Raw genomic sequence first — 57,361 nt, forward strand, 5'->3', positions numbered from 1 at the left:
GTGCGTCACCACCCGCTCGCCGTAGCGCGAAGCCGTGCGCCCCATGGCCAACAAGCGAATGCCTGCCGAAGGCATGAACACATCAAACACCAACGCTGTGGCTGGCACCAAGCCCGCAATGGCGGTGGCTGCAATGAACCAGCCCGATAAACCTAGCAGCGCCATGCCCATCAGCACCGTCAGCGCGGCCATCAGCGCACCGCCCCACCACCAGCGCCGTGGTGCCATATGGCGGAGCATGCGCGCCATATCGCGCAAACGGGTGTGCTGCATCATGCGAATGCCTCCTGCACCGCAGGGGCCAGGTGAATGGTGCGATCCATCATGGCCGCCAAGGCGGGGTCATGGGTGGCCACCACCAAGGTCTTGCCCTGCGCCAAGGCGCGCAGCTGGTGCATGACTTGCTGTGCGGTTGCAGGATCGAGATGTGCGGTTGGCTCGTCCACCAGCCACAGGCCGGCCTGCTGGTGCAAAGCCATGCGCGCCAAGGCCAACCGCACGGCTTCGCCGCCGGACAGACCTTGCCCACCTTCTCCCAAACTGCTGCCTTGCCGCTGCGCCAAGGCGGTACTGAGGCCCGCTTGCTCCAAAGCCCGCGCAATATCTTGGGGCTGCACACCTTCGCGCCCCAGCGCCACATTGCGCTGCACGCTGCCGGCAAAGATATGGGCTTGCTGCCCCATCCATGCCATGCGGGCGCGCAATGCAGGCCAACGGGCTTCAGCAACCGGCTGTCCATCCAACTGCAGCTGATCGGCAGCGACTGGCAGCAAACCTGCCAGCTGGGCCAGCAGCACCGACTTGCCCGCACCGCTGGGTGCCCAAACCGCCACATGCTCACCCGCGTGGATGTGCATATCCAGTGGCGCCAAAGCGGCTTGCCCATCGACCGCGATTTCCAGCTGTTGCGCCTGCACGGCCATGGCACCGTGCGCTTGCGCATCGGGCGCATTCTGCACATCGGCTTCGTGTGTGGCCAACGCTGCGGGCAAAGGGATGCGTTGCTGCCCTAAAGCTTGCAAACCTTGCATGGCGGCCTGGCCTGCCGCACGGTCATGCCACACGGCAGACAACTCACGCAGCGGGTCAAAAAAACTGGGGGCCAGCATCAGCACCCACAGGGCTTGGCCCAAACTCAGCGGCTTGCCCCAAGCCCCAAAAGGCAAGTTGCCCAGCAGATGGAAACCGATATACATGGCCACCATGGCCACGCCCAAAGCCGAAAACAGCTCCAGCACCGCAGAAGAAAGAAAGGCGATGCGCAGCACACGCATGGTGCGTGTGCGCAGCGACTCAGCATGGGTGCGCAAGCGCTGCGCCGTTTGCGGCACGGCATGCAGCGCACGCAGGGTACCCAGGCCCCGCAGCCGGTCCAGCAAAAAGGCATTCATCTGCCCCAGCTCCACCATCTGCGCTTCGCTGGCAGCTTGGGCCCGCCAGCCCACAATCGCCATAAACAAGGGAATCAAAGGCGCGGCGCACACCAGAATCAATGCAGCCAGCCACGACTGGGTTGCTACCGCCAACGCAATCACGGGCGCCACCACCATCACGCGCCACTGGGCCGGCTGATAGCGTGAGAGCCAAGGCACGATGGCTTCGGCCTGCTCGGCCAAGGCGCTGGCAGCCCAACCTGATGGAGCACGCAGGCGATCCAGCGGTGAGGTTTGCACCACCGCTTGCAAGGCCTGACTGCGCAACCGACTCACCTGGGCACGTGCATGCTGGTACGTGATGCGTGTGCCCAAGCCTTCGCACACCGCACGCAGCACGCCCAAAGCCGCCACTGCCAGCACTTGCAGCCACAGATACTGCAAAGCCTGAGCATTCGCAAAACATTGCACCGCCCACGCGATCACTGCCGCCTGGGGTAGCCACAGCAAAGACGACAGCACCAGCCACCAAGTTCCGGGCTGGGGGCGCCGCGGATGTGGTTTGGCAGCACGTACTGTCTGAGGCGTATCAAAGCTTTGCATGTTTTCTGATTTTCAGTATTTACTGAAATTTGCGCAAATGCTAGGCACTTCGACAAGGTCGAGATGCCACCATGGTTCATACCCCAGTGAAACACTGTGGTGTGATTGCACTCCAGCATCTTTCAGAAAGCCAGTGTCTTGGCTTATCCATGCTCCAAGCGTGGATGTCACACCCCGGACTTCCACGCATAAAAAAACGGCCACAAGGTCCGTTCCGTACAGGGAGCGCAGCCGTTACGCCGCGTGCAGCAGACGCTGGCGCGCCTCTTGGTATTCGCGCTTGAAACGCGCCACCAGCTCAGCCGCAGGTTGAATTTTGTCGATGCTGCCAATGCCTTGACCACAGCCCCAGATGTCTTTCCACGCCTTGGTGCGGCCCGAGCCAAAGTTCATGGCGCTGGGGTCCGACACCGGCAGGTTGTCAGGATCCAGGCCGGCAGCACGAATGGATGGCGCCAGGTAGTTGCCGTGCACGCCGGTGAACAGGTTGGAATACACCACATCGTCCGAATTGCAGTCCACGATGGCTTGCTTGTACTCTTCAGCGGCACGTGCTTCGTCGGTGGCAATAAAGGCGGAACCGATATAAGCAAAGTCGGCCCCCATGGCCTGTGCCGCCAAGATGGCACCGCCGGAAGCAATCGAGCCCGACAGCGCCAGCGGGCCGTCAAACCACTGGCGGATTTCCTGAATCAGTGCAAACGGGCTTTTCACCCCCGCGTGCCCACCAGCGCCTGCGGCCACGGCGATCAAGCCATCCGCGCCTTTTTCAATCGCCTTGTGGGCAAACTTGTTGTTGATGATGTCGTGCATCACCACGCCGCCCCAGCTGTGCACCGCCTGGTTCACGTCTTCACGGGCGCCCAGGCTGGTGATGACCAGTGGCACCTTGTACTTGGCGCATACCTCCAAGTCATGCTCCAGGCGATCGTTGCTTTTGTGCACGATTTGGTTGATGGCAAAAGGCGCCGCCGGTGCTTCAGGGTGCGCCTGGTTGTGGGCTGCCAGCGCTTCCGTAATTTCTGCCAGCCAGTCGTCCAGCAACTCTGCGGGGCGTGCATTGAGTGCAGGCATCGAGCCCACAATGCCCGCCTTGCACTGGGCAATGACCAGCTTGGGGTTGCTGATGATGAACAAAGGCGAGCCAATCACCGGCAAAGCCAAGTTTTGCAGCACGGCAGGAATTTTGGACATGCAGAAGTCTCCGTTTTCAGTTTGCATAAGAAAATGGCTGCTAGCGCTTGAGGATAAAGCGCTAGCAGCTCACCTTTTTATCTTAAATGTCTGCGCCCATATTCTTCGCAACGGGCGCTGACAGCAGTCACTTTCGCGTCAGAAAGCATCCAGCGCCAAAGCACAGGTACTTTCCCCGCCTGCCAGAATGCTGTCGCGCAAACTGGTGGTACGGGTCAGGATGTGCTCGGCATAGAACTGCGCCGTCACCACTTTGGCCTGCATGAAGGCCACATCCTCGCCCTTGGCTGCTTTGTCTTGCGCCACCAGCAAGGCACGGCCCATCTGCCAGCCAGCTACCAGATTGCCCGTGAGCATCAAATACGGCACGCTGCCCGCATACACCGCGTTGGGCGATGCCTTGGCCTTGCCCGCCACAAAGTCCACCACATCCAAAAAGGCTTCACGGGCATTTTTCAGGCGCAGCGCCATGGCTTGTGCGGCAGCAGTGCCGCTGGCCAGCAGCTGTTCTTCGGTCTTGGCGATCTGGGCAGCAATGTCCTTGGCGTTCTTGCCGCCATCGCGCGCCGTCTTGCGGCCTACCAAGTCATTCGCCTGAATGGCGGTCGTGCCTTCGTAGATGGTCAAAATCTTGGCGTCACGGTAGTACTGCGCGGCACCGGTTTCCTCAATAAAGCCCATGCCACCGTGCACTTGCACGCCCAGGCTGGTCACCTCCAGGCTGGACTCGGTGCTGTAGCCCTTGACCAATGGCACCATGAATTCATAAAACTCGGCATTCGCCTTGCGCACCTCGGCGTCAGGGTGGTGGTGGGCTGCGTCGTACGCTGCAGCTGCCGTGGTGGCCATGGCGCGGCAACCTTCGGTGATGGCGCGCATCGTCATCAACATGCGGCGCACATCGGGGTGGTGGATGATGGCTGCACTGCCCGCCACGCTGCCGTCCACCGGGCGGCTTTGCACGCGGTCACGCGCATACTGCACGGCACGCTGGTAGGCGCGGTCAGACACCCCAATACCTTGCATACCCACGCCGTAACGCGCGGCGTTCATCATGATGAACATGTATTCCAGACCGCGGTTTTCCTCACCCACCAGATAGCCGATGGCACCGCCGTTGTCACCGTACTGCAGCACCGCCGTGGGCGAGGCCTTGATGCCCATCTTGTGTTCGATGGAGACGCAATGCACATCGTTGCGCGCGCCCAGGCTGCCATCGGCGTTGACCAGGAACTTGGGCACCACAAACAGGCTGATGCCCTTGACGCCCTCAGGCGCGCCCACCACACGGGCCAGCACCAGATGGACGATGTTGTCTGCCATGTCGTGCTCACCGTAGGTGATGAAAATTTTGGTGCCAAACACCTTGTAGGTACCGTCAGGCTGTGGCTCGGCTTTGGTACGGACCAAGGCCAGGTCGGAGCCCGCTTGGGGCTCAGTCAGATTCATAGAGCCTGTCCACTCGCCGGTGATCAGCTTCTCCAGGTAAGTGGCTTTCAACTCATCGCTGCCCGCCGTCAGCAGGGCTTCGATGGCGCCATCGGTCAGCAACGGGCACAGCGCAAAGCTGATGTTGGAGGCATTGAGCATCTCGACACACGCTGCGCCAATCGTTTTTGGCAAGCCTTGCCCGCCAAAATCGGCTGGATGCTGCAGACCTTGCCAGCCGCCTTCCATGAACTGCTGGTAAGCCTCTTTAAAACCGGGCGTGGTCGTGACCTGGCCGCCTTCAAAGCTCGAGGGTTGGGTATCGCCCGCAATGTTCAAAGGCTCCACCACGCTTTCGCACAGCTTCGCACTTTCCTCCAGCACCGCCTGCGCGGTTTCCAGGCCAGCATCTTCAAAACCGGGAATCTGCGCCACTTGCTCGAGGTTGGCCAAGTGCTCCATGGCAAACAACATGTCTTTGATCGGTGCGGTATAGCTCATATCGTCTCTCTTATATATAAAAACAGGCCTAAAGCCTTATGCAATCTGCGTAAGCAGCTATCTCTTTATTGGGTAACCTTGCCTTGCGCATTCACAATGCTCAAGTCCACAAACTTGGAGCCCGACTGTGAGCCTGGGCGAAATGTCACCCAATACCCGCCCAGATCGAAAGCATTCAAACCACGCAGGCTGTCTGCCAGGCGCTCACTGTTCAGTGGCTGTGTGCGGCGCATGGCCTCCACCAGCACCTTGGCGTTCACATAGCCTTCCATCATCGCGTAGCTCACGGTGATGTCTTCGGCTTTGGGCTGCTTGGCAACCAGGTCACGAAACTCTTTGTTCAAGCGGTTATTGGCGCGATAGGGGTTGGGCACCACTTGGGCAATCGACACACCGCGCATCACTTCGGGGTGCAGGCGAACCGCAAGCTGCTCAATATCAGCACTGGAGGTTGCGTAAATCTGCGCAGCACCGCCCTCTAGGCGATAAGACTCCACAAACGCGGCCGTCATGGGGCTTGCGGCGACCACAATCACCGCCTGCACCGAAGGCGCCGTCTTTTGCAGCTGATCCACCACGGCCTCTTGGGCCGCCTTGCCTGTTTTCAGCACGCTGCTGGTCAGCAGCTTGGCGCCTTGCGCAGCCACCACCTGTGACACCGCATCCTCCAGCGCCTGTGCTTCTGAAGCTTGGCGCTCGTCGTATACCAGCGCCAGACGGGTCAGCCCCAAAGTTGCCAGATGCTTGGCAATTTTTTCAATTTCATCCATCAGCACAGCACGGGTGCTAAAGAGCTGCGGCGCTTTCAGCACCCGACTGTCGGTGCTGTGAAAACCCACCAAACTGATTTGGGCTTGGTCCAGCAACTTGCTGTCCAGCAATGCTTGCAAATTGCGATTGCCGAAGTAGCCCGCCAACGCAACCGGCTTGCTCTCCTGCAGCAAACGCTGTGTCTGTTTGAGGGTGTCTTCAGGGCTGCCCCGGTCATCCAGACTGACGAGGCGCACGCGCTCGCCTTGCACTCCGCCTGCACGATTGACTTGGGCAAAGTACAAGTTCATGCCCTGCGCATAAGCCTTGCCTTGCACGGAGGCTGCACCGGTCAATGGCGCAACCTGCCCAATGACCCAGTCCGCATGCGCTGCGCACGTACCCACTGCCAATGACAGCGCCAGCCCTAGCTTCTTGAGTGAACGTATTTGCTTGTTTGTCATGCTCCCTCACTACTCACAGCCTGTTGTTGTAGACACTCTCAACCTGCATCCCCCCGGATGCAAAAAGGAGGGGCGCGCCCCTCCTTTTTCTTCGGCCATTTACAGCGCTTGCACCAACTCAGGCACCGCGGTAAACAAATCCGCTTCCAGACCGTAGTCCGCCACCGAGAAGATGGGCGCTTCAGGATCCTTGTTGATCGCCACGATCACCTTGGAGTCCTTCATGCCCGCCAAGTGCTGGATGGCACCCGAGATGCCCGCCGCGATGTACAGCTGGGGCGCCACGATCTTGCCGGTCTGGCCCACCTGCAGGTCGTTGGGGGCGTAGCCCGCATCCACAGCGGCACGGCTGGCGCCAATGGCGGCGCCCAGCTTGTCGGCCAGGGGGGTGATGACTTCGTTGAACTTCTCGGCGCTGCCCAGGGCACGGCCACCGGAGACGATGATCTTGGCGGCAGTGAGTTCGGGGCGGTCGCTCTTGGTCACTTCACGGCCCACGAAGGCGCTCTTGCCCGAATCGGCCACAGCAGCGACAGCTTCCACCGTCGCAGAGCCACCGGTGGCCGCTGCGGCGTCAAAGCCGGTACCACGCACGGTGATGACCTTGGTGGCGTCAGCCGATTGCACTGTCGCAATCGCGTTGCCCGCGTAGATGGGGCGCTCGAAGGTGTCGGCGGCGATCACGGCGGTGATGTCGCTGATCTGGGCGACGTCCAGCTTGGCGGCCACGCGAGGAGCCGCATTCTTGCCGCTGGCGGTGGCGGGGAACAGAATGTGGCTGTAGTTGCCAGCGATGGCCAGCACCTGGGCCGCGATGTTCTCGGCCAGGCCGTCCTTGAGGCTGGCGCCATCGGCGTGGATGACCTTGGACACACCGGCGATCTGGGCGGCGGCCTGCGCGGCCGCTGCGGCGTTCTCACCAGCGACGAGCACGTGCACGTCACCACCGCAGGCCTTGGCCGCGGTCACGGTGTTGAGGGTGGCGCCCTTGATGGAAGCGTTGTCGTGTTCAGCGATTACGAGAGAAGTCATATCAACTCCAAAATTCTTTACGTTCTTGCGAAGTCTGCGCATGGGATGCGGCCTTCAAAACCCGCACGTCTCAAAGCCAGAGACAGCGAGCGAGGGCCGCCCCGACGCGAGGCTGTCGTCCCCCTTGGGGGAAGACGCGCAGCGGCTCAGGGGGTTAGATAACTTTCGCTTCGTTCTTCAGTTTGTCCACCAATGTGGCAACGTCAGGAACTTTGACGCCGGCGCCACGCTTGGCGGGCTCGGCCACCTTCAAGGTCTTGATGCGGGGTGCGACGTCCACGCCCAAGTCTTCGGGCTTGACGATGTCCAGCTGCTTTTTCTTGGCCTTCATGATGTTGGGCAAGGTGACGTAGCGGGGCTCGTTCAGGCGCAAGTCGGTGGTGATGATGGCGGGGGTGCTCAGCGCCAGAGTTTCCAGGCCGCCGTCCACTTCACGGGTCACATTCACTTTGTCGCCGGCGACTTCGACCTTGGAGGCAAAGGTGGCTTGGGGCAGGTCGGCCAGCGCAGCCAGCATCTGGCCGGTCTGGTTGTTGTCGCCGTCAATGGCTTGCTTGCCCAGAATCACCAAGCCGGGTTGTTCCTTGTCCACCAGGGCCTTGAGCAGCTTGGCCACGGCCAGGGGCTGCAGCTCAGCATCGGTCTCCACCAGGATGGCACGGTCAGCGCCAATGGCCATGGCGGTGCGCAGGGTTTCCTGGCACTGGGTCACGCCGCAGGAGACGGCGATCACTTCGGTGACCACACCTTTTTCTTTGAGGCGCACGGCTTCTTCCACCGCGATTTCGTCAAACGGGTTCATGCTCATCTTGACGTTGGCGATGTCTACGCCTGTGCCATCGGATTTGACGCGAACCTTGACGTTGTAGTCCACCACGCGCTTGACGGGTACCAATACCTTCATGCTGCTGCTCCTTGGATCGGTGTGATTGCAGATTGTTTGAATTGACGTAAACGTAAATCAACGAGCATTCTATGCGGCGTTGCAGCAATGCCGTCCAGCATTCCTTACGCAGACAGTCGCACTAAAAAGAACGATCGTTCCATTTTATGCATGCATCGCGCCAGATAGCGATGCAATTTGCACAAACTAAGTGCTTTCCCTAGGCAAACTCGAAGCGGCGGCTGGCGCACCCGCCGAGGCCACTGCGCCATCTGGATGGGGCAGAAATTGCACGATTTGTTTGGGCACGGGCAAGCTAACGCCTGCTTCTCGCAAACTTTGCAGCAACGCCAAATTCACCTGCGACCGTATATTGCCCTGCCCATTTTGGGGATCATTGATGTAGTAACTCAGCGTGAATTGCAAACCATGCTCTACAAAATCCACCAACTGAACGGATGGCGCGGGGTTGCTCAACACACGGGGCTGACGACGCGCTGCGCCCAGCAAAATGTCACTCACCAGCACCTCATCGCTGTCCATACCCACGACGATGGTGGTACTGAGCAAAAACTGCCGATCGGATTGCGAGAGGTTTTCCACACGCTGGGTGATCAACGTCTCATTGGGAACGATCGCTTCGCGCCCATTGCTGGCTCTAATCAGGGTAAAACGCGTTTTGATGTCGGTGATGCGACCTTCAAAGCCGTCCACCCGCACGTTGTCGCCAATACGCAATGCTCGCTCCAGCAACACCAGAAAGCCACTGACATAGTTGGATGCGATTTTTTGCATCCCAAAACCCAAACCAACGCCCACAGCACCGCCCATCACAGACAGCGCGGTCAAGTCCACCCCCACCCATGACAGCGAGATCAGCAAGCCCATGGTAAGCAGCACCACTTTGGTGATGTTCATCCCCACCTTGCGCATCGACAAATCACTGACCCAGCGATTGATGACATGCTGCTCAAACAGGCTGGCTATCCACAGCACAAACACCATCATCAACCCTGCAGACAACACACCCTCAATCAGGTTCAGCAAGTTGATTTGTGATTTTCCAATGGTCAAGCTGATGGACTCAAGCTGCCCCGTAACTGCGGGGAGTAGCCCCAATGTCTGCAATACGGCTACACCCCACACTGCCCACGAAAAAACCTTTTCCAGCAAGCGCATGCTGGTGGACTGCGGAAATGTCTTGCTCAAGACCCGTGCAACAAAGCGAATAATGGTCAAAGAAAACAGCAGCGACACTGCCACCCGCAGCCAGAAAACAGGCATGTAATGGGTCACCACCAGTTGCGCGCTATAGATCAGCAGCAGTGCCAGCAAGGGAAACATGGCACCGCTCACAGGGCGATGACCAAACCAAATCGCCGATGCACGCCCCTTATCTTTCAGACTTGCACCCCACCAACGCACACCAACGTAGGCCAGTAACAAGCCGCCCACGACGATAAAAAACTCCAGCCAAGCGCTGGAGTTGTTGAAGTCATCGATGAGCTTGTCAAAAATATCCATGGCCTATATTTACGTTGAGCAATCGCACCTTATGTCCACCCCCCGGTGCACATTGCCTATCAGCCTGCAAGACTTTGCTGCCTTGGCTTAGCTGCGCCAAGATGGAGATCGTTTTTGCGCAAAGGCTTGCGCGCCCTCCTGAGCATCAGCATCCATCATGTTGCAGGCCATAGTTTCGCCCGCCAGCACATACGCAGCTTCCAAGCCCATCTCTCGCTGCCGATACAGCAAAGCCTTACCCATACGCACGGCGGTTGCAGGCTTTTGCACAATCGATTGCACCAGCTGCTCAACATGCATATCTAGTGCTTCTGGAGCCACTGCACGGTTGACCAAGCCCTGCGCTTGTGCCGTTGCTGCGTCTATAAAGTCTCCCGTCAGGAGCATTTCCATCGCCTGCTTGAACGGCACGTTGCGCACCAACGGCACGCTGGGCGTTGCACAAAACAAGCCGTAGTTGATGCCGCTGGTGGCAAAACTGGCCTGGGTGCTGGCCACTGCCAAATCACACTGTGCCACCAGTTGGCAGCCCGCTGCAGTGGCCATGCCATGCACCCGCGCAATCACCGGCACAGGCAACTTGGCAATGCTGAGCATCATGCGCGAGCATTGTGCAAACAGCGTTTGATAGTAGGCTAGCTGTGGCTGGGCCGCCATGTCTTTCAAATTGTGCCCGGCACAAAATGCTTTGCCATTGGCCGCCAGTACCACGACACGCACGCTGGCATCCTGCGCAATGTCATTGAGCGCATCTTGCAGGGACTGCAGCATGGCGCTACCCAAAGCGTTAAAACGCGGCGCATCATTCAAGGTCAACTTGACTACGCCGCGCGCGTCACGGGTTTGCAGCAACAAATCACTCATGGTTTAGATATCCGCTAAAACGCGCAAATGTGCTTCCACGCTGCGAGCCAATGGCCCCATCATGTAGCCACCTTCCAGGCAAGAAACCACACGCCCTTTGCTAAAGCGCCGCGCCACGTCTTTGATGCGCTCGGTAAGCCAGATGTAGTCGTTTTCCGTGAGGTTGAGCTGTCCCATATCGTCATCGCGGTGGGCATCAAAACCTGCACTGACAAAAATCATTTCTGGCTTGAATGCTTCCAGACGCGGAATCCACATCATCTCCACCAGCTCGCGGATATCCATCCCCTTGGTATAGGCCGCTACCGGAATATTGAGCATATTGGCTGCGGGCTCTTTGTCCCCACTGAATGGGTAGAACGGATGTTGAAAAAAGCTCACCATCAGCACACGTTCATCGCCAGCCAATATGTCTTCGGTGCCGTTGCCGTGGTGCACATCAAAATCAACAATGGCTACCCGCTTGAGGTTGCGCCTGTCCAAAGCATGCAGTGCAGCAATGGCCACATTGTTGAAAAAGCAAAAACCCATGGCTTTGTCACGCGTTGCGTGGTGCCCAGGGGGGCGAATCGCACAAAAAGCATTTTCCAAACTGCCATCAATCACTGCATCGGTGGCGGCCACCGCCGCACCCACAGCGTGCAGCGCAGCATTGAAGGTGTGAGCGTTGATGGAAGTGTCGGTATCCAGCTGGGTGTACTCGGGGCCGCCGGCGGCCTGCTCTTCCACCAAACGATCCGTCAAACCTCGCAAAGCCGCCACATGCATGCGATCATGGGCTAGCTCGACATCGCTCAAGGCAGCTTGAGGTGCATCAATTCGCTCCAATCCATCCAAGACCCCTGTCATGAGCAAGCGGTCTTCAATAGCATCTAAGCGCTGCGGACACTCTGGGTGTCCGGGCCCCATTTCATGCTGTCGGCACGAACGGTGAGAAAAATAGCCAGTCTTGCCCACTTTCCTGTCCCCTAACTTCTTTGTTTTCGGATACGTTTTGCACATGAATTTGCACAAAATCCGGTTTCTTTTGGATCAGCTTAACACGGTGATCGTTGGTAAAAAACAGCAAGTACAAGACTGCGTTGCCTGCCTATTGGCGGGTGGGCACTTGCTGATTGAGGATGTTCCAGGCGTGGGCAAAACCACGTTGGCCCATGCTTTGGCACACGGCTTTGGCCTGAAGTTCTCGCGCGTGCAATTCACTTCGGACCTGATGCCTAGCGACCTCACCGGCGTCTCCATCTATGAACGCTCCAGTGAAAACTTCGTCTTCCACCCCGGCCCGGTCTTCACGCAGGTACTGCTGGCCGACGAAATCAACCGCGCCAGCCCCAAAACACAAAGCGCTTTGCTGGAAGCCATGGAGGAAAAACAAGTCTCGGTGGAAGGAAAAACCCATGCCTTGCCCCAGCCGTTTTTTGTGATTGCAACGCAAAACCCCCAAGAACAACTCGGCACATACCCGCTGCCTGAAAGCCAGCTTGACCGTTTCTTGATGCGCATCAGCTTGGGCTACCCGGATCGCAACGCAGAGTTGCAACTACTGCGCCACCATGGGCACCGTGAACACGCCGATGCGCTGGTGGCCCAAATTTCTGCGCAAGAGCTTGTCGAGCTGCAGCAAGCCGTGCTCCACATTCATGCCGCAGAGCCTTTGCTGCACTACATCCAGGACTTGCTGGAAGCCACGCGCAACGGGCAATGGTTTGTACAAGGGCTCTCTCCGCGCGCAGGCATTGCCTTGCTGCGTGCTGCCAAAGCGAATGCCTTGATCGCGGGGCGCGACTATGTCTCGCCAGACGATGTGCAAGCCATTTTTGTGCAAACCATGGCACACCGCCTGCATGCTTTGGCGCGCTCTGGCCGCGGCACCCCGGAGCAAGTGCGTGCCATGCTGGATGCGGTGGCCATTCCCTGATGCCAGATAGCCACCGCCCTACCCGCAGCAAGTGGCGGCAAGCCCTTCACAACTGGGCCACGCGCCGCCAACAAGCCAGCGCCCAGCACCTGCTGCGCCAGCGCAATATCTATGTTCTGCCCTCCCCGGCCGGGTGCGTGCTGGCAATCACGCTGCTGGTGCTGCTGATTGCCAGCATCAACTTCCAGCTCAATCTGGGCTATGCCCTCACATTTTTGATAACAGGCAGCGCGCTGGCCAGCTTGTGGATGGGGCACCGCAACGTGCGAGGCCTGGCATTGCGCCTGGGGCCTTTACAACCCGTATTCCAAGGGGAGCGGGCTACGGTTCCAGTCTTGCTGCACGCCGCCCACGGCTTGTACCACCGCCACGGCGTGTCGCTGGCCATGAACCGCTCGCAAGGCAAGCTGGCATGGGTGCACACCGATGTTGAAGCTGGCTCTACCACTACCGTTGCACTGGGCAGCGTGCCGCACCTACGCGGCTGGCATCGCGTGCCACGTGTGGTGATTGAAAGCCGTTTTCCGCTTGGCGTTTTTCGCCTGTGGAGCTATTGGCAGCCCGATGGCCGGGTGCTGGTGTACCCCGCCCCTGAAGTGCCGCTACCGCCCATTCACTACGACGAGGCCTCTGAACCAGGCTCCCCCCTGCCCCGCAGCGCAAGCAGCACCGACCACGATGGCGTGCGCAGCTACCAGCGTGGCGATGCACTGCGCAGCGTGGTCTGGAAAAAAGCCGCCACGGCACTGGCAGCAGGCAGCGGTGATTTGGTGGTGCGCAACAGCTATGCACAGCACCACCAGCGACTGTGGCTGCAAGCCAAGGCCACCGGTTTGCAGGACACCGAGGCGCAAATTGCGCGACTGACCGCCTGGGTTTTGCATGCCCACGAGCAGCAGTGGCAGTGGGGGCTGCAACTGCCCAGCGGCCTAGAGATTGCACCCAGCAGCGGCGATGCGCATTTGCATGCCTGCCTGGCTGCGCTGGCGGTGGATGGAAAAAGCGCGCTCCATGACTAAACCCAGCACCACATTGGCAATATTAGTAAAAAATGCCTCTAGCGCTTGCTGTATCTGCGCTAACAGCTATTAAATATGCAAGCAAACACCGCACCTGCTCTGCCCCGCGAAACTCGGGACACCTTGCTGATACTGGGCTCGGTCGGCTTGGTCCTGTTGCCCCAAGTGGCGTATTTACCCGCATGGGCCAGTGCGCTGGCGCTGTGCATGCTGGCATGGCGCTTGTGGATGGCGCGCCAAGGTCAAAACTTGCCCGGCAAATGGCTGCTGGCCGCGCTGCTGGCACTGGCCATTGGTGCCACGGTGCTGCAATTTCGCTCGATTCTTGGACCAGAAGCGGGTGTGGTGCTGGTTGTGCTGCTGCTGGTGCTCAAAACCCTGGAAATGCGGGCACGCCGCGATGCCATGGTGATTTTCTTTCTGGGCTTTTTCACGCTGCTGACCTTGTTTTTGCAGTCTCAATCCCTGTCCGTGGCCGTCGCCATGCTGCTGGCGGTGTGGGGGCTGCTTGCAGCACTGGTCAACGCACACATGCCCGCAGGCTACCCCAGCCTGCGCCAGTTGCTGCGCACCTCTGGCCTACTCATGCTGCTGGGTGCCCCCATCATGCTGGTGTTGTTTCTCAGCTTTCCACGCTTTGCCCCTCTGTGGGGCCTGCCTGTACAGCCCAACCAAGGCAGCACCGGGCTTTCCAACGATATGACGGTGGGCCAAGTGGCCGAGTTGGCGCAAAACCGCAGCGTGGCACTGCGTGTGCGCTTTGATACCCCTGGCCAGCAACCGCCCCCGCAGCGCTTGCTGTATTTTCGGGGGCCCGTACTCAGCCATTTTGATGGCCGCCACTGGAGCAGCAGCCCCGATGCTTGGCAAACCACGCTGGCGCCCAATAGCACGCTGCCCGCCAGCGGGCTGGGCAATGCCACGGGCTACGAGATCACACTGGAGCCGCACCAGCAACGCTGGCTGCTGACCTTGGACGCCACCGTGGCCCAGCCCGAAGCGGCCATCCGGCGACTGCTGCCCACCACCGATTTGCAGTGGCTCACCACACGCCCCATCACCGAGGTGTTGCGCTACCAAGGGCAAGCCTATCTGCACTATGCCTATGGGCAGCAGCTCTCCAGCTACCAGCGCAATCGGCACCTGCAATTGCCCCAGGCCCTCAACCCACGTACTGCCACATGGGCACAGGCGCTGCGCGCGCAGCATGGCCATGACGACACTGCCATCATCCAAGCAGCGCTGACACACCTGGGCAGCGGCGGCTACACCTACACCTTGCAGCCCGGCGTCAGCACCAGTGCGCATACGGCGGATGAATTCTGGTTTGATCGCCAACAAGGCTTTTGCGAGCACATTGCCTCGGCCTTTGTGGTGCTCATGCGGGCTGCCGGCATTCCCGCGCGCATCGTCACCGGCTACCAAGGGGGAGAGCGCAACCCGGTAGATGGCCTGTGGACGGTACGTCAAAGCGATGCCCACGCCTGGACCGAAGTATGGCTACCCAACGTAGGTTGGATGCGGATTGACCCCACCACTGCCGTTGCACCCAGCCGCACCGAGCAACTGCAGCGCCTGGCAGCACCCAGCACTTTGCTAGAAAGCACCGTGGACAGCGTCATTGGCCCCGCTGTGCTGCAGCGGCTGCGTGCCAACTGGGAAGCAGTCAACCACCGCTGGAATGACTGGGTCCTCAACTACTCGCGCAGCAACCAAAACAACCTGCTGCGTAACCTGGGGTTGGAGCACTGGAAGGTCACCCACATTGCCGCCTGGCTGTGCGCCATTGCCCTCACGCTGCTGCTGGGTTTGAGCGTGCAACGTTGGCGCACACAGCGCATGACCGACCCTTGGTTGCGCCTGATGGGCCAAGCGCGCCAACAACTGCTGCAAGCTGGCATTACCCATGCCAGCCATCTGGGTCCACGCGGTTTGGCCCAAGCTGCCCAAGCACAATGGGGGGATGAATCCCGGCCGCTGCAACAGTGGCTGCTACAGATGGAACAATGGCGCTATGCACCGCATAGCGCCCAGACCCCGTCTTTGGCAGCTTTGCGCCGCAGCTACCGCGCTTTGATTTGGCCCAGACCCCGCACTCCATGAAACGCCTGCTCTCCCCGTTGTTTTTGTTGACCCTGGCTACTGCTGGTGCCGCCCACCTTCCTGCACAGGCTCAAAATACCCCCGCCGCAGCCACCAAGCGTGCGGCGCAAGCGCCTACGCCTTACGGCCAGCGCGCTGATGCGCAGCAATGGGCGCAGGAGGTGGCGGAGCGCAATGGCCTGGATCTCAGCTGGGTACAAGCCCAACTGGCACAGGCCCGGTTTCTTGTGCAAGTGCCCAGGCTGATGACACCGCCCCCCAAAACAAGCACCACGGCACGCGACTGGGCGGATTACCGCCGCCGTTTTATTGACCCCATCCGCATCAAAGCGGGCGTACGTTTTTGGGACAGCCATGCCGACACGCTGGCCCGCGCAGAAGCACAGTTTGGCGTGCCTGCCGCCATGATCGTGGGCATCATCGGGGTGGAGACCATCTACGGCCAAAACATGGGCAACCTGCGCGTGCTCGACAGCTTGGCAACGCTGGCGTTTGACTTCCCGACCGCCCATCCCCGCGCTGCCGAGCGCCAGCGCTACTTTCGCGGCGAGCTTGAGCAGTTCCTGCTCATGATGCACCAGGCAGGCACCGCCACCACAGGCCCGCGCGGCAGCTATGCCGGGGCGATGGGGCTGGGCCAGTTCATGCCCAGCAGCTGGGCAAAATGGGCGGTGGATTTTGATGGCGATGGCCGCATTGACCTGTTCAACAGCCAAGCTGATGCGATTGGTTCCGTGGCCAATTACTTCAAGGCCCACGGCTGGGTGACAGGCCAGCCCGTGTGGTACCCCGCGCTGTTCAACACTGACACCCTGGATCTGCCTACGCTGCTGGCACCCGATATCCTGCCCAGTTTTACACCGGCCCAAATGGCCCGCTTGGGGGTACTCCCCGAAGATGGTATGCAGCACAACGGCCTGCTGGCCCTGATTGAGTTGAAAAACGGTGACGCACCGCCCAGCTACATCGTTGGTACGCAGAATTTCTACACCATCACCCGCTATAACTGGTCCAGCTACTACGCCACCGCCGTGCACGACCTGGGCCAGGAAGTGGCCGCAGCACGCAGCGGCGGCGTACCAGCGATTGCCCTGCCGGTCATGGTGCCCCTCACCTCGCCCTCGTCCGAGCCCCGCACCACCAGCGCACCCTGAGCGTTGCAGCCACAGTTGCCAGCCTGCGCACAGCGGGCAAACCTGCACTATGCGCGCAATCCCTCAGTGGGATGCTCCTAGTAGCCACGGCCGCGTGACAAGCGCACGCTTGTGCCTTCCCCCATTTAAGGAGATAGGTATGCAGCGTTGGAGTCTTTGGCCTTTGACAGCCACTTTGTGCACTTTGGGCCTGTTCAGCAGTGCCGCCCAGGCCCAATTCAAAGAGCCAGACAAAGTCAAAATCGGTTTTATTACCGACATGTCCAGCCTGTATGCCGACGTAGAAGGCAAACATGGTGCCACCGCCATCCAGATGGCGATTGATGACTTTGGCGGCAAGGTGCTGGGCAAGCCCATCGAGCTAATGAGCGCCGACCACCAGAACAAGGCCGACATTGCCGCCGGCAAAGCCCGCGAGTGGATCGACCAGCAGGACATCAGCTTGGTGTTTGGCGGCACCAACAGCGCTACTGCCTTGGCCATGGCCAAGGTGGCACAAGAGAAGAAACGCATTTTTGTGGACAACGGCGCTGGCAGCTCCGCCCTGACCAACGAGCAATGTAGCCCCTACACCGTGCACTACGCCTTCGACACCGTGGCTCTGGCCAAAGGCACAGGCAAGGCGGTGGTGGAAGCGGGCGGCAAAAGCTGGTTCTTTCTGACCGCCGACTACGCGTTCGGCCATGCGCTGGAAGCCGACACCACCAAAGTCGTGCAGGCGAGCGGCGGCAAGGTGCTGGGCGCTGTAAAGACCCCGCTGAACGCCAGCGATTTCTCCAGCTTCATGCTGCAGGCGCAAAACTCCAAGGCCCAGATTCTGGGCCTGGCCAATGCCGGTGGTGACACCGTCAACTCCATCAAGGCCGCCAAGGAATTCGGTATCACCAAGAACATGAAGCTGGCCGGCCTGCTGGTCTTCTTCAGCGACATCCACAGCCTGGGCGTGAAAAACACCGAGGGCATGCAGTTCACCGCGCCTTGGTACTGGGACATGAATGCCGAAAGCCGTGCCTTTGCCGACAAGTTCATGGCCAAGACCAAGCGCCGCCCCAGCGAAATCCAGGCCGCCGACTACTCTGCCACCATGACTTGGCTGCAGGCTGTGCAGCGTGCCGGCACGCTGGAGGCCGACAAGGTGATGGCCGAGTGGAAGTCCAAGCCCATTAAAGACTTCTTCGGTGAAGGCGTCATCCGTCCCGACGGCCGCTACGCCCATGACATGTACCTGATGGAAGTGAAATCGCCCGCCGAATCCAAAGGCACGTGGGACTACTACAAGATTGTCAAAAAGCTGCCTGCCGCCGAAGTGTGGACCACCAAGGAAGAGAGCAAGTGCCAGTACTGGAAATAAGCCTCTCACCCAGCGCTTAAAGCGGACCCTCTACTGGAGCGGCAGTACCGCCGCTTCAGTTCCAGACAAAAAAAGGCGCAGGCATAACCTGCGCCTTTTTATTTTTGTTTTTTTATTTACTTGCTTTTCATAGCTAGCAGCGCTTGGTACATAAGCGCTAAAAGCACTTTTTGCATGTAATCAACACGCTGTGGTATCGCTGGATACCGAAGCAATCGGGATGTAGAAATCCCCACCCGCCTGGTTGAACTCGGCCGCCTTGGCCTGCATGCCCGCAGCAATCCCCTGCTCTTCAGAGATGCCCTTGGCAGCCGCAAATTCACGCACCTCCTGCGTGATCTTCATGGAGCAGAACTTGGGCCCGCACATGCTGCAAAAATGCGCCACCTTGGCGCTGTCCTTGGGCAGAGTCTCGTCGTGGAAGGCGCGCGCCGTGTCGGGGTCCAGGCCCAGGTTGAACTGGTCTTCCCAGCGGAAGTCGAAACGCGCTTGCGACAGGGCATCATCGCGCGAACGTGCGCCCGGGTGGCCCTTGGCCACGTCGGCGGCGTGGGCCGCAATCTTGTACGCGATGATGCCCTGCTTGACGTCGTCGCGGTCGGGCAGGCCCAGGTGTTCCTTGGGTGTGACGTAGCACAGCATGGCCGTGCCGAACCAGCCGATCATGGCCGCGCCGATGGCCGACGCGATGTGGTCGTAGCCGGGGGCGATGTCGATGGTCAGCGGGCCCAGGGTGTAGAACGGCGCCTCGTGGCAGTGCTTGAGCTGCTCGGTCATGTTGGCCTGGATCATGTGCATGGGCACGTGGCCGGGGCCTTCGATCATGGTCTGCACGTCGTGCTTCCAGGCCACTTGCGTCAGCTCGCCCAGAGTCTTGAGTTCGGCGAATTGGGCTTCGTCGTTGGCGTCCGAGGCGCAGCCTGGGCGCAGGCCGTCACCCAGGCTGAAGGACACGTCGTACTGCTTCATGATGTCGCAGATGTCTTCGAAGTGCTCGTACAGGAAGCTTTCGCGGTGGTGGGCCATGCACCACTTGGCCATGATGGAGCCGCCACGCGAGACGATGCCGGTGCGGCGCTGGGCCGTCAGGTGGATGTAGGCCAGGCGCACGCCGGCGTGGATGGTGAAGTAGTCCACACCCTGCTCGGCCTGCTCGACCAGGGTGTCGCGGAAGATTTCCCAGGTCAGGTCTTCGGCAATGCCGCCCACCTTCTCCAGCGCCTGGTAGATGGGCACGGTGCCGATCGGCACGGGCGAGTTGCGCACGATCCAGTCGCGCGTGGTGTGGATGTTCTTGCCGGTGGACAGGTCCATGACGTTGTCCGCACCCCAGCGGATGGCCCAGACCAGCTTTTCCACCTCTTCCTCGATGCTCGAGGTCACGGCCGAATTGCCGATGTTGGCGTTGATCTTGACCTTGAAGTTGCGCCCGATGGCCATGGGCTCGATCTCGGGGTGGTTGATGTTGGCCGGGATGATGGCGCGGCCGCGCGCCACTTCGTCGCGCACGAATTCGGGCGTGATGATCTTGGGAATGGCGGCGCCCAGGCTGTTGCCGGCCAGACGCGCTTCCCGCACGGCGTCCTGCTGGTACTGCGCCATCCATTCGCGGCGGCCATTCTCGCGCAGGGCCACGTATTCCATCTCGGGCGTGATGATGCCGCGCTTGGCGTAGTGCATCTGGGTCACGTTCTGGCCGGATTTGGCGCGGCGCGGCTGGCGTTGCAGCGCGGCCGCCTCGGCGCGCAGCTGGGCCACGCGCGCGTCTTCCTCGCCACGCTTGCCGCCGTCGTCCAGCGCCACGCGCGGGCGGCCGACATAGAACTCGCTGTCACCGCGCGCTTCGATCCAGGCACCGCGCACGCTGGCCAGGCCCTGGCGCACGTCGATGGGGGCGCTGGGGTCGGTGTAGGGGCCCGAGGTGTCATAGACACTGACCTGCTCGCCATTGGTCAGCGCGATGTCGCGCACCGGCACGCGCAGATCGTGGTGGATGGCTCCGCTCAGGTAGCTTTTGGTGGATGCCGGAAATGGCTGGCGCGACTGGGCCAGCAGGTCGGCGAAACGGGCGGCATCGGGGGCATTGCCGGCGGCGGGCGTAAAGATGGCATCGGGGGCGTTCATCGCGGTCTCCAAAAAGCGTGTGAAGTTCATCAAACGCTCCGTGGAGTGCTGGGCCGCTCTGATGGCGTGGGAGATGGCTGGCGCCATCCACCTTCGCCTGCACCTGGCTCCAGCCCTGGCATTGCTCCCACAATGCCTGACCGACGCCACCGGAATCGACCGATTCCGACCAAGGCTGACACGCCCGGTGTTCCATCCCCAAAAGACAAAACCCCAGTGCGCGAGGCGCCTGGGGTTTGCTGTGCCTGGGGATGGTGGGCACCTGCCTGGCCTTGCAAAAGCCCATGTGCCTGTCCATTCCTGGCCCTGCTTCAGGGTCCCGCTCTTCTTCCGCCGGTATGAACCGGATCAAGTTCGTCGGGTTCGCTGGCCACTGTTTTCACAGCGGTTCGCATCTCAGCGCTTTCGCACACCCCGGAGCAGCCGTGAGTATAGGCGCATCTGCGCCAGCACAAGACACCGGGCAAACGCCTAGGCTTTCAGCATCAAAAACGACTCCAGCGCTTTCTAGGCATGCGCTGGCAGCTATCAATACTGAAAATCAGACTACGATGGCACTGGCCGATCCGACCTGCTTGCGCAGCTCAAACTTCTGGATCTTGCCCGTGCTGGTCTTCGGCAGTTCGCCAAACACCACGGCGCGCGGCACCTTGTAGCCGGCCAGGTGCTGCTTGCAGTGGGCCACGATGTCGGCCTCGCTGACCTGGGCGCCCGGCTTGATTTCCAGGAAGGCGCACGGTGTCTCACCCCACTTGGGGTCGGGCTTGGCCACCACCGCCGCCGCCAGCACGGCGGGGTGGCGGTAGAGCACGTCTTCGACCTCGATCGAGGAAATGTTCTCTCCGCCGGAGATGATGATGTCCTTGCTGCGGTCCTTGATCTGGATGTAGCCGTCGGGGTACTGCACGGCCAGGTCGCCGCTGTGGAACCAACCGCCGCGGAAGGCATCGTCCGTGGCGCTGGGGTTCTTGAGGTAGCCCTTCATGGCGATGTTGCCGCGGAACATGATCTCGCCCATGGTCTCGCCATCCAGGGGCACGGGCTGCAGGGTCTCGGGATCCATGACCCGCACTTCGCGCTGCAGGTGGTAGCGCACGCCCTGGCGGGCATTGAGGCGGGCACGCTCGCCAATGTCGAGCTGGTCCCAGCGCGCGTGCTTGGCGCAGACGGTGGCGGGGCCGTAGGTTTCGGTCAGGCCATAGACGTGGGTCAGGTCGAACCCCATGGCCTCCATGCCTTCGATCATCGATGCCGGGGGCGCGGCACCGGCCACCATGGCCTTCACCCCGGCAGGGATGCCCTCTTTCAGCTCGGCCGGCGCATTCACCAGCAGGGATTGCACGATGGGCGCGCCGCAGTAGTGGGTGACGCCGTGCTCGCGCATGGCGTCAAAGATGGCCTTGGCCTCGACCCGGCGCAGGCAGACATTGACCCCGGCGCGGGCCGCCACGGTCCAGGGGAAGCACCAGCCATTGCAGTGGAACATGGGCAAGGTCCACAGGTACACGCTGTGCTTGGGCATGTCCCACTCCAGCACATTGCTGATGGCGTTGATGGCCGCACCGCGGTGGTGGTAGACCACACCCTTGGGGTTGCCGGTGGTGCCGCTGGTGTAGTTGAGGGCAATCGCATCCCACTCGTCCTCGGGCAGCTCCCAGGCATAGGCGGCATCGCCCTGGGCCACGAAGTCCTCGTAGCGGATGCTGCCGACCTGTACGGCGGCCTCGCCGTACAGGGCATCGTACACCTGGATGATGAGCAAAGGTTCTGTGCGCGTGCGCAGCTGCAATGCCTTGGCGATGAGGGGCGCGAACTCGGGGTCGACGATCAGTGCCTTGGCCTCCCCATGGTCGAGCATGAAAGCCAGCGCTTCAGGGTCTAAACGCGTATTCAGGGTGTTGAGCACGGCCCCTGCCATCGGCACACCAAAGTGCGCCTCTACCATCGGTGGCGTGTTGGGCAAAATCACTGCCACTGTGTCATTTTTACCAATACCCGAGCGTTGCAAGCTGCTCGCCAGCTGCCGACAGCGGGCATACGTTTGCCCCCATGTCTGGCGCAAGCTGCCATGCACGATAGCCAAGCGGTCGGGGTACACCGAGGCCGTGCGCTCAATAAAGCTTAATGGCGTGAGGGCGGCAAAGTTGGCTGTATTGCGATCCAAATGCTGGTCGTATTGACTGATCATCTCCCTGATCTCCTATGTGTTGTACGTAATGTTTTCAAAGCATTTCAACATCCATACTTTCACGCAGCGCAGCATGTTCACAACATCAGCAAATACCCGCTTGCACTCCTTCTACAAGGTGGTTTCTTTTGATGCGGCGCAATATCACCGATTTCAGTATCGAGTGAAATCAAATCGCTATCTGGACTGGGTCTAAACAGTGCAATCCGAGGTGCAGCTACAGCAGTAGCCTTCCGCGGAATCACCCTTAGGCGGAGCAGATAGCCATGCAATGCCTGCCAAGGCAGGGCATGTATTTCAAAACGACAAGTGCTCTGGAGCCACACATGAAACTCAAACTGCGTCCTCTCGTTGCCGCTGCCATGGTTGTTGCTGGTTTTGCTGCTGCCCCTAGCTGGGCAATGCAACCCAATAACGAACCGATTTCTCCACTGGTTGCGGCCAAGGTAGCAAACCCTGCCATGGTTGAACTGGGCAAAAAGCTGTGGTTCGATCCACGCCTGTCCAAGTCAGGCTTCATCTCTTGCAACTCCTGCCACAACCTGTCCATGGGTGGTAGCGACAATCTGAAGACCTCGATTGGTCACAACTGGCAAGAAGGCCCCATTAACTCGCCCACCGTGCTGAACTCCAGCCTGAACGTGGCGCAATTCTGGGATGGCCGTGCCGGTTCTTTGAAGGAACAAGCCGGCGGCCCCATTGCCAACCCCGGTGAAATGGCCTTCACCCACGAATTGGCTGTGGACATGTTGAACTCGATCCCTGGCTACCAAACCGAGTTCAAGAAAGTGTTCAAGAAAGAAAAAATCGACATTGACCAAGTGACCGATGCGATTGCAGCTTTCGAAGAAACGCTGGTGACGCCTAACTCACGCTTTGACAAATGGCTCAAGGGCGATGCCAAGGCTTTGACCAAAACAGAGCTGGAAGGCTACGCGCTGTTCCGTGACAGCGGCTGTGTGGCTTGCCACAACGGCGCAGCAGTGGGGGGCAACTCCTTCCAGCGCATGGGTGTTGTCGAGCCCTACAAGACCACCAACGAAGCCGAAGGCCGCGTGGCTGTCACCGGTGCTGATGCCGACCGCTTCAACTTCAAGGTACCAACGCTGCGCAACGTCGAGCTGACCTACCCCTACTTCCACGACGGCGCTGCCGATACGCTGGGCGAAGCCGTGGACACCATGGGCCGGATTCAGTTAGGCAAGAAGTTCACTAGCGAAGAAAACGCCAAGATCGTGGCTTTCCTGAAAACACTGACGGGTGAACAGCCTCAGCTGACCATGCCGATCTTGCCTCCTTCTAGCGACAAGACTCCCCGCCCACAGCCTTTTGCCAAGTAAGCCATGCAGCAAGGCTGTCAAACGCCTTGCTCCACCAAGAGCCGGTCACACGACCTAGCAAATCGAAGATTTGCGATGGAGATGAAAGTGGTAAAGCCGTAGGCAATACGGACGTACGCCACGGTCAAGCAACGACGCATCAGAGATGCGTGTTACCGACTCCAAGCTTTCGCACGCACAAGGCTTCGATCCGCAAAAGTTGCATAGCGCCTTTTGCGGATATTGTTTTATCCAGGCTCGCTTGAACGTCATCATGGCCCACCAGCATCCCACCACAGAAACTGTGACCACCAGCAGCATTGAAAATCGCCTACGCGATGCAGGCATCCAGCCCACAAGACAGCGCATGGCGATTGCCCAAGTTCTACTGCACGCTCCCGTGCATTTAGCCGCTGACGATGTCTTACTGCAAGCACGCCGCCATCTATCAAGCCTGTCACGCGCTACCGTCTATAACACCTTGCCGCTGTTTGTGGAAAAAGGGCTGCTGCGCGCTCTGCGCCTGGATCGAGAGCGCACGGTCTATGACTCATGCACCGATGCGCATTCGCACATCTACCACGAAGACACAGGCATGCTGGAAGACATTCCCAACGACATGCTGCAATGGCCTAACGTCCCCCAGATCAACGATGACTTGGAATTGGTGGGCTTAGACCTGATCGTTCGTGTGCGCCAGCGCCCTGCTCAAAACCCGAGAGATTGATTGATCGAGTCGGTTATTGCAAATTTACAAAGATGTTTTTTTAATTTTCAAAAATTACTAAACTTAAAAAAATTTATTAGAAACAATAAATTAAAACAAAATTCACCAGTAAATTGATGCCTTTTAACACCAAAAACAAATGATGTTTTATATAAGACATCATTTATAAAAATCAGCAAAAAGACACACAAACCTCCGAATCATTCTTACAATCCATTCATCGCCAAAGCGAAACAAACAAATGAGGAATGCCCTGGGACTCATCAGGGCGGAGGAGGCCAGGCCTGCATCTTTGATGCAGGCCTTTTTCTTTGCGTTTTAGCCGGTATTGCGCAAACCAGCAGCAATCCCGTTGATCGAGATGTGAATGCCGTTTTTCAAGCGCTCATCCGTCTGCCCGGCACGCCAGCGGCGCACCAGCTCCACCTGCAGGTGGTGCAGAGGGTCGATGTATGGGAATCGATGACGAATCGAGCGCGCCAATGCGGGGTTGCTCGCCAAGCGATCCGGCTCCTCGGTGATGCTTGCCAGCGCTTCGGCAGTACGCAGCCATTCCGCTTCAATGCTGGAGAAGATACGTTTGCGCAAACGGCTGTCAGTGACCAGCTCGCTGTAACGCGACGCCAGTGCCAGGTCGCTCTTGGCCAAGACCATGTCCATATTCGAGAGCAAGGTCTTAAAGAAAGGCCATTGGCGGTACATTTTTTGCAACAAGGCCAGCTGACGCTTCGGGTCTGCGCCCTCCGCATGCAAAAAAGCTTCTACCGCAGCACCGAATCCGTACCACCCAGGCAACGTCAAACGACACTGCCCCCAGCTAAACCCCCAAGGAATCGCCCGCAAATCTTCAATCGCCTGCGTCGCCTTGCGCGATGCGGGGCGAGAGCCAATATTCAGCTCCGCAATCTCACGAATCGGCGTAGCACTGAAAAAGTACTCGGCAAAGCCCGGCGTCTCATACACCAGCTTGCGGTAAGCCTGCATGCTGGCTTGCGAAAGTTGCTCTGCGGTTTGCAAGAACGCCTTGGTAGCCGCTTTGGTGGGCTGCAGCAAGGTGGCTTCCAAAGTGGCAGCCACCAAGGTTTCCAAATTGCGGCGGCCAATATCCGGATTGGCATATTTGGAAGCAATCACTTCGCCTTGCTCCGTCAGGCGAATTTGCCCGCGCACCGTCCCCGGTGGCTGCGCCAAAATCGCTTGGTAGCTCGGCCCGCCGCCGCGCCCCACCGTACCACCTCGGCCATGGAACATGCGCAGGCGCAGACCGTACTGCTCTTGCAATCCATCAAACAGCTCCACCAAGGCCAGCTCGGCTTGGTACAGCTCCCAGTTGCTGGTGAAGATGCCGCCGTCTTTGTTGCTGTCGCTGTAGCCCAGCATGATGTCTTGCACGCCGCCAGAGCGCTGCAGCAACGCAGCCACGCCGGGCACCGCGTAATAGGCCCGCATGATGTCGGCCGAAGCGCGCAAATCACCAATGGTTTCAAACAACGGCACCACGATCAGATCGAGCCGTGCATCTGGCTGCTCCAGCGTGCCCTGCATCAAGCCCACTTCTTTTTGCAGCAACAGCACTTCCAGCAAGTCGCTGACGGTTTCTGTGTGGCTGATGATGTAGTGAATGATGGCTTCATTGCCATAACGCGCTCGCATGGTTTTGGCCATCTCAAAAATAGCCAGTTCGCTGCGTGCCAGCTCTCCATACTGCGCGCCCACCACCCGCAATGGCCGCGCTTCTTGCAACAGCCGCTGCAACAAGGCGCACTTGGAGGCTTCATCTAACTGCGCATAGTTCGCCTCGACCTGTGCCACAGCCAGCAGCTCTGCCATCACCGCTTCATGTTTGTCTGAGCTTTGACGCAAATCCACCGTAGACAGACAAAAACCAAATACCTTCACCGCGCGAATCAGCGGCTGCAAACGTTGCGCGGCCAAGCTCTCGCCATGGTAGGCTTGCAACGAATCCAAAATGATCTGCAGATCCGCCAAAAACTCTGACGCTTGCGCATAAGGGTTTTGAGGTGCCACGGCATGGCGCGCTGCCTGCCCTCCTGTCAGATGCTCCAAGGTAGCGGCAAGCCGCGCATAAATACTGGTCAAAGCACGTCGATAAGGCTCATCCAGCCGGTGCGGATTGTGATCAGGAGAGGCATCGGCCAACGCCTGCATTGCGGGTGACACCTGGGCCAAACGCGCAGAAACGGACAGCTCGCCACCCAGGTAGTGCACCTCGGTCAAATAGTGACGCAGCACCACATCACTTTGGCGGCGCAGCGCCAGCTCCAAAGTTGGCGCCGTGACATTCGGATTGCCATCGCGATCGCCACCAATCCATTGCCCCATGCGCAAGAAGCTGTGAACGCTTTGACCATCAAGCGCAGCCTCCAAATCGGCATACAGCTTCGGCACTTCCCGCAAGAACGTCGATTCGTAATAACTCAGCGCGTTTTCAATTTCATCTGCGACGGTCAGTTTGGAATAACGCAGCAAGCGCGTCATCCACAGTTGCGCCACACGCGCACGCAGCAAGGCCTCATTGGCCGCCAGCTCTCGCGGCGTCAGCGCATCTTTGGCGCTGTTAAAAAGCTGTGCACGTGCGGCAATGTCGTCGCGCTCCACCAGCAAGCGTGCAATGTCGTGCTCCGCCTGCAAAATACTTTGGCGCTGCACCTCCGTCGGGTGTGCCGTCAACACCGGAGACACATACGCCTGTGCCAGCGTATTGGCAATTTCATCGGGTGTAATCCCCGCCCAACGCAGGCGCGACAGCGCCACTTCAATGCTGCCTTCCTGCGTGTTGCCAGAGCGCTCATGCACTGCACGGCGGCGAATGTGATGGCGGTCTTCCGCCAAATTTGCCAGGTGCGAAAAATAGGTAAACGCACGAATCACACTCACGGTCTGGTCGGTGCTCAGCCCCTTGAGCAGCTTCTTGAGCGCCTTGTCAGCCTCATGGTCATGATCGCGGCGAAAAGCCACTGACAACTGGCGCACCTGTTCAATCAACGCATACACCGCGACGCCCTCTTGCTCGCGAATGATGTCGCCCAAAATGCGCCCCAGCAGACGTATGTCTTCAATCAACGGCTGGTCTTTGTCGTTTTTACGTACCGCTTTGCTGTGCAAAGCAGCCGGCCTTTGATCTTTCTCTTTCTTTGTCGCAGCAGTCATTTGTAGGAATACTCCAGCCGAGTTGTATGGCAACTCAGCATGCTAGCATCGCCCGTTGATTGGAAGGCCACCGGCCTGAGTATTGAAAGTCATGACCGTAGCAACACCCCCTCTATCCATCGTTATCGCCACCCGTGAAAGCCGCCTTGCACTGTGGCAAGCCGAGCACGTCAAAGCATTGTTGCAAGCGCGTGGGCACACGGTAGAGCTGCTGGGCATGACCACCAAGGGCGATCAGATTCTGGATCGCACGCTCTCCAAAGTAGGCGGCAAAGGCCTGTTCGTCAAAGAACTGGAAGTGGCACTCGAAGAAGGCCGCGCCCATATTGCTGTGCACTCGCTCAAAGATGTGCCCATGGACATGCCCGAGGGCTTTAGCCTAGCGTGCGTAATGGAGCGCGAAGACCCCCGTGATGCCTTCGTGTCGCCCCGCTACCAGCACCTGGCTGAACTGCCGCAGGGCGCCGTGGTGGGCACTTCCAGCCTGCGCCGCCAAGTGCTGCTGCAGGCCCTGCGCCCCGACCTGAAGATTGAGCCTTTGCGCGGCAATCTGGACACCCGCTTGCGCAAGCTCGACGAAGGCCAGTACGACGCAATCGTGCTCGCTGCCGCTGGCCTCAAGCGCTTAGGCATGCAAGCGCGCATTCGTTCTATTTTTGAGCCTGACACCATGCTGCCGGCTGCAGGCCAGGGTGCTTTGGGCATCGAGATTCGTACCGATCGCCAAGACTTGGCCGATGCGCTGGCACCGCTGGCGCACATGCCCACCTGGCTGCGCGTGGCGGCAGAGCGTGCTGTCAGCCGCGGCATGGGCGGCAGTTGCTCGGTGCCATTGGCGGCGCACGCGACCTTGCAAGGCGACACCATGCAGTTGCATGCTGCCTGGGGCGACCCTGAGGGCATCAAGGCCTTGGTGCAAACGCAGCAAACGGCCACCGTCACCACCTTGGCGCAAGCCGAAGCGCTGGGCGCAGAAGTGGCGGCCCGTTTGCAGGCAGGCGGCGCCTTGGTCTGCAAACCAGACTAAGCCCCCATGGTTCAGCTGGTTGTCACACGCCCGCAGCCCGATGCTGCGCTGTGGGTGCAGCAGCTTCAAAGCGCAGGAATAAATGCCTGCGCACTCCCCATGATGGCGATAGGCCCCAGCCGCAGCCCTGCTGCTGTAGCTGCAGTCCGCACTGCGCTGCAGCAGCTGCAGAGCTACCAAGCCCTGATGTTTGTCAGTGGCAACGCGGTGCGCCACTTTTTTGTTCAGCTGCGTCAAACAGCGGCGCTCTTGCCTGCACAGGTGCAGTACTGGTCGCCCGGCCCCGGAACCACCAAGGCCCTGGCTTTGGAAGGAATTAACCCTCAAAGCGTTATAGAACCTGCACCAGACGCTCCTCAATTTGACTCTGAATCCTTGTGGGAGCAGGCCCAGCACCACATCCACGCCGGAGATCGCATCCTGATCGTGCGGGGCGGCGATGGCGTCAACGCAACAGGCCAAGGCCGCCAATGGCTGACCGCACAGTTGCAGCAACGCGGTGTACATGTGGACTTTGCGCCAGTCTATGAGCGCCAGGCCCCGGAGGCCACGCCCAGCCTCTTGCAGCGCATCAGCGAGTTGCGCGGCCAGCAGGCAGTGTGGCTATTTAGTAGCTCGGAATGTGTGCAACATTTGGTGCGCTGCAACACTACCTGGTCTTGGCAAGCCCACACTGCCTTGGCTACCCACCCCCGTATCGCCCAACAAGTACGCCAAGCAGGGTTTGGCAACGTCATAGAGACGCTGCCTACCGTACAAGGCATCACGGCATCGATAAAATCATTGCATGACCACCTCTGACGGCGCCCCCATTTCCTCCCAATCGGTTCCTTTTGAGACGCTGCACGCGCCACGTTCTGCCGCAGCTGGCTGGACGTGGCTCGCGCTCCTCATTGGTGCTGCCAGCCTCGGCAGCAGCGTTTTGCTGTGGCAAAAAGTGGATGGAATGAAAGAGCTGCTGGCGCGCCAGGCGCTGGATGCCACCACCCAAGCCACCGAAGCCCGCGCCCTGGCGCGTGAATCCCAGGATCTGGTGCGTGACGCCAGCGCCAAGCTCTCTGTCATGGAAGTGCGCGTCAATGAAGTCAGCCTGCAGCGCGGCCAGCTCGACACCTTGGTGCAGAACTTGGCACGCTCCCGTGACGACACCCTGGTGATCGACATTGAATCGGCCATTCGCATGGCACAGCAGCAAGTGCAGCTGACAGGCAGCACCGAACCACTGGTTGCCACCTTGCAAAGCAGCATCAAACGGCTGGAGCGCACGGCACAACCGCGGCTTGCACCTGTTCAGCAAGCCATGGAGCGCGATTTGGTCCGCCTGTCGCAATCCGCCGTCACGGATACCGCCAGCCTGCTGGCCCGGCTGGACGATGTGGTGCGTCTGGTGGATGACATGCATGTCCAAAACAGCGCCCCTGTGCCGAACGTGCAGCGCCAGCCGCAGCGCACAACACCTTCAGCCGCAGGCAGCACGGCCAACGCGGAGGCACCAGCCGCCACCTCCCCCACCCAGTGGGAATGGTGGAGCAACTGGGGGCACAAGATTTGGCAAGCCAGCCGTGAAGAAGCCCGAGATCTGGTGCGCGTGAGCCGCATTGAAAATGCCGACGCGATGCTGATGGCCCCTGAGCAAGCCTTTTTTGTGCGTGAGAACCTCAAGCTCAAACTCCTGAACGCACGCTTGGCCGTATTGGCACGCCAGTACGATGCGGCCCGCGCCGACATCGGTGCCGCGCAGGCCACACTGAGCAAATATTTTGATAACAGCTCACGCCGCACGCACCAAGTCCAAGCCGTGTTGGCGCAGTTGCAAGCCCATATGCAAGCGTCTCAGCAGCCCGGTCTGGACGACACCTTGGCAGCCCTGTCCACAGCTGCCGCTGGTCTTTGAGCGCATAAAGGAACCACCGCATGATGCGCGCCGCACTTTGGTTTGTCGGGTTGTTTGCTTTGGCCGTTGCCGTGGCCTTGTTCGCGGGGAACAACCAAGGCATGGTGAGTCTTTTTTGGCACCCCTACCGGGTTGATCTGTCGCTGAACATGGTGCTGTTTGTGCTGCTGGCGATCTTCGCCATCGGCTACGCCGCCATGCGCGCGCTTTCTGCCCTGGTGATGCTGCCGCACCATGCCAAACACTGGCGTCAGCAGCAAAAAGAGCGGCAGATGTACCAGGCCTTGGTCGAAAGCCTGTCGCACCTGCAGGCGGGGCGCTATGTACGCGCCCGCAAATCGGCGCTGGATCTGCTCAAACTCAGTGATGCGTTGCGCACCGAACATGCCAACATCCCGCAAGATGCCACCCTGCGCGCCATCGCCCACATGCTGTCGGCCGACAGCGCGCACGCCCTGCGCGATGTGCAAGCGCGCGACACCCACTACGCACAGGCACTGGACGATGTGCCGCTGAACGGCACCCAGCAGCAGCAAGAGGTGCGCGAAGGCGCCCAAATGCGTGCCGCACGTTGGGCACTGGATGACCGCGACCCGCAAGAAGCACTGCGCCGCCTGGCCCAGCTCTCACCCGGCGCGGCGCGCCGCACCATGGCATTGCGCATTCAACTCAAAGCCAGCCGTTTGGCGCACGAAACCCAATCCGCCCTCGACACCGCCCGCCTGCTGGCCAAACACGGCGGCCTGTCGCCCGAAGCCGCCAGCAGCATTACGCGCGGCCTGATCTTGGAGCAGTTGCAGCACACGCACGATGCCGAGCAGCTGCAACGCGTCTGGTCTGGATTGCACGCGGCAGATCGCCATACGCCCGACATTGCCCTGTCTGCCGCCCGCAAGCTGATCGAGCTGCAAGGCGATGCCAGTGTTGCGCGCAGCTGGCTGCAGCCTGTCTGGGAGCAGTTGGTAAGCGATCCGCAATCCTTGACTGCATTGCAGACCCAGCGCTTTTTCATGGGCATGCAGCAGGCCATGGAAGGACTTGATGCCCCTTGGCTGGCGCGCATTGAAGCCGCACAGCGTGCAGCCCCGCAAGAGCCCCGCCTGCAATATTTGGCAGGCATGGCCTGCGTGCAGCGGCAACTGTGGGGCAAGGGCGAGCAATTGCTGCAAGCAGCAGCCCCCCGTTTGAGCGATAACGCCCTGCGTGCCAGCGCATGGAAAGCCTTGGCCGTTTTGGCAGAACAACGCGAAGACAACGCTGCCGCTGCCCACGCGTGGCGCCAGGCAGCGCTGCAAGCCCCTCTATAACCATAGCTACCAGCGTTTACTCCATAAGCGCTAGAGGCCAATTTAGCTTCAAAGAATGCCCCGACCACCCTATCCCAAGGCGTGGTCGGTAAAATCCCTCTCAATCCGTCATTTCAGCTAACAGCCTACCGACGGCATCCCCTAAGCAGGATGCCGTTTTCATTTGCGAATCCGCCATGAGTGAAAACATTGCCCAGCCAGGCCTGAACAGCCTGTCCAAATCTTTTGAACCTGCCGCGCTGGAAGCCCACTGGGGCCCCGAATGGGAAAAGCGCGGCTACGGCAATGCGGGCTACCGCGGCACGGGCAAGCCCAGCGCCGAGGCCGCTGCTGCTGGCCACAACTTCGCCATCCAGCTGCCCCCACCCAACGTGACCGGCACGCTGCACATGGGCCACGCGTTCAATCAGACCATCATGGACTCGTTGACCCGCTACTACCGCATGAAGGGCGCCAACACGGCCTGGATTCCCGGCACCGACCACGCCGGTATCGCCACCCAAATCGTGGTGGAACGCCAGTTGCAAGCCCAAGGCGTGAGCCGCTATGACCTGGGCCGCGACGAATTCACCAAGAAAATCTGGGAGTGGAAGGAAAAATCCGGCAACACCATCACCACGCAAATGCGCCGCATGGGCGACACCGTGGACTGGAGCCGCGAGTACTTCACCATGGACGACAAGCTGTCCAAAGTGGTGACCGAGACTTTCGTGAAGCTCTACGAACAGGGCCTGATCTACCGCGGCAAGCGCCTGGTGAACTGGGACCCGGTGCTGCAATCGGCCGTTTCGGATCTGGAAGTCGAGAGCCAAGAAAAAGACGGCAGCCTGTGGCACATCGCCTACCCGCTGACCAGCGGCGCGGGCAACTTGGTGGTGGCCACCACCCGCCCTGAAACCATGCTGGGTGACGTGGCCGTGATGGTGCACCCCGAGGATGACCGTTATAAGCACCTGATCGGCCAGACCGTGACGCTGCCTTTGGTGGGCCGCCAGATCCCGATCATTGCCGACGAGTATGTGGACAAGGAATTCGGTACGGGCGTGGTGAAGGTCACGCCTGCGCACGACCAAAACGACTACCAGGTCGGTATTCGCCACAACCTGCCCATGATCACGGTGCTCGACCTGACCGCCAAGATCAACGACGAAGCGCCCGAAAAATACCGCGGCATGGATCGCTTTGTGGCCCGTAAGGCCATCGTGGCGGATCTGGAAGCGTTGGGCCTGATGGTCGAGATCAAGAAACACAAGCTGATGGTGCCGATCTGCGACCGTACTGGCCAGGTGATTGAGCCCATGTTGACCGACCAGTGGTTCATGGCCATGAACAAGGTGAGCGAGCAAGACCCCACCGGCAAGTCCATCGCGCAAAAGGCGATTGATGCGGTGGCCACCGGCGAAGTGAAGTTTGTGCCCGAAAACTGGGTCAACACCTACAACCAGTGGATGAACAACATCCAGGACTGGTGCATCTCGCGCCAGCTGTGGTGGGGCCACCAGATTCCGGCGTGGTACGACGAAGACGGCAAGGTCTATGTCGCACGCAACGAAGAAGAAGCCCAGGCCCAGGCCCCCGGCAAGACCTTGCGCCGCGATGCCGACGTGCTGGACACGTGGTATTCGTCCGCCTTGGTGCCTTTCAGCACCATGGGCTGGCCCAACCAGACCGATGCAGCCGATGACGACTTCAACCTGTACCTGCCCTCCTCAGTGCTGGTGACGGGCTACGACATCATCTTCTTCTGGGTGGCGCGCATGATCATGATGACCACGCACTTCACCGGGCGTGTGCCGTTCAAGCATGTGTACATCCACGGCCTGGTGCGCGATGCGCAGGGCAAGAAGATGTCCAAGTCTGAAGGCAATGTGCTCGACCCCGTGGACTTGATCGACGGTATCGCGCTGGAGCCCCTGCTGGAAAAGCGCACCACCGGCCTGCGCAAGCCAGAGACCGCACCGCAAGTGCGCAAGAACACGCAAAAGGAATTTCCCGAAGGCATTCCCGCCTACGGTGCGGATGCGCTGCGCTTCACCTTTGCGGCCTTGGCCTCACTGGGCCGCAGCATCAACTTTGACAGCAAGCGCTGCGAGGGCTACCGCAACTTCTGCAACAAGCTGTGGAACGCCAGCCGCTTTGTGCTGATGAACTGCGAAGGCTTTGACTGCGGTCTGGACATGCACAGCAAGGAGCAATGCGCTGCGGGCAGCTACCTGCAATTCAGCCAGCCTGACCGCTGGATCGTCTCGCAGCTGCAAAAAGTGGAAGCCGAAGTGGCCAAGGGCTTTGGCGAGTACCGCCTGGACAACGTGGCCAACACCATCTACGACTTTGTCTGGAACGAGTTCTGCGACTGGTACCTGGAAATTGCCAAGGTGCAAATCCAGACCGGCAACGAAGCCCAGCAGCGCGCCACCCGCCGCACGCTGATTCGCACGCTGGAAACCATTTTGCGTCTGGCCCACCCGGTGATTCCGTTCGTGACGGAAGAACTGTGGCAAAAGGTGGCCCCCGTGGCCGGCCGCGAAGGCGCATCGATTGCGATTGCCGCCTACCCCGAAGCCCAGCCCGAGAAGATCGACGAAGCCGCGATTGCCTACGTGGACCGCATCAAGGCCATGGTGGACAGCTGCCGTACCCTGCGCGGTGAAATGGGCGTATCCCCCGCCCAGCGCCTGCCCCTGCTGGCCATGGGCGACAGCGCCGAAGCGGCCGAGTTCCTGCAGGCCAACGCGGCCGTACTGAAGAATCTGGCCAAGCTCAGCGACGTCAAAGTGTTCAGCGACGAAGCCGCATGGCAAGCCGAAGCGCAGTCCGCGCCTGTGTCCGTGGTGGGCGATGCTCGCTTGGCGCTGTTTGTGGAAATCGATGTAGAAGCGGAGAAAGCACGCTTGGGCAAAGAAGCCAAGCGTCTGGAAGGTGAAATCGCCAAGGCCAACGGCAAGCTCAACAACGAGGCGTTCTGCGCCAAAGCCCCCGCCGCCGTGCTGGAGCAAGAGCGCAAGCGCGTGGCCGACTTTGGCGCCACACTGGCCCGCATTCAGGAGCAACTGGCCCGTCTGGGCTGATATGCTTGCCCAATGAGTGAACAAAAGGCGCAGTGCTCTGCGCCTTTTTTCCATCCAGAACAAGAAGGATTGACCATGTCTAACTCCACCCGCGTACGCAAAGCCGTGTTCCCCGTCGCAGGTTTGGGCACCCGTTTTCTGCCCGCCACCAAAGCCTCTCCCAAAGAGATGCTGCCCGTGGTGGACAAACCCCTGATCCAGTACGCCGTTGAAGAAGCCTACGAAGCGGGCATCCGCGATATGGTGTTTGTAACCGGCCGCAGCAAGCGCGCGATTGAAGACCATTTCGACACGGCCTACGAGCTGGAAAACGAGCTGGAGCGCGCTGGCAAGCACGCCATGCTGGATTTGGTGCGCAGCATTGCCCCCGCCGACATGAACTGCCTGTTCGTGCGCCAGCCACGCTCACTGGGCCTGGGACACGCGGTGCTGTGTGCCGAGCCTTTGGTCGGCAACGAAGCCTTTGCGGTGATCTTGGCCGACGACCTGATGCGCGGCGATCAAAGCGGCCCCGGCGTGATGAAGCAGATGGTGGATGCCTTTGCCAAGCAAGGCCGCTCGCTGCTGGCCGTGCAGGAGGTGCCGCTGGAGCACACCAAGCGCTACGGCATCGTCAAGGGGGAAGCCGCAGGCGGCCCCTTGATGCGCATTGATGAAATCGTGGAAAAGCCAGCCCCGGAAAAAGCCCCATCCCGCATGGGCGTGGCCGGCCGCTATGTGCTGACGCCGCGCATCTTTGAAGAAATCCGCAACCAGCCGCAAGGCGTGGGTGGCGAAATTCAGCTGACCGATGCGATTGAACGCCTGATGCAGCACGAAGCGGTGTACGCCTTCCAGTACGCAGGCAAGCGCTACGACTGCGGCAGCAAGGAAGGTTTCCTCCAAGCCACGGTGGAGCTGGCCCTGCAGCACCCCGACGTGGGCGCGCATTTCCGCGAGTACTTGAAAAACCTGAGCATCTGACGCGCGGCCATCCTGCGCTTCCAATACAAAAGGCCTGCAAATGCAGGCCTTTCTTGCGCTAACAGCTATCAAAAATAAGTTATCCGTACTTAGCGACGTCGCAAGATGTGGATGTATTCGCTACCCACCGTATCTTGTTGCACCAATTCATTGCCCGTTTGCTTGGCAAACGCTTGAAAGTCTTTGAGCGACCCCGTATCCGTCGCCACCACTTTGAGCAACTGACCACTGAGCATTTCCGCCAGCGCCTTTTTGGCCTTCAAAATAGGCAAAGGGCAATTGAGCCCACGCGTGTCGATTTCCTTATGGATGTCCATGGCACTTATTCCTTATCTCGCCCGCATTGTAGGCATTTGTCAAAGCACACGCCCCCCGCATCGACCCCAGTCCCAGTCTATACAGCACAGCTTACAAAGGCGGTGCCACCATAAAGCGGGCATCCTCTGCCCACGGTTGCAACGGCCATTTCGCGGGGTCAGGCTCAGGGGACTGGCCCGGCCTGAACGCACCAAACTGCGGCTCAATGCCTTTGCTCTGCACCCAATGCGCCAACGCATAACCTGTGCCAGAGGGCCAGCAGCGCACCTGCTGTGCAGTCTGCCACCGGAACTCCACCAACTCAGGCGACAGCTGAACCGAACCTTCCACGCGCACATGGTAGGCAATCAGCACCTGGTTCATGCGCAAAAACTCCCAGGCTCCCAGCATGCGCAAGGCCTTGGTGCGCAGGCCAGTTTCCTCCAACACCTCACGGCAAATACCCGCCTCAGGCGACTCCCCCGCCTCCATGAAGCCCGTAATCAAGCCAAACACGCCTTCTTGCCATAACGCATTGCGCGCCAGCAGCACTTCACCTTGGTCGTTTTCCACCACCGCCGCCAGCACCGGCGTAGGGTTGCCCCAGTGCGTCCAATCGCAGGACGGACAACGCAGGCGCTCTTTCAAACCGCTATCTTCTTGCTGTGCCATCCACTGCAAAGGCGTGGCACAACAGGGGCAAAACCGCATCTCTTGGTGCATAGCACAAGCTCTCTCACAACAAATTACGTAAAAAAAGCCGCACCCAGTGCGGCCTTGCTCGCAGGCAGCGCCTGCCTTGCGCCACGCATACCACCCAACAAAACCTCAATTGCAGTTGAGAGAAGCGCAAAGCCCCTAGCATGCGGGCGCACGACCCGAGGGGACACAACAGCGTTTCAAGGGTGGAATGCGCGGGCCTTAAGCAGGAAACACACCGGTGGACAAATAACGATCACCGCGATCGCACACGATAAAGACAATGGTGGCGTTTTGCTCTCGCTTGGCTATCTCCTGCGCGACCCAGCATGCACCCGCAGCCGAAATCCCCGCAAAAATACCTTCTTCACGCGCCATACGGCGGGCCATATCTTCAGCATCATCCTGCGTCACATAGACCAACTCATCCACCAGGGATGCATCGTAAATTTTGGGCAGGTATTCCTCGGGCCACTTGCGGATACCGGGAATGCGTGAACCCTCTGAAGGCTGGGCACCGATGATCTTGATGTTCGGATTCTTTTCTTTCAGAAACTTGGCCACCCCCGTAATGGTGCCCGTGGTACCCATGGCGCTGACAAAGTGCGTCACCTCACCCCCGGTCTGCGCCCAAATTTCAGGGCCTGTGGTTTCGTAATGGGCGCGTGGATTGTCTTCGTTACCAAACTGATCCAGCACCACCCCCTTACCCTGGGCCACCATCTGATCGGCCAGATCACGGGCATATTCCATACCGCCACTCTTGGGCGTCAAAATCAGCTCGGCACCATAGGCCTTCATCGTCTGGGCCCGCTCGATCGACAGATCCTCCGGCATGATCAGCACCATGCGGTAACCCTTGATAGCCGCAGCCATGGCCAAAGCAATACCGGTATTGCCCGATGTCGCTTCAATCAACGTATCACCGGGCTTGATTTCTCCACGCTCCTGCGCGCGCTGAATCATTGATAAGGCGGGGCGATCCTTCACCGAACCCGCTGGGTTGTTGCCTTCAAGCTTCCCCAAAATGACATTCCCGCGATCGGCATTGCTTTGCGCATCAATGCGCTGCAAGGCAACGAGCGGGGTTGAGCCAATGGCAGATTCAATCGAAGAATATTTTTTTTGCATAGACATAACTGTGCCATAATTCCGGGCATGCACTGATGATGCCCGGGTGGTGGAATTGGTAGACGCAGCGGACTCAAAATCCGCCGCCGCAAGGCGTGCCGGTTCGATTCCGGCCTCGGGCACCACAAATATTAATTTGTGACAACGTCAATCAGCGCAAAAAATTATCGCGAGGTGGAGCAGTCTGGTAGCTCGTTGGGCTCATAACCCAAAGGTCGTTGGTTCAAATCCAGCCCTCGCAACCAAGTTTAATCGCTTGCAAAACGCCAACTATGTTGGCGTTTTACCTTTCTCAGCCCGGGTGGTGGAATTGGTAGACGCAGCGGACTCAAAATCCGCCGCCGCAAGGCGTGCCGGTTCGATTCCGGCCCCGGGCACCATCACATGTACAAAGACAAAAACTTTGTAACAGAGTTCTTTATTCGTCAATGTGATGAATGAAATTTTCAGAACAAGAAAGCCAGCACAAGCTGGCTTTTTTATTTTGTGCGCGCACAAGCAAGTTGCAGTGTTTATGTAATGAGTTTTTAGGTATGCACCAGCCGCCTACTCTGCAACACTATTTCAAAAAACTCTGGTAACCCCCCGAGAGTCGCGACACGAACTCTTGACTGGCCAGGTTCAATTCACGCAACAGTCTCGTAGCACCAGACGGTTTAGTGCTGCTTGATGCAATAAATGTTGGTTGCATGAATCACATCCCGAACCTTTAACCATCACCCAAACTGTTAACTACGGGCAATTTAGGCGTACAGCCTCCTGACTGAACAGCAGATGCTGTGTGTGGCCTGCCGTTCAGACACGCCACGCGTCAAAACCGCTCAACGGCCAGGCTCGCGCAGCAGCAGCTCCAACTTCACCAGATCATCCTGCACCTGCAGTGCCACGTCGGAGCCAGGCTCCAGCAAGGCCAGCAGCGCCTGCCAGTGGTCGCGCGCCACCCGCGGATTGCCCGCCTGCAAGGCCGCCGCACCGGCCAGCGCCAGCGCCTTGGGTTGCTGCGCGTCCAGGTTCAGCGCCTGGGTGATCGCGGCGCCCGCCGCACCGTCCAGGCGCCCCTGCTGTGCGGAGGCCTGGGCATCCGCCAGGTCCGCCCACAGGCGCGCCTGCTCCGTGGCCTCCAGGCCCTGGGCTTGCGCCGTCTGCAGCGCGCCCTGGTAGGCCTGGGCGGCATCGGCATAGCGCTCCAGGGTTTCGTAGGAGCGCGCCAGCATCACCCACCCCGGCAGGTTGTCGGGCAGCGTCTGCAAGCGCTGCGCCAGGCCGGCCACCATGGCCTCGACCTGCGCCTGGCCCGCGCTGTGGCCCATGGCATCCGCCTGGGCCAGGCGGGCCGCGGCCTGCGGATCGCCCACCTGCACATACAGCCCCCATGCCGCCACGGGCAGCAGCACGGCCAGCACCAGGGCGCTGGCGCGTGGCAGCCACGGCCGCTGCCGCCAGGCCCGGGGCTGCGCGCGCTGCGCCAACTCCTGCAGCAGGCGGCGCTGCAATTCGTCCTCGGCCTGGGTCAGATCGGCCGCATCAAGGTTGCCGGCGCGGTGCTCCCGCGCCAGCTCCTGCAGCTGGGCCAGGTACAGCGCCCGCAGGGCGTCATCGCTGCCGGTCACCGGCTGGGCCGCATCCCGCAGCAAACTGGGCAGCAGCACCGCCAGGCACAGCAGCACCAGGGCCAGCGCCCCCAGCCACAATCCCACCATATCGCTCATGGACGGTCCTCCGGTGTCGGTGTGTCCTGGCGGTTCTCCAGCCACGCCTGGGCCCGCGCCCGCTCCTGCGGGCTCAATCCCGGGCGGGCCACGCTCTGGTGGCGCCGGCGCAGCGTGCGCCACAGCAGCAGCAAGCCGCCCAGCAGCACGACAAACGGGGCGCACCACAGCACCCAGGTCGAAGGCTTCCACGGCGGTGCATAGCGCACAAAACTGCCATAACGCTGCTCGAAGAAGGCCACCACCTCGGCGTCACTGCGGCCCTGCGCCAGCTGCACCGCAATTTCTTTGCGCATGTCCTTGGCGATCGGCGCCTGGGATTCGGCCACGGTCTGGTTCTGGCAGACCACGCAGCGCAGCCGGGCGGCCAGGGCCGCCTCGCGCGCCTCCAGTTCCAGGTCTTGCGCGGCGAAGACACCGGGGCTAAGCAGGGCGGCGCACAGCGCCAGGGACCAGGGTTTCATTGCACAGCCCTCACCACAGGCATCAGTTTGTCGTTCCACACCTCGGGCGTCACCGGCCCCAGGTGGCGGTAGCGAACCAGGCCCTGGGCATCGATCACAAAGGTTTCCGGCACGGCATGGATCCCAAAGTCCATGCCGACCCGGCCATCGGCATCCACCGCAGAAGCCACATACGGGTTGCCGGCCACGCGCAGCAGGGCCTGGGCCTTGGCGGACTGGTCCTTGTAGTTCAGGCCATAAAGGGCCACACCGTCCTTGCGTGACATCTCCACCAGGATCGGCAGCTCCTGGCGGCAGGGCGCGCACCAGGAGGCCCAGACGTTCAGCAGCCAGACCTGGCCTTGCAGCGCCTGGGGCGTCAGCCGGGCGCCTTCCGGCCCCTGCAGCACCGGCAGATCGAACACCGGCACCGGCTGCTGCAAGAGGGCCGATTCCAGCGCCCGCGGATCACGTTGCAAGCCCAGGCCCAGCATGACCGCCAGCCCCAGGAAAACCGCCAAAGGAATGACAAAACGCATCACGCCACCTTGTGTGCCACAGCGCTGCGCGCGGCACGGGGCACGCGCTGGCGCCCGGTGCGAAAACGCTTGTCCAGCAGGCTCAAGCCCGCCCCCAGTGCCATCATGAAAGTCCCCATCCAGATCCACTCCATCCAGGGTTTGACCTGCAGACGCACGGTCCAGGCCTGCCCGGTCTCATCCAGCGGCTCGCCCAGTGCGATGAACACATCGCGCGTCCATCGGCTGTCGATAGCCGCCTGGCTCAGCCCCATGGTCTGCACCCGGTAGGCACGTTTTTCGGGGTACATGTCCCAGCTCTGGTCCCCATCGCTGACGCGAAAGTGGGCGCGCTGGGCATCGTAGTTGGGCCCCTCCACCGAGGACAGCCCCACCAGGGTAAAGCGGTAACGGTCGGCCTCCACGCTCTGACCCTGGGCCACATGGGTTTCGCGCTTGGTCTCCAGCCCGTTGGCTAGGCTCACGGCCATCACGAACACGCCCACACCGGCATGCGCCATCACCGTGCCCCACCAGCCCCATGGCTGACGGGCCACGCGCTGCCAGCCTGCGCCTTGCCGCACCGCAGGCAATAGGCGCTGGACGGCATGCGCCAGCGTGCTCAGCAGGCACCACAGGCCCAGGGCCACCCCCAGCAAGGTCACGGGCGTGATGGACCCAGCCTGGGTCAGGCCCAGCACGCCCACGCTCACTACGGTCAGCACCAGGGCCACGCGCAGCCGCTGCCACAGCTCGCGGCCCGCGCCCTGCTTCCAGCGGGCCACCGTGCCACAACCCATCAAGGCCAGCGCCGGCAGGACCAGCGGCAGAAAGACCGCTTCAAAATACGGAGGGCCGACCGAGATCTTTTCGTTGCGCAGCACATCCAGTGCCAGGGGGTACAGCGTGCCGATCAGCACGGCCAGGGCCGCAGCGCAGAACAGCACGTTGTTCACCAGCAGCAGGGTTTCGCGCGACAGCAAGGCGAACTGCCCGCCCCCGGTGCCCAGCTCCGGCGCCCGCCAGGCGTACAGCCACAGCGATACGCCCACCACCGCCACGATGAAGCACAGGATGAACAGGCCGCGCCCCGGATCGACCGCAAACGCGTGGACCGAGGTCAGCACCCCGGAGCGCACCAGGAACGTACCCAGCAGGCACAGCGAAAACGCGCAGATCGCCAGCAATGCTGACCAACTGCGGAATGCGCCGCGCTGGTCCGTGACGATCAGCGAGTGCAGAAAGGCCGTACCCACCAGCCACGGCATGAAGGAGGCGTTTTCCACCGGGTCCCAGAACCACCAGCCCCCCCAGCCCAGCACGTAATACGCCCAGGCGCTGCCCAGCAGGATGCCCAGTGTCAGAAAGCCCCAGGCAGCCAGCGTCCAGGACCGCGACCACCGCGCCCAGGCGGCGCCCAGCTCGCCCGAAATCAGGGCCGCCAGCGCAAACGCGAACGGCACCACAAAACCCACATAGCCCATGTACAGCAGTGGAGGGTGAAAGACCATGCCCGGGTCCTGCAGCAAGGGATTCAGATCCTTACCTTCCAGCGCGGCCGGCACCAAACGCAAGAACGGATTGGACAAAAACAGCACGAACAGCAGAAACCCGACGCTGACCCAGCCCAGCACCGCCAGCACGCGCGCCACGAAATCGGCCGGCAATGCGCGGCTGCGCCAGGCGACCGCCGCGCTCCAACAGGCCAGCAGCACCTGCCACAGCAGCATGGAGCCTTCATGCCCGCCCCAGAAGGCCGTCAGCTTGTAGATCATGGGCAAATCGCTGTGCGAGTTGGCCGCGACGTACAGCACGGAGTAGTCCTGCGTGCCGAAGCACCAGAACAGCACACCCGCCGCCAGTAGCGACAGCAGGCACTGCAGGGCGGCGGCGGGCCGCGCCAAGCGCACCCAGGCAGCGATCCCCCACTGGGCACCCAGCAACGGCAGCGTGGCCTGCACCAGCGCAACGATCAGCGCCAGCACCAGCGCAAACACCCCCAGCTCCGCCATCATGGCTGCCCCCTTGATGTCCGCGCGGCGTCTTCCAGTGCCTTGGCCGCTTCCGGGGGCATGTAGTTCTCATCGTGCTTGGCCAGCACTTCGGAGGCCTCGAACAAACCATTCGCCTGCAGCTTGCCGGATGCGACCACCCCTTTGCCTTCGCGGAACAGATCGGGCAACAGGCCCTGGTAGCGCACCGGCACGCGCTGCACCTCGTCGGTCACCATGAACTGCACCTGCAGGCCATCGGTGGAACGCTGCAGCGAGCCGACCTCCACCAGGCCACCGATGCGAAAGGCCGCACCCTGCGGCGCTTCGCCCGCGTGGATCTGGCTGGGGCTGTAGAAAAACATGACATTCGCATCCAGTGCGCGCAGCACCAGGGTGACGGCCAGCCCCACCAGGGCCACGCCGACCAGCACCCACAGCAGGCGCTTTCGACGGGGTTTCATTCAGCATCTCCCTCAGGGTCGCGCAGTTCGGGGCCCTGTCGCGGCCAACGCCAGCGCCACAGCAGCGCCAGAATTTCAAGCAGCAGGAGCGCTGCGCTGACACCATAGGCCAGTGCGATGTAAAAACTATGTGTCGCCATCACAGTTGCTCCTCTGCGGCACGTTCTCGGATCAGGCAGCGCGTGCGCAGCAAGCACACGGCCAGCGTATAGGCCCAGCACGCCAGGGTCATCAGCAGCATGCCCGCCAGCATGGTGTGGGTCATGCTGGGGGCAGCATCCATGCGGATTGTGGCCCCCTGGTGCAGGGTGCTCCACCACTGCACCGAAAAATAGATGATGGGCACATTCACCACGCCCGCCAGCAACACGATGGCACCGGCCGCGTCGGCACGTTCGGGGTCTTCAATGGCCGAGGCCACTCCCAGGTAGCCCAGGTACAGAAACAGCAGGATCAGCTCCGACGTCAGCCGCGCGTCCCACACCCACCATGCGCCCCAGGTGGGCTTGCCCCAGGCCGCGCCGGTCCACAGCGCGATCACGGTGAACAGGGCCCCGGTGGGCGCCAAGGCGCGCGCCAGCAGCGGTGACAGGCGGGTGCGGTAGACCAAGCCCAGCCCCGCGTGCACCGCCGCCACCACATAAATGAACATCGACATCCAGGCCGCAGGCACATGCAAAAAGATGATGCGATAGACCTCGCCCTGCTGGTGGTCAGTGGGGGCCACGAAAAAACCCACCCACAGCCCGGCCACGGCCAACGCCAGCGCCAGCACGGCCAGCCACGGCCACAGGCGTTGTGCCCAGTGATCGAACACGGGGGGGGAGGCCAGTTGGCGCCAGCGAAAACCTGCAGCCGCAGCACGCGGCGATCGAGGAGAAGAAGCAACAGGGGAGGGATTCATATCATTCCAGCGCCAGCCTCAGCGCCGCCGCAATCGCCCAGGGGCCAGCCAGCAGCGCCAGGCACAAACATGCGCCGAGCAAATTCAACGCGGGGGCCGCAGGCAGCCCCAGCAAGGACTGGGTCACGGCATGGCTGCCAAAGATCAGGATCGGCACGCTCAGCGGCAGCACGACCAGCACCAGCAGCAAAGCGCCCCGCACGCCCAGGGTCAGCGCAGCCCCCAGGGCCGCCAGCACGCACAGGCTGGGTGTGCCCAAGGCCAGTGACAGCAGCAGCACCCCCATCACCTCCTCGCCCAGGCCATATTGCCAGCCCAGCAGTGGCGTGGCCAGCAACAGCGGTAGCGTACCCACCAGCCATTGCGCCCCCACCTTCACCCCCACCAGGAGGGGCAAAGGTGCAGGGGCCAACAACCACTGCTCCAGTGAACCGTCTGCATGATCCCCCTCGAACAGGCGGTGCTGGCCCAGCAAGACCGCCAGCAAGGCCGCCACCCAGACAACGCCAGGCGCGATCTGCCGGAGCAAGGCGCTGTCCGGCCCCAAAGCCAGCGGAAACAGGCTGCCCACCATCAGGAAAAACGCCAGACCACTCAGGGCATCGGCCGGCCGGCGAACGGCCAGACGCAGCTCGCGCAGCACCACCGCCCTCAGCATGGTGCCTCCTGCTGTGCCGGAGCCGCTGAGGGGGCACTCAAGTCCAATACCGGGGACGGCACACCAGACACCAGCAGCCCGCGATGGCTGACCACCATCGCCAGCCCACCTGCCTGGGCGTGTGCAGACAGCAGTTGCACCAGCAAGGCGCTGCCCTGTGCATCCAGCGCATTGTCTGGCTCGTCGAGCAACCACAGCGGGCGCTCACTGAGCTGGACCCGGGCAATCGCCACCCTCCGTCGCTGCCCCTGGGACAAGCGGCCAAAAGGACGCGCAGCCACATCCAGGACATCCAGTGCGCGCAGCACCTGGGCCGCACGTTCACCGGACCAGGGCACGGCCTGCAGTTGGAGTGCGAAACGCAGATTCTCGATCCCACTGAGGGCATCGCTCATGCCGCACTGGTGCCCCAGGTACGACAGCTGCCGCTGGAACGCGGGGCTGGATGCGATGACACGCTGACCGCACCATGCCAGCGCCCCGGCACGCCAGGGCATCAGCCCGGCCAGACTGCGCAGCAAGGTGCTCTTGCCAGCACCATTGCTGCCCTTGAGCTGCAGCACCTGGCCGGCCTGCAGGCTGAAATCGATCTGACGCAACAGCACACGGCCATTGCGGAGACAGCCAAAGCCAGCAACGTCCAGGCTCCGTGGCGCATGCTCCGCAGACACCATGCGATCAGGGCTTGGCCATGGCAACAGGGGCTGGGACCACCTGACCCGGGCTGTCACTGGGGCCCACGCCCGGAGGAATGTGTGGCAGCTGGTGGGCAATCCCCTTGTGGCAATCGATGCAGGTTTTTTCCTTGTTCGCCAGGTAGGTGGAATGCATGTTCTGCGCCCGCTGACTTTGGCGTGTGAAGTCCATGGAGTCGTAGTTGTGGCAGTTTCTGCATTCCAGGGAATCGTTGGCTTTCAGGCGTGCCCATTCGTGCTGCGCCAGTTCCAGGCGCTTGGCATCAAATTTTTCCGGTGTGTCCACTGTGCCAAAGATCTTGCCCCACACCTCCTTGGACGCCTGCATCTTGCGCGCCATCTTGTCGGTCCAGTTGTGCGGCACGTGGCAGTCCGAGCAGATCGCGCGCACCCCGGAACGGTTGGTGTAGTGGATGGTGCTCTTCAGCTCGGCGAAAACGTTGTCACGCATTTCATGGCAACCCGTACAGAACTTCTCAGTGTTCGTGACCTCCATCGCGGTATTGAAAGCCCCCCAGAACAGGATGCCCGCAATGAACCCTCCAATCGTCAGGAACCCAAGGCTGAAATGCACGCTAGGGCGCCGTATGACGGCCCAGTAGCGCTTGAGTAATTGCAGCATACTTGTGCCCCAGTTCATGGTTTCTTGGATGCGTTCGCAGGATTTTGCAATGCTTTCAGGAGCAGGCTGTCCACATCCTGGAATGTATTTCTTACGAAAGGCGTCGCATTGTCCTGCCCCACATGGCACTGCACGCAAAAGTAGCGCCGGGTCGAGATCTGCGCCAGGGTATTGCCATCGCGGTCCTGGTAGTGGGTGATGGAGACCGGGATCGCCTGAGAGACTTCCGCTTTGGCGCGGGAGTGGCAATCCATGCACTTGTTGAAGTTCTTGTCGACCTGGTAGCCATCGATGCGGTGCGGGATCACGGGCGGCTGCTGCGCGTAGTTGCGCGTGCGGCGCACATCATCGTTGATGGGATTGCCCAGCACCGGTGGCTTGGTGGTTTCCAGCAAGGGAGCCGTGCCGCGGGCCTTGTCGTACAAGGGCTCGGCGAAGGCCGTGTCGGTCGCGGTGACCACACCGAGACACAGCATCAGCGCCATTCCCAGTTTCTGTATGCATTTCATGGGGTGCTCCTCTGCTTGTGCTCAGACCTTGGTCAGCCTCACGGCACACTTCTTGAAGTCGGTTTGCAACGAGATCGGGTCGGTCGCGTCCAGCGTCACCTTGTTGATCAACTGGCTGGCATCAAACCATGGCACATAGACCAGACCTCGCGGTGGCTTGTTGCGACCACGGGTCTCCACGCGGGAGCGAATGGCGCCGCGGCGCGAGGCAACTTCGACCTCACTGCCCCGGCGCAAGCCGAGCGCCTTGGCATCGTCAGGATGCATGTAGCACAGCGCGTTCGGCACGGCACGATGCAGCTCGGGCACACGCCGGGTCATGGATCCGGAGTGCCAGTGCTCCAGCACACGGCCGGTAGACAGCCAGAACGGATATTCCTTATCGGGAGCCTCGGCGGCTGGCTCATAAGGCAGGCCGAAAATGACCGCCTTGCCATCCTTGTGGCCATAGAACTCGAAACCGGTCCCCGGCTTCACATACGGATCGGTCCCCTCGCGGTAACGCCACTTGGTCTCCTGCCCATTGACGACAGGCCAGCGCAAGCCACGCACCTGGTGGTAGACATCGAACGGCGCCAGATCGTGGCCATGACCACGCCCGAACGCTGCGTACTCTTCGAACAGCCCCTTCTGGGGGTAAAAGCCAAACAACTCGGCCTCATGGTTGTTGTACCCTGCCTCCATGTCGGTCACGGGGAATTTGTCCACCTGACCATTGCGGTACAGCACATCAAACATGGTCTTGCCTCGGTACTGCGGGGCCTTGACCAGGAGTTCCTCAGGCCACACCTCCTCGATCTTGAAGCGCTTGGCAAACTCCATCAGTTGCCACAAGTCCGAACGTGCTTCGCCCGGCGCGTTGACCAGTTGATGCCAGAAGTGCGTGCGGCGCTCGGCATTGCCATAGGCACCCTCCTTTTCCACCCACATGGCGGTAGGCAGGATCAGGTCCGCCGAGGTCGCGGTGACGGTGGGATAGGCATCCGACACCACAATGAAGTTGTCCGGATTGCGATAGCCCGGATAGCCTTCTTGCACCATGTTAGCGGAGGCCTGCATGTTGTTGGTCACCATGACCCAGTAGGCATTGAGCTTGCCATCCTTGAGCATCCGGTGCTGTTGCACGGCGTGATAGCCGGGTTTATCGGGAATGGTGCCCTCGGGCAACTTCCAGATTTTTTCCGCGGTCTTGCGGTGCTCGGGATTGGTAACCACCATATCCGCGGGCAAGCGGTGCGAGAACGTACCTACTTCGCGCGCCGTGCCACATGCCGAAGGCTGACCAGTTAACGAGAATGGACTGTTGCCCGGGGTTGCGATCTTGCCGGTGAGCAGGTGGATGTTGTAGACAAGGTTGTTGGCCCAAACGCCGCGCGTATGCTGGTTGAAGCCCATGGTCCAGAACGACACCACCTTGCGCTTGGGGTCTGCGTACAGCTCGGCCAACTCCTTGAGCCGGTTGGCAGGAACCCCTGTCAGTTTGGTGGTGTATTCCAAGGTGTACGTGGAGACGAACTTGGCGTACTCCTCATAAGTCATGGGCTTGGCACCATTCGGATCACCGGCATTTTTGGCAGCTTTTTGCAGAGGATGCTCTGGACGCAAGCCATAACCGATGTCCGGATTGCCCAATTTGAAATTGCAGTGCTTGGCCACAAACTCCTGGTTCACACGCCCTGTGGTGATGATGTGGTTGGCAATGTAGTTCAGGATCGCCAGGTCGGTCTGCGGCTTGAAGGTCAGCTCAATGTCCGCGAGTTCATACGAACGGTGCTCAAAGGTAGACAACACGGCCACCTTGACGTTCGGTGCGCTCAAACGGCGATCCGTCACGCGCGTCCAGAGCACAGGATGCATTTCTGCCATGTTCGAGCCCCAAAGCACAAAGGTGTCCGTAGCTTCGATGTCGTCATAGCAGCCCATAGGCTCGTCCATGCCGAAGGTGCGCATGAAGCCCGCCACCGCCGAGGCCATGCAGTGGCGCGCATTCGGATCGATATTGTTGGAGCGGAAGCCGGCCTTGAACAGCTTGGATGCGGCATAGCCTTCCCAGACCGTCCACTGGCCCGAGCCGAACATGCCCAAGCCGGACGGCCCCTTTTCCTTGAGCGCCTTCTTGAATTGCTGGGCCATCACATCGAACGCGGTATCCCATGACACGTGCTGGAATTCCCCATCTTTGGCGTATTTGCCATTTTTCATGCGCAGCAGCGGCCGTGTCAGACGGTCCTCGCCATACATGATCTTCGACAGGAAGTAGCCCTTGACACAATTGAGGCCCCGATTCACTTCGGCCTGGGGATCACCCTGGGTCGCCACCACCCGGTTGTCCTTGACGGCCACCATCACGCCGCAGCCGGTGCCACAGAAGCGGCAGGGCGCCTTGGACCACTTCATGGTGGCGGCACCACCTGCTTTTGCGCCCTCCTGAGAGATGGCGTGGATGGGAATGCCTGCCACAGCGCCAGCAGCGGCAGCAGCAGTTTGACGAACAAAATCGCGACGGGTACTAGTCATTGGAGACCCCCTCGTTAAGTAATTGCCGGGGTTCTGCGTGCTGATACACCAGTGAGACGTTCAACACACCATCAACCAACCGAATTTGCGCCACCTGATCCAGGATGAAGTCCGCACTAGGCCCTTCCAAGGTGACTACCAGCTTGCCATCTGGATGGGTGCCATGCACTTGGATGGAGTCCATCTTGGCCAGCGCCTGCCCTACAGGATCAAGCGCTTGCGGCATCGTATGAACCACCAGACTGGCAATGTGGAGTTCATCCACCATCAGATGCAGGGTTTCAGGCATGCGGAGGGCCCGCAAACATCTGGTAGATCCAGACCAGGAAGCCGTAGCCAGCAATGATCAAACCAGCCAACACCGGTGCCATCACTACCGTTAGAAAAGCAAAGCTGCGCAGCTCTTCTTTGCGTGCCGTGGGATTATTTTTTTCAAGCATAGCCACCTTTCTGGATGACGGTTTACGTTACAGATGCTCTGCCAGAACTTCAATCCACTCAAACCCGCAGCGATCAGAACACTTGCAACCACTTTAGAGATATTGCCAATCCACTCAATTGATTCACATCAAATATATATTCAAATCTTGTTTTCCAGATCAATTAAAAACACTCTAACAACAATCTCTATTAAAAAACATCGCCCAACCAAAATTACATAAAAAATATTATTTTAGTCTATATACCAATAAATTACCTCAATTATTGATTTACATCAATAATTAATTGATTGACGCAAATATTATTTTTGGAAACATCTACTCTGCATGAAATTTTGGTATTTACTGAAAAAACTGCAATGAATAGCCTTCTAAAAATCCAGGAACCGTCCTCCCTGCAGCCTCAGCACCGCCCGTCTCTGAAAGCCTTTCTGGAACTGGGGTTTCGGCCGCTGTACCTCTGTGGCGCACTCTGGGCCATAGTGGCGGTATCGCTATGGGTGTTTGCTCCATTCCTCCTGCAAGGTGTAGTCGCTGGCGTCTTCTGGCACGCTCACGAAATGCTCTGGGGCTTTATTGCAGCGATTACCGTGGGCTTTCTACTGACTGCTACCAACAACTGGACAGGCTTGAATCCATTGCAAGGCCCAGCGCTAGGTGGCCTTGTCTTGCTATGGGCGGTAGCACGAGTTGGATTCTTACTCCCAGGAACCACAGCCTTCGGTATCGCGAGCATCGCCGACCTGCTGTTTCTGAGTGTCTCCGCGTTTGCAATCGGTCGATGTTTGTTTGCCCGTCGAAGTCGGCACAACTACATCCTGGTTGCGCTGCTGCTGGGTATGGCGGCGGCTAACGCCGCCTATCTCTACGCTTGCTGGCAGCAGCTTGAGTACGTCATCGTGATGCATTACTTCTTCATAGGCATGCTCTGTATGTCCGTGATCGCCTTGCTCATCGCGCGCCGGGTTATTCCATTTTTTGCCAGCCGCGCACTCCCCCAGCTAACGCTCAACCGACACACACGCAGCGGCCAATGGCAAGCTGCCTTAGCCACTTTGGGAATTCTCACGTGGTCATTCGGATTTAACCAATGGGCAACCCTGTTTTTGGCCGCTGCGGGGCTGATCACACTGTGGCATGTGATCGCTTGGAAGCCTTGGTCCGTCATGCGCACTCCTTTACTCTGGATTCTCTATCTGGGATACCTCGGACTTGGTCTGGGTTTGTGGGTTGCTGCAGCTTATGCCATGGGTTGGACATCCCGCCTGTCATGGCCCATCCACATGCTGGGGATGGCGGGGTTTGGCGCACTCATCATTGGCATGATTACGCGCACAGCGCTTGGACATACGGGCAGAGCACTGGTTGCAGATTTCAGCATGGTGTGCAGCTATGGCTTGGTCGCTGTCGCCATTGTTTTGCGCCTCACAGCACTGAGCGTCAGCACCCATCCGCTACCGTGGCTGCATGCCAGTGCCCTATGCTGGGTTTTAGCGTTCGCCTTGTACTTGTGGCGATTTGTGCCTTGGCTCGTACGCCCCCGGGCTGATCAGCGCCCCGGCAAACCCATACCAATTCAGCGACCACCCCATTAAAAGAAGATGCGCCTCACCACTCTCACTGACTACGCGCTGCGAGTCCTTATCTACAGCGGCCACCACACAGAGCGCTTGTGCACTATCAGCGAAATTGCCACCGCTTTTGATATCTCACAAGCGCACTTGATGAAAGTATCCCAACTGCTGGCACAGCAAGGGTGGATCACCACGGTGCGTGGCAAGCACGGGGGACTGCACCTCAGCAAAGCCCCTGACCAAATCCCACTCGGGGCAGTGGTTCGCAGCATTGAGCCCGACTTCAACCTCGTCGAATGTCTGGGGCCTAACAACCAATGTCGTCTCACAGGAGGCTGTGCGCTGACCTGCATTCTGAATGGCGCCCTCAAAGCCTTTTTGCAGCATCTTGACTGCTACACCCTGGCAGACGTAATCACCCAGCCCCAAACCGCATCATTAAGGCACCTCCCTCTCCTGCTGAATAAATTGACTTCCGTGGAGGCTCAAAAACCGTAAGGGCTGAATCATCCCCAGCGACTTTGGCAGCAAGACACGTGAACGTAAGCGCACTTGGTTCAAACGGTTCCAACTGATTACGTTCAGCAACTGGGCGTAACAAAATCGATGACCTCCAACATAGGATCGCTGTCTGCAGCGTGTAAAGACTGCTTTCCTCCACAACGACAGACTTGAATTTTTTCTGCACATGCAAGATTGGGCTTTTTACTGACAAGCGCAACGTTTCGTTTTGCGAAAAACTCTACCCCCTTGAAACGTGATTTTTTGTTAAATAACTGTGTCCAGTGCTTCCATGCACTGCACGCAAGCCCAAGGCGCGGGAGAGCATCGTGAACGTAAACAACACGCAGCATCAAGACACAGTGACGCTGCATAAGTACCCCGCTGACAGAAGCTTGTCCTCCACATGGCCAGACTTTCTGGCGGGCCAAGCTGAAAAACCAATTCGGGTGATGGTGGTGGATGACGACAGCCACGTACGCATGGTCATTGCTCAAGAGGTCATGAATGACCACCGGACGGTGGTCGTCGCACAGGCCAGTTGCTTGCGCGAGGCACGCAAATGCATCCGACAGCATGATTTCGATGTCATGCTGGTTGACCTGAACCTGGGCAACGGAAACGACGACGGCTTAGAGCTGATCGATGTGATGAAAAGCCTGCGCCCTACGGCAGAAGCCATCGTGGTTTCCGTTGTTGAAACCGAAGAACAGGTCTTGCGCGCCTTCGAAGTGGGGGCCACAGGCTACCTGGTCAAAAACTCTTGGTTTGGCAGCTACGTCCAAGCGGTGCTTCAAGTGGCAAACGGCGGTGCATCCATCACTCCTAGCTTGGCCCGAAGGTTGTTACAGCGCTTCGACAAAAACATTGTTGCTTCTCCTCCATCCGCCTCACCTTCCTGCGCTGCTGACCTCATTTCCGCACGCGAACGCAAGGTACTGCGGATGGTGGCAAACGGCTACACCAGCGCAGAGATCGGTCATCAGCTCGAAATCAGCACCACCACGGTGAACGCACACATCAAAAGTATTTACTGCAAGTTGCAAGTGCACACGCGTGCGCAAGCAGTTCGTTTTGCGCTGATGCGTGGCTTGCTGTGAATTGGGGAGTGGCTGATTTCTAGTGCGGTTCACCATGCTTTGGCGACTTGCAACTTGGTCATGGCAGCTGATGCTGGGGCTATGCTGGCTCTGGTACATGCCCGCAACATCTGCAGCTTTTGTGCGCTGGATGTCTTATCTGTCCGTGATCTCCAGCACATGCATGTGCATCTGGTACTTGGCCAAAGCGTATCGCCACAGACTGTGGCGGCGCCGAAAGAGTGTGCGCCCCTCGCAAGAAATACGAACCGAGCGCCGCAGAATCGCCCACTCTCTGCACGATGTACTTGGTAGCCAACTGGTGTATGCGCTATCGCTGTGTATCAACAAACCAGACCCCGTGCTGCAACAAACCCTGGAGCAAGGCCTGCTGAATTTGCGGTTGATTGTCGACTCCATGGATGGGCAAGACGACGTATTGCCCATGTGCATGGCCAGATTTAGGCACCGCGTTCAGCCCGTGCTGGATCGCCGTGGCATCTTGCTGCATTGGCATGTCTGTGACGACGATACGATGCAATCGTCCGATCACCTGCCTCGAGGGCAAATTGCCCAAAACATACTCGCCATACTGCAAGAAGCCATCAGCAATATCTTGCAGCATGCGCATGCCCGTGAAATTTGGATCACACTTCACCTCCACGACCCAGCTTGCACAGAAAGACCAAGCCAGCGAGGCCATCTGCGCGTAGAAGACAACGGTTGCGGCATACCTACCTGCGGGCAAGCAGGAATGGGGCTAGCCAACATGCGCCAGCGCGCGCATGCGATCGGGGGCCAGCTGCAAATCAGCCCCCGGGATGGTGGTGGCACCTGCCTGCACCTGAGCTGGTAGAGCGCGACCAACCTTCCGCCGCCCCCCATGCGCATGGGCGTGCTACTGCTGAACTTCTGCTTCCTCGAAGGATCGAAACATTCACGGGCATCGGAGGCGCGCCATCCAGCAGCCTCCTGGGCGTGAGTCGATCCGCACACCGCGTGCTCCGACCACACAAGCGAATCTATTGATCCATCGATTGATTGGAACGCATCAATCGGGGTGCCTTTATGCGCTGCAACGACAAAATAGAAAACCTATGAACAACTTTTACCCATAGGTGCAAACAATTTCAAAAAATGCATTCTGTTGCAAAGCAAATTCTGCTTATACATAATTTTTTTAATAGCAACACGCGCAAATCTGATATGCGGTTCGAGCATTTTTCATGCATTTCCTCTAGCACTACAAACTCGTATTCGCATCTAGTTATGGGAATTGAGCAGGTTGGCGCAAGCACACACACTGGATCCCGACGCCACCAAACTTTGCACCCCTGAATCAGGCCTGAGTTTGGTGAAGTCATAGACCGAAGAAAAGATCGAACTCCCTTGATCTTTTTCGGGCTTTTTTCCGATCCTCCAGGAGAAACATCATGAAATCGCTTGCAATTCTTGCCCTGAGTGCTATCGCAACTGCAGCAATGGCTGCCGGACAGACAGGGCCAACCACCCTATCGATCAGTGGTTCATCCACCCAGATTGCATCTGTGAACGGTGGTTATCTGAAAAACACGGCCAACTCCAAAACCTATGCGAATCAGAACGTTTCTTCTAATAAAGGAGGCGCTCAGATCGAAGGTACATCGAAACAAACCACCATTCTGACCAATGCCCACGTCAGCAACGAAGCAAAGTCTGCTGGTGATGTAGCCGTGCAAAACTTGGCTTCGAATGTCGGCGACGTCACTGTGGAGCAAAGCAAGCATTTCTGGGTCAAAGGTAAATCCGAGCAAGAAGTTCATGTGACCAATGCCTCCCTAACCAATGAAGCCAACAGCTCCAGCGGTTGCTACGGCTCCAATTGCAAGGACACAGCGATTGCATACCAAAACGCCGCCAGCAATATGGGGGATATCACGATCAGTGGTACCAGCAGCCAGTTTGTGAGCATCACGGACGGCAACACCAATGTGTCCAACAAGGCTCTGGGCAGGAACACCGTTGCGGTGCAAAACATGTCGTCTAACTATGGCAAGGTGGACATCTCTGGCACCTCCAGCCAAAGCACCTACATTGCAGGCGGGGCTACCGTGGCCAACCTAGCTACCGGTGCAAATGCAGTGGCTTACCAGAACATTGCCTCCAATGACTCCTGCGATCCACCTCCCGCTGTTTGCGTCGGCCCAACTTGCGGACTGCTTGCCTCACGCTAACGTGTGAGTTTTCAAACTATCAGCAGTGCTGACGCTGCGGGTGCACGGCGTCAGATCGGTCAAACGGTCTGATGCCGTGCACCCCAGGTTTCAGCAAAAGGAGCTGACATGACTGGTCTCTCTCGTTTTCTCTGCTTCGGTGTCTGCCTCTGCGGCCTGCACTCTTTGACTGTCTGGGCTGCTCCTGGCGAAGACCCGGTCACCATCAGTGGCCGTGTCACCTATTTGCAGCTGCCCACTTCGCCACTGGCTCGCTCAGGCAATCTCGAATACCGCAAAGACATGCCTGATGACATGGCAGCCAAGGTCAGCCGGTACACCGCCAAGGCCTACACCCCCAATACGGGCGATATCAAGACCGAAAAAGATGTGGTGCAAAGCGTGCAAACCAACGGCACCCAGACCACGTGCTACCAATCGGTTGGCAGCGTATCTGCAGCCAGCGGTCAAGGTGTGAAGAGCACCGGCAAAGACCAGGTAGTGGTCTTGCGCGGCGACCTCATCAACATCTGTAACTGACTCCCCTTTCATATCACAGGCTGGGCCACAGCCGCGCCTGTACCTCAAGCATCTGGACAACACAGGCTGGCACACAGTCGCACAAGAAGAGGTCATCATGGAATACACAACACCAGCGGCTGTGGCATGGGGTGGTGATACACCGGCGCGCAACAACGCCCTACGCCGGGTTGGACATTGGCTGCTCCTGGGCACTGCGGTGCTTGCCAGCGGCTGTGGCCAGTTGGATGCGCGGCGCCACATCAGTGCCCATGAACCCGTCACCACCATGAACCGCCCGGTCGTGCGCCCGGTTCGCTCCATCTCCAGCTTTTCTGACTCACTCAGCTGCATGGATCACATGCTGCGGGCCGCAGAACTGCCCACCACGCTCATCAGCAGCAAGCAATTTCCTGATTTTTCGGGCCGGGTGCCTGTGGCAGTGAAAGACATGGTGGTGACCTCCCTCTCGCAGATGTCGCACCTGAGCAATGCTTTCCGCTATGTGGACTACGAGGTCGACATTGCCCGCCAAGATACGGTGCAAAACCTCACGACAATTTTGCTCAACAACAACCAAATGCAGCTGCAAAGGCCTGCGCTGTATGTGTCTGGCGCTATCGCTTTTGTAGACCAAAACGTTGCCAGCCAGCGCAAGACCGTCGGCGCCTCCAGCGACCGGGTGGATCTGGGCTACAGCAACAGCAACTCCGCCACCGTCGTTGCACTGGAAGTGCACCTGGGCGACTTTCGCACGCGCACCATCATCCCGGGGCTGGACTCCGCCAATGAAGTCGTGATTGGGGGCGCTGGCGAAGGGCTGGATCTGGCGGGCCGTATCGGCAACAACTACGGGGTGCGCTTCAATGTCGGGCGCGACTATGCCATGGGCACCGGGGGGGCGCTGCGCACTTTGGTAGATCTGGCCATGATTGAACTTGTGGGCAAATGGGCGCGGGTGCCCTACTGGCAATGCCTGATGCTGGACCAGACCAACCCCAATTTCCAGCGCCAGATGCGCGACTGGTTCAATGAAAGTGGCACCTCGGGCCAACTGCGACTGGTGCGCTCTTCGCTCATCAGCCGGGGCTACCTGAGCAGCAGCCAAGGTGATCTGGGCGCCAACCACCCAGAGATGCGCTCCGCCCTGGCACGCTTTCAAGCAGATACCGGCGTGGTGGTGACAGGCATCATCGACTTTCCCACCTATGAAGCGGCGCTGCGCGATTTTGTGGCGCTGGGCCCGGAGGGGGCGCTCACCCGCATTGGCTGGAGTAATACCGGGCACTTAACCACTGCGGCTGCGGAGCCCACACCTGCAGCCACAGTGCCCTGGAGCATCGACCTGCAGATAGAGAACCCGCAGCCGGCAGGCATGCGCCCAGCCTTCAGCGAAGGGGATCAAATTTTTCTGTCGGCCACGGTGTCGCGCACCTCGCACCTGTATTGCTACTACGTTGATACCGCAGGCGCTGTCACCCGGCTGCTGCCCAACGCGCTGCAGCTCAACACCTTGGTCTCCGCCAACCAGGCCGTGCGCATTCCAGACTGGATGAGTGCCAACCCAGGCTTTATTTTGGATGCGGGCAAACCGGGCACAGAAGGCGCGATCTGCATGGCTACTGCCGAAGATGCCATGCCCAAGCTGCCAGCAGAGCTGCAAGGGCCTGCGTTGACCGCGGTAAAAGACGTGCAGGGCATCCCCGGTCTGCAACAGCGCTTTCAGCAAGCGCTGGGGGCCGATGGCTACGTAGCGCAAATCATGCGCTGGAGCGTAGTGGGCCGCAAAGCACCCGCAGACAGCAACGGAGCCAATTGAAATGCGCGGCCCACTGCACAGGTACCACCAAGGACTGGCGGGGGCAGCCGGCACTGCCTTGGCGGTGGGGGTGGCAGCCCTGCTCGCGGCCCTGCCAGGGCCTGCGGCCCCCCGCACCCGTGCGGCCCCTG

50 protein-coding genes, 3 tRNA genes, 1 pseudogene and 1 riboswitch (1 of these 55 cut by a window edge) are annotated in these 57,361 nt (G+C 59.9%); of the genes and pseudogenes, 24 read left to right on the forward strand and 30 right to left on the reverse strand.

Annotated features, from left to right (window positions below):
* From QEP12_RS08695 to QEP12_RS08740, 10 genes and pseudogenes are all read right to left on the reverse strand, one after another.
* Positions 1–276 (reverse strand): annotated as a pseudogene (locus QEP12_RS08695) (ABC transporter ATP-binding protein); the annotation flags it as partial.
* The gene (cydD, locus tag QEP12_RS08700) at positions 273–1,976 is read right to left on the reverse strand and encodes a thiol reductant ABC exporter subunit CydD (protein ID WP_284213995.1); all 1,704 of its coding nucleotides are present in this window, start codon (positions 1,974–1,976) and stop codon (positions 273–275) included. The gene cydD and the pseudogene QEP12_RS08695, both read right to left, overlap by 4 nt.
* Positions 1,977–2,210: 234 nt before the next feature.
* Positions 2,211–3,170, reverse strand: a complete 960-nt coding sequence (locus QEP12_RS08705; RefSeq protein WP_219164122.1) for an NAD(P)H-dependent flavin oxidoreductase — start codon at positions 3,168–3,170, stop codon at positions 2,211–2,213.
* A gap of 138 nt (positions 3,171–3,308) precedes the next feature.
* The gene (locus QEP12_RS08710; protein WP_284213997.1) at positions 3,309–5,099 is read right to left on the reverse strand and encodes an acyl-CoA dehydrogenase C-terminal domain-containing protein; all 1,791 of its coding nucleotides are present in this window, start codon (positions 5,097–5,099) and stop codon (positions 3,309–3,311) included.
* A 65-nt stretch (positions 5,100–5,164) separates the two neighbouring features.
* Positions 5,165–6,313, reverse strand: a complete 1,149-nt coding sequence (locus QEP12_RS08715) for an ABC transporter substrate-binding protein (protein ID WP_284213998.1) — start codon at positions 6,311–6,313, stop codon at positions 5,165–5,167.
* A 99-nt stretch (positions 6,314–6,412) separates the two neighbouring features.
* Positions 6,413–7,345: an electron transfer flavoprotein subunit alpha/FixB family protein gene (locus QEP12_RS08720; protein WP_284213999.1), complete on the reverse strand. Its 933-nt coding sequence runs from the start codon at positions 7,343–7,345 to the stop codon at positions 6,413–6,415.
* A gap of 154 nt (positions 7,346–7,499) precedes the next feature.
* Entirely contained in the window at positions 7,500–8,249 is a 750-nt protein-coding gene (locus QEP12_RS08725) for an electron transfer flavoprotein subunit beta/FixA family protein (protein WP_284214000.1), read from the reverse strand.
* 186 nt (positions 8,250–8,435) lie between these two features.
* The gene (locus tag QEP12_RS08730; RefSeq protein ID WP_284214001.1) at positions 8,436–9,752 is read right to left on the reverse strand and encodes a mechanosensitive ion channel family protein; all 1,317 of its coding nucleotides are present in this window, start codon (positions 9,750–9,752) and stop codon (positions 8,436–8,438) included.
* An 87-nt stretch (positions 9,753–9,839) separates the two neighbouring features.
* On the reverse strand, positions 9,840–10,616 hold the full coding sequence (locus tag QEP12_RS08735; RefSeq protein WP_174863911.1) for an enoyl-CoA hydratase: 777 nt from the start codon (positions 10,614–10,616) through the stop codon (positions 9,840–9,842).
* A 3-nt stretch (positions 10,617–10,619) separates the two neighbouring features.
* Complete coding sequence (locus tag QEP12_RS08740) at positions 10,620–11,573, reverse strand: histone deacetylase family protein (RefSeq protein ID WP_257469217.1); 954 nt, start codon at positions 11,571–11,573, stop codon at positions 10,620–10,622.
* Positions 11,574–11,616: 43 nt separating this feature from the next.
* Here QEP12_RS08740 and QEP12_RS08745 point away from each other — a divergent pair, with 43 nt between their 5' ends.
* The 5 genes from QEP12_RS08745 (at position 11,617) to QEP12_RS08765 (ending at position 18,161) form a co-directional block, all read left to right on the forward strand.
* Positions 11,617–12,534, forward strand: a complete 918-nt coding sequence (locus tag QEP12_RS08745; RefSeq protein ID WP_284214003.1) for an AAA family ATPase — start codon at positions 11,617–11,619, stop codon at positions 12,532–12,534.
* On the forward strand, positions 12,534–13,553 hold the full coding sequence (locus QEP12_RS08750; RefSeq protein WP_284214004.1) for a DUF58 domain-containing protein: 1,020 nt from the start codon (positions 12,534–12,536) through the stop codon (positions 13,551–13,553). The genes QEP12_RS08745 and QEP12_RS08750 overlap by 1 nt, the downstream gene beginning before the upstream one ends.
* A 75-nt stretch (positions 13,554–13,628) precedes the next feature.
* Complete coding sequence (locus QEP12_RS08755; RefSeq protein WP_284214005.1) at positions 13,629–15,656, forward strand: transglutaminase TgpA family protein; 2,028 nt, start codon at positions 13,629–13,631, stop codon at positions 15,654–15,656.
* Positions 15,653–16,810, forward strand: a complete 1,158-nt coding sequence (gene mltB / locus QEP12_RS08760) for a lytic murein transglycosylase B (protein WP_174863705.1) — start codon at positions 15,653–15,655, stop codon at positions 16,808–16,810. Before QEP12_RS08755 ends, mltB begins: the two co-directional genes overlap by 4 nt.
* Positions 16,811–16,949: 139 nt before the next feature.
* Complete coding sequence (locus QEP12_RS08765; RefSeq protein WP_219164112.1) at positions 16,950–18,161, forward strand: ABC transporter substrate-binding protein; 1,212 nt, start codon at positions 16,950–16,952, stop codon at positions 18,159–18,161.
* Positions 18,162–18,341: 180 nt separating this feature from the next.
* On the opposite strand, the gene thiC is transcribed toward QEP12_RS08765, so the two are convergent.
* Complete coding sequence (thiC, locus tag QEP12_RS08770; RefSeq protein ID WP_174863720.1) at positions 18,342–20,285, reverse strand: phosphomethylpyrimidine synthase ThiC; 1,944 nt, start codon at positions 20,283–20,285, stop codon at positions 18,342–18,344.
* A gap of 308 nt (positions 20,286–20,593) precedes the next feature.
* A riboswitch (TPP riboswitch) is annotated at positions 20,594–20,712 on the reverse strand.
* A 114-nt stretch (positions 20,713–20,826) separates the two neighbouring features.
* On the reverse strand, positions 20,827–22,473 hold the full coding sequence (locus QEP12_RS08775) for an acyl-CoA synthetase (RefSeq protein WP_284214006.1): 1,647 nt from the start codon (positions 22,471–22,473) through the stop codon (positions 20,827–20,829).
* Positions 22,474–22,799: 326 nt separating this feature from the next.
* Here QEP12_RS08775 and QEP12_RS08780 point away from each other — a divergent pair, with 326 nt between their 5' ends.
* Positions 22,800–23,813, forward strand: a complete 1,014-nt coding sequence (locus QEP12_RS08780; RefSeq protein WP_348521123.1) for a cytochrome-c peroxidase — start codon at positions 22,800–22,802, stop codon at positions 23,811–23,813.
* Positions 23,814–24,066: 253 nt separating this feature from the next.
* Entirely contained in the window at positions 24,067–24,519 is a 453-nt protein-coding gene (locus QEP12_RS08785; RefSeq protein ID WP_174863531.1) for a Fur family transcriptional regulator, read from the forward strand.
* 318 nt (positions 24,520–24,837) lie between these two features.
* Here QEP12_RS08785 and ppc read toward each other — a convergent pair whose 3' ends face one another.
* A complete protein-coding gene (gene ppc, locus QEP12_RS08790; protein ID WP_284214007.1) occupies positions 24,838–27,690 on the reverse strand; it encodes a phosphoenolpyruvate carboxylase in 2,853 nt (950 codons plus the stop codon).
* Positions 27,691–27,781: 91 nt separating this feature from the next.
* On the opposite strand from ppc, the gene hemC reads away from it, so the two are divergent.
* The 6 genes from hemC to galU all read left to right on the forward strand — a co-directional run bounded on the left by hemC (position 27,782) and on the right by galU (position 35,949).
* A complete protein-coding gene (gene hemC, locus QEP12_RS08795; RefSeq protein ID WP_284214008.1) occupies positions 27,782–28,717 on the forward strand; it encodes a hydroxymethylbilane synthase in 936 nt (311 codons plus the stop codon).
* A 6-nt stretch (positions 28,718–28,723) separates the two neighbouring features.
* Positions 28,724–29,518: a uroporphyrinogen-III synthase gene (locus QEP12_RS08800; RefSeq protein ID WP_174863532.1), complete on the forward strand. Its 795-nt coding sequence runs from the start codon at positions 28,724–28,726 to the stop codon at positions 29,516–29,518.
* On the forward strand, positions 29,505–30,611 hold the full coding sequence (locus QEP12_RS08805) for a uroporphyrinogen-III C-methyltransferase (RefSeq protein ID WP_284214009.1): 1,107 nt from the start codon (positions 29,505–29,507) through the stop codon (positions 30,609–30,611). Before QEP12_RS08800 ends, QEP12_RS08805 begins: the two co-directional genes overlap by 14 nt.
* Positions 30,612–30,634: 23 nt before the next feature.
* Positions 30,635–31,918, forward strand: a complete 1,284-nt coding sequence (locus tag QEP12_RS08810) for a heme biosynthesis HemY N-terminal domain-containing protein (RefSeq protein WP_284214010.1) — start codon at positions 30,635–30,637, stop codon at positions 31,916–31,918.
* 176 nt (positions 31,919–32,094) lie between these two features.
* Positions 32,095–34,986 (forward strand): valine--tRNA ligase, encoded by a 2,892-nt coding sequence (locus QEP12_RS08815; RefSeq protein WP_284214011.1) that lies wholly within the window; start codon positions 32,095–32,097, stop codon positions 34,984–34,986.
* Positions 34,987–35,061: 75 nt separating this feature from the next.
* A complete protein-coding gene (gene galU / locus QEP12_RS08820; RefSeq protein ID WP_284214012.1) occupies positions 35,062–35,949 on the forward strand; it encodes a UTP--glucose-1-phosphate uridylyltransferase GalU in 888 nt (295 codons plus the stop codon).
* Between the two features lie 89 nt (positions 35,950–36,038).
* Here the strand turns inward: galU and QEP12_RS08825 are convergent, their stop codons facing one another.
* The 3 genes from QEP12_RS08825 to cysM all read right to left on the reverse strand — a co-directional run bounded on the left by QEP12_RS08825 (position 36,039) and on the right by cysM (position 38,076).
* Positions 36,039–36,266, reverse strand: coding sequence for a sulfurtransferase TusA family protein (locus QEP12_RS08825; protein ID WP_174863535.1), 228 nt, complete (start codon positions 36,264–36,266; stop codon positions 36,039–36,041).
* A 91-nt stretch (positions 36,267–36,357) separates the two neighbouring features.
* The gene (locus QEP12_RS08830) at positions 36,358–36,969 is read right to left on the reverse strand and encodes an NUDIX domain-containing protein (RefSeq protein ID WP_219164102.1); all 612 of its coding nucleotides are present in this window, start codon (positions 36,967–36,969) and stop codon (positions 36,358–36,360) included.
* Between the two features lie 198 nt (positions 36,970–37,167).
* Positions 37,168–38,076 (reverse strand): cysteine synthase CysM, encoded by a 909-nt coding sequence (cysM, locus tag QEP12_RS08835; protein ID WP_219164713.1) that lies wholly within the window; start codon positions 38,074–38,076, stop codon positions 37,168–37,170.
* Positions 38,077–38,116: 40 nt separating this feature from the next.
* On the opposite strand from cysM, the gene QEP12_RS08840 reads away from it, so the two are divergent.
* The 3 genes from QEP12_RS08840 to QEP12_RS08850 all read left to right on the forward strand — a co-directional run bounded on the left by QEP12_RS08840 (position 38,117) and on the right by QEP12_RS08850 (position 38,456).
* Positions 38,117–38,201 (forward strand) — tRNA-Leu (locus QEP12_RS08840).
* 43 nt (positions 38,202–38,244) lie between these two features.
* Positions 38,245–38,321: transfer RNA gene (locus QEP12_RS08845), tRNA-Met, on the forward strand.
* 50 nt (positions 38,322–38,371) lie between these two features.
* Positions 38,372–38,456, forward strand: a tRNA-Leu gene (locus tag QEP12_RS08850).
* Positions 38,457–38,897: 441 nt separating this feature from the next.
* Here the strand turns inward: QEP12_RS08850 and ccmI are convergent.
* The 14 genes from ccmI to napE are packed head-to-tail and all read right to left on the reverse strand — an operon-like array spanning position 38,898 to position 49,546.
* Positions 38,898–39,785: a c-type cytochrome biogenesis protein CcmI gene (ccmI, locus tag QEP12_RS08855; protein ID WP_284214013.1), complete on the reverse strand. Its 888-nt coding sequence runs from the start codon at positions 39,783–39,785 to the stop codon at positions 38,898–38,900.
* A complete protein-coding gene (locus QEP12_RS08860) occupies positions 39,782–40,249 on the reverse strand; it encodes a cytochrome c-type biogenesis protein (protein ID WP_042414709.1) in 468 nt (155 codons plus the stop codon). Before QEP12_RS08860 ends, ccmI begins: the two co-directional genes overlap by 4 nt.
* Positions 40,246–40,767 (reverse strand): DsbE family thiol:disulfide interchange protein, encoded by a 522-nt coding sequence (locus QEP12_RS08865; protein WP_280056294.1) that lies wholly within the window; start codon positions 40,765–40,767, stop codon positions 40,246–40,248. Before QEP12_RS08865 ends, QEP12_RS08860 begins: the two co-directional genes overlap by 4 nt.
* The gene (locus QEP12_RS08870) at positions 40,767–42,761 is read right to left on the reverse strand and encodes a heme lyase CcmF/NrfE family subunit (RefSeq protein WP_284214014.1); all 1,995 of its coding nucleotides are present in this window, start codon (positions 42,759–42,761) and stop codon (positions 40,767–40,769) included. Before QEP12_RS08870 ends, QEP12_RS08865 begins: the two co-directional genes overlap by 1 nt.
* Positions 42,758–43,201, reverse strand: coding sequence for a cytochrome c maturation protein CcmE (ccmE, locus tag QEP12_RS08875; protein ID WP_174862714.1), 444 nt, complete (start codon positions 43,199–43,201; stop codon positions 42,758–42,760). The genes QEP12_RS08870 and ccmE overlap by 4 nt, the downstream gene beginning before the upstream one ends.
* Positions 43,198–43,341, reverse strand: coding sequence for a heme exporter protein CcmD (gene ccmD / locus QEP12_RS08880; protein ID WP_174862715.1), 144 nt, complete (start codon positions 43,339–43,341; stop codon positions 43,198–43,200). The genes ccmE and ccmD overlap by 4 nt, the downstream gene beginning before the upstream one ends.
* On the reverse strand, positions 43,341–44,105 hold the full coding sequence (gene ccmC / locus QEP12_RS08885) for a heme ABC transporter permease CcmC (RefSeq protein ID WP_284214015.1): 765 nt from the start codon (positions 44,103–44,105) through the stop codon (positions 43,341–43,343). Before ccmC ends, ccmD begins: the two co-directional genes overlap by 1 nt.
* 1 nt (position 44,106) lies before the next feature.
* Positions 44,107–44,763, reverse strand: coding sequence for a heme exporter protein CcmB (ccmB, locus tag QEP12_RS08890; RefSeq protein WP_284214016.1), 657 nt, complete (start codon positions 44,761–44,763; stop codon positions 44,107–44,109).
* Positions 44,757–45,437, reverse strand: a complete 681-nt coding sequence (gene ccmA, locus QEP12_RS08895) for a heme ABC exporter ATP-binding protein CcmA (protein WP_174862716.1) — start codon at positions 45,435–45,437, stop codon at positions 44,757–44,759. The genes ccmB and ccmA overlap by 7 nt, the downstream gene beginning before the upstream one ends.
* Positions 45,438–45,441: 4 nt before the next feature.
* A complete protein-coding gene (locus tag QEP12_RS08900) occupies positions 45,442–46,080 on the reverse strand; it encodes a cytochrome c3 family protein (protein WP_042414938.1) in 639 nt (212 codons plus the stop codon).
* Positions 46,081–46,094: 14 nt separating this feature from the next.
* On the reverse strand, positions 46,095–46,589 hold the full coding sequence (locus QEP12_RS08905) for a nitrate reductase cytochrome c-type subunit (RefSeq protein WP_284214017.1): 495 nt from the start codon (positions 46,587–46,589) through the stop codon (positions 46,095–46,097).
* A 21-nt stretch (positions 46,590–46,610) separates the two neighbouring features.
* Entirely contained in the window at positions 46,611–49,106 is a 2,496-nt protein-coding gene (napA, locus tag QEP12_RS08910) for a periplasmic nitrate reductase subunit alpha (RefSeq protein WP_284214018.1), read from the reverse strand.
* On the reverse strand, positions 49,099–49,395 hold the full coding sequence (locus tag QEP12_RS08915) for a chaperone NapD (protein WP_257469216.1): 297 nt from the start codon (positions 49,393–49,395) through the stop codon (positions 49,099–49,101). Before QEP12_RS08915 ends, napA begins: the two co-directional genes overlap by 8 nt.
* Positions 49,388–49,546 (reverse strand): periplasmic nitrate reductase, NapE protein, encoded by a 159-nt coding sequence (napE, locus tag QEP12_RS08920; protein WP_174862718.1) that lies wholly within the window; start codon positions 49,544–49,546, stop codon positions 49,388–49,390. Before napE ends, QEP12_RS08915 begins: the two co-directional genes overlap by 8 nt.
* Before the next feature lie 359 nt (positions 49,547–49,905).
* On the opposite strand from napE, the gene QEP12_RS08925 reads away from it, so the two are divergent.
* The 8 genes from QEP12_RS08925 to QEP12_RS08960 all read left to right on the forward strand — a co-directional run.
* Positions 49,906–51,141, forward strand: a complete 1,236-nt coding sequence (locus tag QEP12_RS08925; RefSeq protein WP_431308078.1) for an NnrS family protein — start codon at positions 49,906–49,908, stop codon at positions 51,139–51,141.
* A 6-nt stretch (positions 51,142–51,147) separates the two neighbouring features.
* A complete protein-coding gene (locus QEP12_RS08930; RefSeq protein WP_219164093.1) occupies positions 51,148–51,618 on the forward strand; it encodes an RrF2 family transcriptional regulator in 471 nt (156 codons plus the stop codon).
* 455 nt (positions 51,619–52,073) lie between these two features.
* Entirely contained in the window at positions 52,074–52,721 is a 648-nt protein-coding gene (locus QEP12_RS08935; RefSeq protein WP_174864181.1) for a LuxR C-terminal-related transcriptional regulator, read from the forward strand.
* Between the two features lie 97 nt (positions 52,722–52,818).
* A complete protein-coding gene (locus QEP12_RS08940) occupies positions 52,819–53,556 on the forward strand; it encodes a sensor histidine kinase (protein ID WP_284214020.1) in 738 nt (245 codons plus the stop codon).
* Between the two features lie 577 nt (positions 53,557–54,133).
* Positions 54,134–54,913, forward strand: a complete 780-nt coding sequence (locus tag QEP12_RS08945; protein ID WP_174864176.1) for a hypothetical protein — start codon at positions 54,134–54,136, stop codon at positions 54,911–54,913.
* A 108-nt stretch (positions 54,914–55,021) separates the two neighbouring features.
* On the forward strand, positions 55,022–55,432 hold the full coding sequence (locus QEP12_RS08950; RefSeq protein WP_284214021.1) for a hypothetical protein: 411 nt from the start codon (positions 55,022–55,024) through the stop codon (positions 55,430–55,432).
* A 97-nt stretch (positions 55,433–55,529) separates the two neighbouring features.
* Complete coding sequence (locus QEP12_RS08955) at positions 55,530–57,230, forward strand: DUF4384 domain-containing protein (RefSeq protein WP_284214022.1); 1,701 nt, start codon at positions 55,530–55,532, stop codon at positions 57,228–57,230.
* Position 57,231: 1 nt separating this feature from the next.
* Positions 57,232–57,361 carry the 5' end (the start) of a tetratricopeptide repeat protein gene (locus tag QEP12_RS08960; RefSeq protein WP_284214023.1) on the forward strand. The gene runs 1,133 nt beyond the window's last position, so 130 of the gene's 1,263 nt are visible here — the first part of the coding sequence; its start codon is at positions 57,232–57,234; the stop codon falls past the right edge of the window.

It is taken from the genome of Comamonas jiangduensis (assembly GCF_030162955.1).
Taxonomy (GTDB): Bacteria; Pseudomonadota; Gammaproteobacteria; order Burkholderiales; family Burkholderiaceae_C; genus Comamonas; species Comamonas jiangduensis.

Bases quoted from the DNA above. Each gene is read 5' to 3' on its own strand.
- QEP12_RS08810 (WP_284214010.1), top strand. From the start codon at position 30,635: ATGCGCGCCGCACTTTGGTTTGTCGGGTTGTTTGCTTTGGCCGTTGCC.
- galU (WP_284214012.1), top strand. From the start codon at position 35,062: ATGTCTAACTCCACCCGCGTACGCAAAGCCGTGTTCCCCGTCGCAGGT.
- QEP12_RS08780 (WP_348521123.1), top strand. From the start codon at position 22,800: ATGAAACTCAAACTGCGTCCTCTCGTTGCCGCTGCCATGGTTGTTGCT.
- QEP12_RS08945 (WP_174864176.1), top strand. From the start codon at position 54,134: ATGAAATCGCTTGCAATTCTTGCCCTGAGTGCTATCGCAACTGCAGCA.
- QEP12_RS08710 (WP_284213997.1), bottom strand. From the start codon at position 5,099: ATGAGCTATACCGCACCGATCAAAGACATGTTGTTTGCCATGGAGCAC.
- QEP12_RS08900 (WP_042414938.1), bottom strand. From the start codon at position 46,080: ATGCTGCAATTACTCAAGCGCTACTGGGCCGTCATACGGCGCCCTAGC.
- QEP12_RS08825 (WP_174863535.1), bottom strand. From the start codon at position 36,266: ATGGACATCCATAAGGAAATCGACACGCGTGGGCTCAATTGCCCTTTG.
- QEP12_RS08735 (WP_174863911.1), bottom strand. From the start codon at position 10,616: ATGAGTGATTTGTTGCTGCAAACCCGTGACGCGCGCGGCGTAGTCAAG.
- QEP12_RS08765 (WP_219164112.1), top strand. From the start codon at position 16,950: ATGCAGCGTTGGAGTCTTTGGCCTTTGACAGCCACTTTGTGCACTTTG.
- QEP12_RS08755 (WP_284214005.1), top strand. From the start codon at position 13,629: ATGCAAGCAAACACCGCACCTGCTCTGCCCCGCGAAACTCGGGACACC.
- ccmA (WP_174862716.1), bottom strand. From the start codon at position 45,437: ATGGTGTCTGCGGAGCATGCGCCACGGAGCCTGGACGTTGCTGGCTTT.
- ccmD (WP_174862715.1), bottom strand. From the start codon at position 43,341: ATGGCGACACATAGTTTTTACATCGCACTGGCCTATGGTGTCAGCGCA.
- QEP12_RS08930 (WP_219164093.1), top strand. From the start codon at position 51,148: ATGCGCCTCACCACTCTCACTGACTACGCGCTGCGAGTCCTTATCTAC.
- napA (WP_284214018.1), bottom strand. From the start codon at position 49,106: ATGACTAGTACCCGTCGCGATTTTGTTCGTCAAACTGCTGCTGCCGCT.
- QEP12_RS08775 (WP_284214006.1), bottom strand. From the start codon at position 22,473: ATGATCAGTCAATACGACCAGCATTTGGATCGCAATACAGCCAACTTT.
- QEP12_RS08925 (WP_431308078.1), top strand. From the start codon at position 49,906: ATGAATAGCCTTCTAAAAATCCAGGAACCGTCCTCCCTGCAGCCTCAG.
- hemC (WP_284214008.1), top strand. From the start codon at position 27,782: ATGACCGTAGCAACACCCCCTCTATCCATCGTTATCGCCACCCGTGAA.
- QEP12_RS08940 (WP_284214020.1), top strand. From the start codon at position 52,819: ATGCCCGCAACATCTGCAGCTTTTGTGCGCTGGATGTCTTATCTGTCC.
- QEP12_RS08725 (WP_284214000.1), bottom strand. From the start codon at position 8,249: ATGAAGGTATTGGTACCCGTCAAGCGCGTGGTGGACTACAACGTCAAG.
- QEP12_RS08955 (WP_284214022.1), top strand. From the start codon at position 55,530: ATGGAATACACAACACCAGCGGCTGTGGCATGGGGTGGTGATACACCG.
- QEP12_RS08785 (WP_174863531.1), top strand. From the start codon at position 24,067: ATGGCCCACCAGCATCCCACCACAGAAACTGTGACCACCAGCAGCATT.
- cydD (WP_284213995.1), bottom strand. From the start codon at position 1,976: ATGCAAAGCTTTGATACGCCTCAGACAGTACGTGCTGCCAAACCACAT.
- QEP12_RS08865 (WP_280056294.1), bottom strand. From the start codon at position 40,767: ATGCGTTTTGTCATTCCTTTGGCGGTTTTCCTGGGGCTGGCGGTCATG.
- QEP12_RS08905 (WP_284214017.1), bottom strand. From the start codon at position 46,589: ATGAAATGCATACAGAAACTGGGAATGGCGCTGATGCTGTGTCTCGGT.
- QEP12_RS08935 (WP_174864181.1), top strand. From the start codon at position 52,074: ATGGTGGTGGATGACGACAGCCACGTACGCATGGTCATTGCTCAAGAG.
- thiC (WP_174863720.1), bottom strand. From the start codon at position 20,285: ATGAACGCCCCCGATGCCATCTTTACGCCCGCCGCCGGCAATGCCCCC.
- QEP12_RS08750 (WP_284214004.1), top strand. From the start codon at position 12,534: ATGCCAGATAGCCACCGCCCTACCCGCAGCAAGTGGCGGCAAGCCCTT.
- QEP12_RS08950 (WP_284214021.1), top strand. From the start codon at position 55,022: ATGACTGGTCTCTCTCGTTTTCTCTGCTTCGGTGTCTGCCTCTGCGGC.
- QEP12_RS08720 (WP_284213999.1), bottom strand. From the start codon at position 7,345: ATGACTTCTCTCGTAATCGCTGAACACGACAACGCTTCCATCAAGGGC.
- QEP12_RS08860 (WP_042414709.1), bottom strand. From the start codon at position 40,249: ATGAAACCCTGGTCCCTGGCGCTGTGCGCCGCCCTGCTTAGCCCCGGT.
- QEP12_RS08870 (WP_284214014.1), bottom strand. From the start codon at position 42,761: ATGATGGCGGAGCTGGGGGTGTTTGCGCTGGTGCTGGCGCTGATCGTT.
- mltB (WP_174863705.1), top strand. From the start codon at position 15,653: ATGAAACGCCTGCTCTCCCCGTTGTTTTTGTTGACCCTGGCTACTGCT.
- QEP12_RS08745 (WP_284214003.1), top strand. From the start codon at position 11,617: ATGAATTTGCACAAAATCCGGTTTCTTTTGGATCAGCTTAACACGGTG.
- QEP12_RS08705 (WP_219164122.1), bottom strand. From the start codon at position 3,170: ATGTCCAAAATTCCTGCCGTGCTGCAAAACTTGGCTTTGCCGGTGATT.
- ppc (WP_284214007.1), bottom strand. From the start codon at position 27,690: ATGACTGCTGCGACAAAGAAAGAGAAAGATCAAAGGCCGGCTGCTTTG.
- cysM (WP_219164713.1), bottom strand. From the start codon at position 38,076: ATGCAAAAAAAATATTCTTCGATTGAATCTGCCATTGGCTCAACCCCG.
- QEP12_RS08830 (WP_219164102.1), bottom strand. From the start codon at position 36,969: ATGCACCAAGAGATGCGGTTTTGCCCCTGTTGTGCCACGCCTTTGCAG.
- QEP12_RS08730 (WP_284214001.1), bottom strand. From the start codon at position 9,752: ATGGATATTTTTGACAAGCTCATCGATGACTTCAACAACTCCAGCGCT.
- ccmE (WP_174862714.1), bottom strand. From the start codon at position 43,201: ATGAAACCCCGTCGAAAGCGCCTGCTGTGGGTGCTGGTCGGCGTGGCC.
- QEP12_RS08805 (WP_284214009.1), top strand. From the start codon at position 29,505: ATGACCACCTCTGACGGCGCCCCCATTTCCTCCCAATCGGTTCCTTTT.
- QEP12_RS08800 (WP_174863532.1), top strand. From the start codon at position 28,724: ATGGTTCAGCTGGTTGTCACACGCCCGCAGCCCGATGCTGCGCTGTGG.
- napE (WP_174862718.1), bottom strand. From the start codon at position 49,546: ATGCTTGAAAAAAATAATCCCACGGCACGCAAAGAAGAGCTGCGCAGC.
- ccmC (WP_284214015.1), bottom strand. From the start codon at position 44,105: ATGAATCCCTCCCCTGTTGCTTCTTCTCCTCGATCGCCGCGTGCTGCG.
- ccmB (WP_284214016.1), bottom strand. From the start codon at position 44,763: ATGCTGAGGGCGGTGGTGCTGCGCGAGCTGCGTCTGGCCGTTCGCCGG.
- QEP12_RS08715 (WP_284213998.1), bottom strand. From the start codon at position 6,313: ATGACAAACAAGCAAATACGTTCACTCAAGAAGCTAGGGCTGGCGCTG.
- QEP12_RS08815 (WP_284214011.1), top strand. From the start codon at position 32,095: ATGAGTGAAAACATTGCCCAGCCAGGCCTGAACAGCCTGTCCAAATCT.
- QEP12_RS08915 (WP_257469216.1), bottom strand. From the start codon at position 49,395: ATGCCTGAAACCCTGCATCTGATGGTGGATGAACTCCACATTGCCAGT.
- ccmI (WP_284214013.1), bottom strand. From the start codon at position 39,785: ATGAGCGATATGGTGGGATTGTGGCTGGGGGCGCTGGCCCTGGTGCTG.